The 57671-nt window shown below is 60.1% G+C and carries 51 protein-coding genes (1 of these 51 cut by a window edge); 20 read left to right on the top strand and 31 right to left on the bottom strand.

All coding sequences use genetic code 11. The annotated features are described in order from the left end of the window. The 17 genes from AB1462_RS00545 to rpsB all read right to left on the bottom strand — a co-directional run. Window positions 1–827, bottom strand: the 5' portion of a protein-coding gene (locus AB1462_RS00545) for an acetyl-CoA carboxylase carboxyltransferase subunit alpha (RefSeq protein WP_003172288.1). The gene continues 121 nt to the left of window position 1, outside the view; only the first 827 of its 948 coding nucleotides appear in the window; it begins with the start codon at window positions 825–827; its stop codon lies beyond the left edge, outside the window. A gap of 138 nt (window positions 828–965) precedes the next feature. Then, window positions 966–4487 (bottom strand): DNA polymerase III subunit alpha, encoded by a 3522-nt coding sequence (gene dnaE, locus AB1462_RS00550; RefSeq protein ID WP_090408486.1) that lies wholly within the window; start codon window positions 4485–4487, stop codon window positions 966–968. A 77-nt stretch (window positions 4488–4564) separates the two neighbouring features. Continuing rightward, window positions 4565–5197: a ribonuclease HII gene (gene rnhB / locus AB1462_RS00555; RefSeq protein WP_065938777.1), complete on the bottom strand. Its 633-nt coding sequence runs from the start codon at window positions 5195–5197 to the stop codon at window positions 4565–4567. Continuing rightward, window positions 5194–6333, bottom strand: a complete 1140-nt coding sequence (gene lpxB, locus AB1462_RS00560; protein ID WP_090408492.1) for a lipid-A-disaccharide synthase — start codon at window positions 6331–6333, stop codon at window positions 5194–5196. The genes rnhB and lpxB overlap by 4 nt, the downstream gene beginning before the upstream one ends. Before the next feature lie 2 nt (window positions 6334–6335). Beyond that, on the bottom strand, window positions 6336–7112 hold the full coding sequence (lpxA, locus tag AB1462_RS00565) for an acyl-ACP--UDP-N-acetylglucosamine O-acyltransferase (RefSeq protein WP_090408497.1): 777 nt from the start codon (window positions 7110–7112) through the stop codon (window positions 6336–6338). Further along, on the bottom strand, window positions 7109–7549 hold the full coding sequence (fabZ, locus tag AB1462_RS00570; protein ID WP_003172281.1) for a 3-hydroxyacyl-ACP dehydratase FabZ: 441 nt from the start codon (window positions 7547–7549) through the stop codon (window positions 7109–7111). Before fabZ ends, lpxA begins: the two co-directional genes overlap by 4 nt. Window positions 7550–7659: 110 nt before the next feature. Beyond that, window positions 7660–8715 carry a UDP-3-O-(3-hydroxymyristoyl)glucosamine N-acyltransferase gene (lpxD, locus tag AB1462_RS00575; RefSeq protein WP_090408500.1) on the bottom strand — a complete coding sequence of 352 codons (1056 nt, stop codon included), beginning with the start codon at window positions 8713–8715 and terminating at the stop codon, window positions 7660–7662. Window positions 8716–8718: 3 nt separating this feature from the next. Next, window positions 8719–9222 carry an OmpH family outer membrane protein gene (locus AB1462_RS00580; protein WP_003172279.1) on the bottom strand — a complete coding sequence of 168 codons (504 nt, stop codon included), beginning with the start codon at window positions 9220–9222 and terminating at the stop codon, window positions 8719–8721. 45 nt (window positions 9223–9267) lie between these two features. Continuing rightward, window positions 9268–11655, bottom strand: coding sequence for an outer membrane protein assembly factor BamA (gene bamA / locus AB1462_RS00585; RefSeq protein WP_259192763.1), 2388 nt, complete (start codon window positions 11653–11655; stop codon window positions 9268–9270). 74 nt (window positions 11656–11729) lie between these two features. Further along, window positions 11730–13082, bottom strand: coding sequence for a sigma E protease regulator RseP (gene rseP, locus AB1462_RS00590; protein WP_259192764.1), 1353 nt, complete (start codon window positions 13080–13082; stop codon window positions 11730–11732). 53 nt (window positions 13083–13135) lie between these two features. After that, window positions 13136–14326, bottom strand: a complete 1191-nt coding sequence (gene ispC, locus AB1462_RS00595; protein ID WP_090408509.1) for a 1-deoxy-D-xylulose-5-phosphate reductoisomerase — start codon at window positions 14324–14326, stop codon at window positions 13136–13138. Further along, window positions 14323–15132: a phosphatidate cytidylyltransferase gene (locus AB1462_RS00600; RefSeq protein ID WP_090408511.1), complete on the bottom strand. Its 810-nt coding sequence runs from the start codon at window positions 15130–15132 to the stop codon at window positions 14323–14325. The genes ispC and AB1462_RS00600 overlap by 4 nt, the downstream gene beginning before the upstream one ends. After that, the gene (gene uppS / locus AB1462_RS00605) at window positions 15133–15888 is read right to left on the bottom strand and encodes a polyprenyl diphosphate synthase (protein WP_090408514.1); all 756 of its coding nucleotides are present in this window, start codon (window positions 15886–15888) and stop codon (window positions 15133–15135) included. Between the two features lie 17 nt (window positions 15889–15905). Then, window positions 15906–16463 carry a ribosome recycling factor gene (gene frr / locus AB1462_RS00610; RefSeq protein WP_016974404.1) on the bottom strand — a complete coding sequence of 186 codons (558 nt, stop codon included), beginning with the start codon at window positions 16461–16463 and terminating at the stop codon, window positions 15906–15908. After that, the gene (gene pyrH / locus AB1462_RS00615) at window positions 16460–17203 is read right to left on the bottom strand and encodes a UMP kinase (RefSeq protein WP_003172271.1); all 744 of its coding nucleotides are present in this window, start codon (window positions 17201–17203) and stop codon (window positions 16460–16462) included. The genes frr and pyrH overlap by 4 nt, the downstream gene beginning before the upstream one ends. A gap of 209 nt (window positions 17204–17412) precedes the next feature. Next, complete coding sequence (tsf, locus tag AB1462_RS00620) at window positions 17413–18276, bottom strand: translation elongation factor Ts (protein ID WP_065926460.1); 864 nt, start codon at window positions 18274–18276, stop codon at window positions 17413–17415. A 204-nt stretch (window positions 18277–18480) separates the two neighbouring features. Further along, entirely contained in the window at window positions 18481–19218 is a 738-nt protein-coding gene (rpsB, locus tag AB1462_RS00625; protein ID WP_003219330.1) for a 30S ribosomal protein S2, read from the bottom strand. Between the two features lie 387 nt (window positions 19219–19605). Here rpsB and map point away from each other — a divergent pair, with 387 nt between their 5' ends. The 4 genes from map to AB1462_RS00645 all read left to right on the top strand — a co-directional run bounded on the left by map (window position 19606) and on the right by AB1462_RS00645 (window position 25680). After that, window positions 19606–20388, top strand: coding sequence for a type I methionyl aminopeptidase (gene map, locus AB1462_RS00630; protein WP_083359813.1), 783 nt, complete (start codon window positions 19606–19608; stop codon window positions 20386–20388). A gap of 65 nt (window positions 20389–20453) precedes the next feature. Then, window positions 20454–23156 (top strand): [protein-PII] uridylyltransferase, encoded by a 2703-nt coding sequence (locus AB1462_RS00635; protein WP_367245967.1) that lies wholly within the window; start codon window positions 20454–20456, stop codon window positions 23154–23156. 45 nt (window positions 23157–23201) lie between these two features. Then, a complete protein-coding gene (dapC, locus tag AB1462_RS00640) occupies window positions 23202–24401 on the top strand; it encodes a succinyldiaminopimelate transaminase (RefSeq protein WP_367245968.1) in 1200 nt (399 codons plus the stop codon). 196 nt (window positions 24402–24597) lie between these two features. Beyond that, entirely contained in the window at window positions 24598–25680 is a 1083-nt protein-coding gene (locus tag AB1462_RS00645; RefSeq protein WP_367245969.1) for a M12 family metallopeptidase, read from the top strand. A gap of 23 nt (window positions 25681–25703) precedes the next feature. Here AB1462_RS00645 and AB1462_RS00650 read toward each other — a convergent pair whose 3' ends face one another. Beyond that, a complete protein-coding gene (locus AB1462_RS00650; protein WP_367245970.1) occupies window positions 25704–27347 on the bottom strand; it encodes a Na+/H+ antiporter in 1644 nt (547 codons plus the stop codon). Window positions 27348–27628: 281 nt separating this feature from the next. On the opposite strand from AB1462_RS00650, the gene AB1462_RS00655 reads away from it, so the two are divergent. The 4 genes from AB1462_RS00655 to AB1462_RS00670 all read left to right on the top strand — a co-directional run bounded on the left by AB1462_RS00655 (window position 27629) and on the right by AB1462_RS00670 (window position 30684). After that, on the top strand, window positions 27629–27937 hold the full coding sequence (locus tag AB1462_RS00655) for an arsenate reductase (RefSeq protein ID WP_236692109.1): 309 nt from the start codon (window positions 27629–27631) through the stop codon (window positions 27935–27937). Window positions 27938–27969: 32 nt separating this feature from the next. Beyond that, window positions 27970–29004, top strand: coding sequence for a 2,3,4,5-tetrahydropyridine-2,6-dicarboxylate N-succinyltransferase (gene dapD, locus AB1462_RS00660; protein WP_027604485.1), 1035 nt, complete (start codon window positions 27970–27972; stop codon window positions 29002–29004). Between the two features lie 64 nt (window positions 29005–29068). Then, window positions 29069–30274, top strand: a complete 1206-nt coding sequence (locus AB1462_RS00665) for an aminotransferase class V-fold PLP-dependent enzyme (protein WP_367245971.1) — start codon at window positions 29069–29071, stop codon at window positions 30272–30274. Next, window positions 30271–30684 (top strand): SufE family protein, encoded by a 414-nt coding sequence (locus tag AB1462_RS00670; RefSeq protein WP_090408540.1) that lies wholly within the window; start codon window positions 30271–30273, stop codon window positions 30682–30684. Before AB1462_RS00665 ends, AB1462_RS00670 begins: the two co-directional genes overlap by 4 nt. Before the next feature lie 55 nt (window positions 30685–30739). Here the strand turns inward: AB1462_RS00670 and tcdA are convergent, their stop codons facing one another. After that, a complete protein-coding gene (tcdA, locus tag AB1462_RS00675; protein ID WP_090408544.1) occupies window positions 30740–31555 on the bottom strand; it encodes a tRNA cyclic N6-threonylcarbamoyladenosine(37) synthase TcdA in 816 nt (271 codons plus the stop codon). A gap of 212 nt (window positions 31556–31767) precedes the next feature. Here tcdA and AB1462_RS00680 point away from each other — a divergent pair, with 212 nt between their 5' ends. From AB1462_RS00680 to AB1462_RS00695, 4 genes are all read left to right on the top strand, one after another. Beyond that, on the top strand, window positions 31768–34359 hold the full coding sequence (locus AB1462_RS00680; protein WP_259192779.1) for a glycosyltransferase: 2592 nt from the start codon (window positions 31768–31770) through the stop codon (window positions 34357–34359). Window positions 34360–34470: 111 nt separating this feature from the next. After that, window positions 34471–35622, top strand: coding sequence for a succinyl-diaminopimelate desuccinylase (dapE, locus tag AB1462_RS00685; protein WP_027604490.1), 1152 nt, complete (start codon window positions 34471–34473; stop codon window positions 35620–35622). Further along, window positions 35622–36431, top strand: a complete 810-nt coding sequence (locus AB1462_RS00690) for a putative RNA methyltransferase (RefSeq protein ID WP_090408549.1) — start codon at window positions 35622–35624, stop codon at window positions 36429–36431. The genes dapE and AB1462_RS00690 overlap by 1 nt, the downstream gene beginning before the upstream one ends. A gap of 54 nt (window positions 36432–36485) precedes the next feature. Continuing rightward, window positions 36486–36863: a hypothetical protein gene (locus AB1462_RS00695; RefSeq protein ID WP_090408552.1), complete on the top strand. Its 378-nt coding sequence runs from the start codon at window positions 36486–36488 to the stop codon at window positions 36861–36863. A gap of 70 nt (window positions 36864–36933) precedes the next feature. On the opposite strand, the gene AB1462_RS00700 is transcribed toward AB1462_RS00695, so the two are convergent. After that, on the bottom strand, window positions 36934–37143 hold the full coding sequence (locus AB1462_RS00700) for a cold-shock protein (RefSeq protein WP_032891681.1): 210 nt from the start codon (window positions 37141–37143) through the stop codon (window positions 36934–36936). Window positions 37144–37323: 180 nt separating this feature from the next. On the opposite strand from AB1462_RS00700, the gene plsB reads away from it, so the two are divergent. From plsB to AB1462_RS00715, 3 genes are read left to right on the top strand one after another with little or no spacing between them, the layout of a single operon-like run. Then, window positions 37324–39828, top strand: a complete 2505-nt coding sequence (plsB, locus tag AB1462_RS00705; RefSeq protein WP_259192781.1) for a glycerol-3-phosphate 1-O-acyltransferase PlsB — start codon at window positions 37324–37326, stop codon at window positions 39826–39828. 51 nt (window positions 39829–39879) lie between these two features. After that, window positions 39880–40281: a YbaY family lipoprotein gene (locus tag AB1462_RS00710; protein ID WP_090408562.1), complete on the top strand. Its 402-nt coding sequence runs from the start codon at window positions 39880–39882 to the stop codon at window positions 40279–40281. Between the two features lie 23 nt (window positions 40282–40304). After that, window positions 40305–40994, top strand: coding sequence for a DUF4197 domain-containing protein (locus tag AB1462_RS00715; RefSeq protein ID WP_090408565.1), 690 nt, complete (start codon window positions 40305–40307; stop codon window positions 40992–40994). Between the two features lie 36 nt (window positions 40995–41030). Here AB1462_RS00715 and AB1462_RS00720 read toward each other — a convergent pair whose 3' ends face one another. From AB1462_RS00720 to AB1462_RS00730, 3 genes are read right to left on the bottom strand one after another with little or no spacing between them, the layout of a single operon-like run. Continuing rightward, window positions 41031–41624, bottom strand: coding sequence for a LysE family translocator (locus AB1462_RS00720; protein WP_367245972.1), 594 nt, complete (start codon window positions 41622–41624; stop codon window positions 41031–41033). 2 nt (window positions 41625–41626) lie between these two features. Beyond that, complete coding sequence (locus tag AB1462_RS00725; RefSeq protein WP_090408571.1) at window positions 41627–44692, bottom strand: efflux RND transporter permease subunit; 3066 nt, start codon at window positions 44690–44692, stop codon at window positions 41627–41629. 5 nt (window positions 44693–44697) lie between these two features. Then, a complete protein-coding gene (locus tag AB1462_RS00730; RefSeq protein WP_367245973.1) occupies window positions 44698–45798 on the bottom strand; it encodes an efflux RND transporter periplasmic adaptor subunit in 1101 nt (366 codons plus the stop codon). Window positions 45799–45891: 93 nt separating this feature from the next. Here AB1462_RS00730 and AB1462_RS00735 point away from each other — a divergent pair, with 93 nt between their 5' ends. Continuing rightward, complete coding sequence (locus tag AB1462_RS00735; protein ID WP_090408577.1) at window positions 45892–46545, top strand: TetR/AcrR family transcriptional regulator; 654 nt, start codon at window positions 45892–45894, stop codon at window positions 46543–46545. A 65-nt stretch (window positions 46546–46610) separates the two neighbouring features. Here AB1462_RS00735 and AB1462_RS00740 read toward each other — a convergent pair whose 3' ends face one another. Next, complete coding sequence (locus tag AB1462_RS00740) at window positions 46611–47393, bottom strand: class I SAM-dependent methyltransferase (protein ID WP_090408579.1); 783 nt, start codon at window positions 47391–47393, stop codon at window positions 46611–46613. Between the two features lie 96 nt (window positions 47394–47489). On the opposite strand from AB1462_RS00740, the gene AB1462_RS00745 reads away from it, so the two are divergent. Then, complete coding sequence (locus AB1462_RS00745) at window positions 47490–48101, top strand: energy transducer TonB (RefSeq protein WP_367245974.1); 612 nt, start codon at window positions 47490–47492, stop codon at window positions 48099–48101. On the opposite strand, the gene AB1462_RS00750 is transcribed toward AB1462_RS00745, so the two are convergent. From AB1462_RS00750 to ppc, 7 genes are all read right to left on the bottom strand, one after another. Next, entirely contained in the window at window positions 48098–48796 is a 699-nt protein-coding gene (locus tag AB1462_RS00750; RefSeq protein WP_367245976.1) for an extensin family protein, read from the bottom strand. The genes AB1462_RS00745 and AB1462_RS00750 overlap by 4 nt on opposite strands. Window positions 48797–48799: 3 nt before the next feature. Then, a complete protein-coding gene (locus tag AB1462_RS00755; protein WP_090408587.1) occupies window positions 48800–49627 on the bottom strand; it encodes an isocitrate lyase/phosphoenolpyruvate mutase family protein in 828 nt (275 codons plus the stop codon). Window positions 49628–49654: 27 nt separating this feature from the next. Further along, complete coding sequence (locus AB1462_RS00760; protein ID WP_367245977.1) at window positions 49655–50515, bottom strand: DUF72 domain-containing protein; 861 nt, start codon at window positions 50513–50515, stop codon at window positions 49655–49657. Next, the gene (locus AB1462_RS00765; RefSeq protein WP_090408592.1) at window positions 50515–50805 is read right to left on the bottom strand and encodes a hypothetical protein; all 291 of its coding nucleotides are present in this window, start codon (window positions 50803–50805) and stop codon (window positions 50515–50517) included. Before AB1462_RS00765 ends, AB1462_RS00760 begins: the two co-directional genes overlap by 1 nt. Before the next feature lie 160 nt (window positions 50806–50965). Then, window positions 50966–51652, bottom strand: a complete 687-nt coding sequence (gene tsaB, locus AB1462_RS00770) for a tRNA (adenosine(37)-N6)-threonylcarbamoyltransferase complex dimerization subunit type 1 TsaB (protein WP_090408595.1) — start codon at window positions 51650–51652, stop codon at window positions 50966–50968. 89 nt (window positions 51653–51741) lie between these two features. Then, window positions 51742–52389: an adenylate kinase gene (gene adk / locus AB1462_RS00775; protein ID WP_010212617.1), complete on the bottom strand. Its 648-nt coding sequence runs from the start codon at window positions 52387–52389 to the stop codon at window positions 51742–51744. Window positions 52390–52687: 298 nt separating this feature from the next. Beyond that, complete coding sequence (gene ppc / locus AB1462_RS00780; protein WP_090408599.1) at window positions 52688–55333, bottom strand: phosphoenolpyruvate carboxylase; 2646 nt, start codon at window positions 55331–55333, stop codon at window positions 52688–52690. Between the two features lie 184 nt (window positions 55334–55517). On the opposite strand from ppc, the gene AB1462_RS00785 reads away from it, so the two are divergent. The 3 genes from AB1462_RS00785 to AB1462_RS00795 all read left to right on the top strand — a co-directional run bounded on the left by AB1462_RS00785 (window position 55518) and on the right by AB1462_RS00795 (window position 57399). Next, a complete protein-coding gene (locus tag AB1462_RS00785; RefSeq protein ID WP_090408602.1) occupies window positions 55518–55862 on the top strand; it encodes a pilin assembly protein in 345 nt (114 codons plus the stop codon). A gap of 285 nt (window positions 55863–56147) precedes the next feature. Further along, a complete protein-coding gene (locus AB1462_RS00790) occupies window positions 56148–56558 on the top strand; it encodes a DUF4398 domain-containing protein (protein WP_172832141.1) in 411 nt (136 codons plus the stop codon). Window positions 56559–56613: 55 nt separating this feature from the next. Then, the gene (locus AB1462_RS00795) at window positions 56614–57399 is read left to right on the top strand and encodes an OmpA family protein (RefSeq protein ID WP_090408605.1); all 786 of its coding nucleotides are present in this window, start codon (window positions 56614–56616) and stop codon (window positions 57397–57399) included. Window positions 57400–57671: the final 272 nt, after the last annotated feature.

Raw genomic sequence — 57671 nt, forward strand, 5'->3', positions numbered from 1 at the left:
GGGTCGCGGTGGGCGCCGCCCAATGGCTCGGCGATCACTTTGTCCACGATACCCAGGCCCTTGAGGCGATCGGCAGTGATGCCCATGGCTTCGGCAGCGTCCGGCGCTTTTTCTGCGGTTTTCCACAGGATCGAGGCGCAACCTTCGGGTGAAATCACCGCGTAGGTCGAATATTGCAGCATGTTCAACTGGTCACAGACACCGATCGCCAGTGCGCCGCCGGAACCACCCTCACCGATCACGGTGGCAATGATCGGGGTTTTCAGGCGAGACATGACGCGCAGGTTCCAGGCAATGGCTTCGCTCTGGTTGCGCTCTTCGGCGTCGATACCTGGGTAAGCGCCCGGGGTGTCGATAAAGGTCAGGATCGGCATCTTGAAGCGCTCGGCCATTTCCATCAGGCGGCAGGCCTTGCGGTAGCCTTCTGGGCGCGGCATGCCGAAGTTACGGCGTACTTTCTCGCGCACTTCACGGCCTTTCTGGTGACCGATGACCATGACCGGCTGATCGTCCAGGCGAGCGATACCACCCACGATAGCCGCGTCGTCGGAGAAGTGGCGGTCACCGTGCAGTTCGTCGAACTCGGTGAAAATGTGCTGAATGTAGTCCAGGGTGTAAGGACGACGCGGGTGACGAGCCAGGCGCGCGATCTGCCAGCTGGTCAACTTGCCGAAGATGTCTTCGGTGAGCGTGCTGCTCTTGTCTTGCAGGCGAGCGATCTCATCGCCGATATTCAGCGAATTGTCATTGCCGACCAGGCGCAGTTCTTCGATCTTGGCTTGCAGGTCAGCGATCGGCTGTTCGAAATCAAGAAAATTCGGGTTCATAAGCGTCCGTCTTGGGTCGACGGCCAAGGGTTGCCTGGCCAGCCGGTTGTCTATTCGCGCCCTACCTTAAGGGAGAGGCGCGTCTAGGTCGAGATTAAATGTTTGGTCGAGATCAGGCGATTTGCCATCACCTGATCGTCAACGGTATTGGAGGAAGACGTTGTCACGACCGAACTGGTCACGCAATGCTTGAATCAAGCCGTCAGCCGGATCAATTCGCCAGGTCTCGCCGAACTGCAGCATGGCCTTGGCGTCGCTGCCGGTGTATTCCATGGTCACCGGGCACGCGCCGCGGTGGCGCTTGAGCAAGTCACCCAACCAGCGTAGCTGATCGCCCTTGAGGGCTTCGGTCTTGACCTTCAAGCGCAGACTTTCGGCCAGGTTGGTGCGCGCATCTTCCATGCTCATCACTCGCTTGATCCGCAGACGCAAGCCGCCGGAGAAGTCATCGTTGCTGACCTCCCCTTCCACCACCACCATGGCGTCGGTCTGCAGCAGCGACTGCGCAGAGTGAAAGGCGTCGGCAAACAGCGACGCTTCGATCCGGCCCGAGCGGTCGTCGAGGGTGATAAAGCCCATCTTGTCGCCCTTTTTGTTTTTCATCACTCGCAGGGCGATGATCATGCCGGCGACGGTCTGGGTATCCCGCGCCGGTTTCAGGTCGATGATGCGCTGACGGGCGAAACGGCGGATTTCACCTTCATATTCGTCAATCGGGTGACCGGTGAGGTACAGGCCCAAGGTGTCTTTTTCACCCTTGAGGCGCTCCTTGAGGGTCAGGTCCTTGGCCTTGCGGTGGTTGGCGTACACATCCGCATCGTCTTCGACGAACAACCCGCCAAACAGGTCGGCGTGGCCGCTGTCGTGGGTCCGGGCGGTCTGTTCGGCGGCCTTGATCGCTTCTTCCATGGCGGTGAGCAACACCGCGCGGTTGCGATCGATATTCGCCTGGTAAGCCTTCGGCTCATCATGGAAATACGGCCCAAGACGGTCGAGCGCGCCGCTGCGGATAAGACCATCGAGGGTACGTTTGTTGATGCGCTTGAGGTCAACACGTGCGCAGAAGTCGAACAAATCCTTGAACGGCCCGTCCTGGCGCGCTTCGGTGATGGCTTCCACCGGGCCTTCGCCCACGCCTTTGATCGCGCCCAGGCCATAGATGATGCGACCCTCGTCATTCACCGTGAACTTGAACTCCGAGGCGTTCACGTCCGGTGCGTCGAGGCGCAGCTTCATGGTGCGCACTTCCTCGATCAAGGTCACGACCTTGTCGGTGTTGTGCATATCCGCCGAAAGTACCGCAGCCATGAACGGCGCCGGGTAGTGGGCTTTCAGCCAGGCGGTCTGGTACGACACCAGCCCGTAGGCGGCGGAGTGGGATTTGTTGAAGCCATAACCGGCGAATTTTTCCACCAGGTCGAAAATGTTACCGGCGAGGTCGGCGTCGATATTGTTGGTGGCGCAACCCTCAATGAAACCGCCGCGTTGCTTGGCCATTTCCTCGGGTTTTTTCTTACCCATGGCACGACGCAGCATGTCCGCACCACCGAGGGTGTAGCCGGCCATTACCTGGGCGATCTGCATCACCTGTTCCTGGTACAGGATGATGCCGTAGGTCGGAGCCAATACCGGCTTGAGGCCTTCATACTGGTAATCGGAGTGCGGGTACGCCAACTCGGCGCGGCCGTGCTTACGGTTGATGAAGTCATCCACCATGCCCGATTGCAGCGGGCCCGGACGGAACAGGGCCACCAGTGCGATCAAGTCTTCCAGGCAGTCGGGCTTGAGCTTTTTGATCAGCTCCTTCATGCCCCGCGATTCAAGCTGGAACACCGCAGTCGTTTCAGCTTTTTGCAGCAATTGGTAAGTCGGTTTGTCGTCCAGCGGGATGAACGCGATATCCAGCGGCTCTTCGTTGACCTTGGCGCGGTCTCGGTTGATGGTCTTGAGCGCCCAGTCGATGATCGTCAGGGTCCGAAGGCCGAGGAAGTCGAACTTCACCAGGCCGGCCGCCTCCACATCGTCCTTGTCGAACTGGGTGACAAGGCCGCCGCCCTCTTCATCGCAATAGATAGGCGAAAAGTCAGTCAGCTTGGTTGGCGCGATTACTACACCACCGGCGTGTTTACCGACGTTACGCACCACGCCTTCAAGCTTGCGCGCCATGTCCCAGATTTCGGCGGCTTCTTCGTCGATTTTGATGAAGTCGCGCAGGATCTCTTCCTGCTCGTAGGCTTTTTCCAGGGTCATCCCGACTTCGAACGGGATCATCTTCGACAGGCGGTCCGCCAGGCCGTAGGACTTGCCCTGCACCCGCGCCACGTCACGGATTACCGCCTTGGCCGCCATGGAACCGAAGGTAATGATCTGGCTCACGGCGTTGCGACCGTATTTCTCGGCCACGTATTCGATCACGCGGTCCCGGCCGTCCATGCAGAAGTCGACGTCGAAGTCGGGCATGGAGACCCGTTCCGGGTTCAGGAACCGCTCGAACAGCAGGTCGTATTCCAGTGGGTCAAGGTCGGTGATCTTCTGTACATAGGCGACCAGCGAGCCAGCACCCGAGCCCCGGCCCGGGCCTACCGGGACGCCGTTGCTCTTGGCCCACTGGATAAAGTCCATCACGATCAGGAAGTAACCGGGGAACCCCATCTGGATGATGATATCCAGCTCGAAATTCAGCCGGTCGACATAGACCTGGCGCTTGGCCTCGTAATCTTCGGTGGTGTCCTTGGGCAGCAGGACGGAGAGACGCTCCTCCAAGCCATCAAATGACACCTTGCGGAAATACTCGTCGATGGTCATGCCATCGGGAATCGGGAAATTGGGCAAAAAGTGTTTGCCCAGCTTCACTTCGATATTGCAGCGCTTGGCAATCTCGACGGAGTTTTCCAGGGCCTCGGGCAGGTCGCTGAACAGCTCGGCCATCTCCTCCGCGCTCTTGAGGTACTGCTCTTCGCTGTAGTTCTTGGAGCGGCGCGGGTCATCCAGCGCCCGGCCCTCACCGATGCACACGCGGGTTTCGTGGGCCTCGAAATCTTCCTTCTTGATAAAGCGCACATCGTTGGTCGCCACCAACGGCGCGCCCAGCTTGTCGGCCAGGGCTACGGCGGCGTGCAGATGCTCTTCATCGTTGGGGCGGTTGGTACGCTGGACTTCCAGGTAAAAGCGGTCGGGGAATACCTGCATCCACTCACTCGCCAGTACTTCGGCTTCATGGGGATTGCCGCCCAGCAGCGCGATACCGATCTCGCCCTCCTTGGCGGCCGACAGCATGATCAGGCCTTCGCTGGCCTCGGCGACCCATTCGCGCTCGATGATGATCGAGCCGTTGCGCTGACCGTCGATAAAGCCACGGGAAATCAATTCGGTGAGGTTGCGATAACCCACGCCATTCATCGCCAGCAGGCTGATGCGGCTCAGGGGGTTATCCGGGTCTTTGTTGGACAGCCACAGGTCGGCGCCGCAGATCGGCTTGATGCCGGCGCCCATGGCGTTCTTGTAGAACTTGACCAGGGAACACATGTTGTTCTGATCGGTAACCGCGACCGCAGGCATGTTCATACCCACCAGGGTTTTGACCAGTGGTTTGATCCGTACCAGGCCGTCGACCAGGGAGTATTCAGTGTGCAGGCGCAGGTGAACGAATGAAGCCGGCATAGTGATCCTGTCCAGAAACTTAGAAACAACAAGGCCCGGGATTGTACCGGGCCTTGGCAAAAACATCAGCCTTGCGACTAAACCTCGCTGAGGTTCTCGCGTAGCTCATAAGCCTGGCGCACCGGGGCAAACGAGCGCCGGTGGATCGGCGTTGGACCAAGACGGGCCAGGGCTTCCAGATGAACGGGCGTCGGATAGCCTTTGTGGCCCCCGATACCGTAGCCGGGGTAAATCAATTCGAAGGCAGCCATTTCACGGTCTCGGCTGACCTTGGCCAGGATCGAAGCGGCGGCAATGGCTGGAACCTTGCTATCGCCCTTGACCACCGCTTCAGCCGGCATCGCCAGCTTAGGGCAACGGTTGCCGTCGATCATCGCCAGTTTTGGCGTGATGTGCAGGCCTTCAACGGCACGCTGCATGGCCAGCATCGTGGCGTGCAGAATGTTCAACTCGTCGATTTCTTCGACTTCAGCCCGGGCGATATGCCAGCTCAGGGCCTTTTCACAGATTTCGTCGTAGAGTTTTTCACGGCGCGCCTCGGTGAGTTTTTTCGAGTCGTTGAGCCCCAGGATCGGACGGTTTGGATCGAGGATCACGGCCGCCGTCACCACCGCGCCACACAGCGGGCCACGCCCTACTTCGTCAACGCCGGCCACCAGTTCGTGGGCTTGGGCAACCAGGCTGAAATCCAGGCCTATTTGCGTGCTCATAAAGCTTCCTGTTTTTGGCCGATCAAGGTCAGTACGGCATCGGCTGCCTGGTTCGATGCATCACGGCGCAAGGTGCGGTGAATGTCGTCAAAACCACGAGTCTGTTCTTCGCCGCCGTCGATCAAGGGTAGTAGGGTTTGCGCGAGGGCTTCGGGCGTTGCATCGTCCTGCAACAACTCCGGAACCAACAGGCGCTGGGCCAGCAAGTTGGGCAAAGAGATGTAAGGGCTTTTGACCATGCGCTTGAGAATCCAGAAAGTCAGCGGCGCCAAGCGATAGGCCACGACCATCGGGCGCTTGTACAGCAGGGCCTCCAAGGTCGCGGTACCCGAAGCGATCAGCACCGCATCACAGGCCGCCAGGGCCAGGTGCGACCGACCGTCGAGCAGGGTCAAGGGCAGATTGCGACCGACCAGCAGTGTCTCGATTTGTGCACGCCGTTGCGGGCTGGCGCAGGGCAACACGAAACGCACTCCAGGCTTCAAGGCTTGCAGGCGCTCGGCAGCATCGAAAAACACGTTGGCAAGACGGCCAACTTCACCGCCTCGACTGCCCGGCATCAGCGCGACGAGCGGGCCGTCGGGCAAACCCAGTTCGGCACGCGCGGCTGCACGGTCAGCCTGCAAAGGAATGGTGTCAGCCAGGGTATGCCCGACAAACCGTACCGGCACGCCCTTCTCCTCGTAGAACCTGGCCTCAAACGGCAACAGGGTCAACATCAGGTCGCAGCCTTCGCGGATCTTCAGCACACGCTTCTGCCGCCACGCCCACACAGAGGGGCTGACGTAGTGCACGGTCTTGATGCCGGCCTGACGCAACTTGAGTTCGATATTGAGGGTAAAGTCCGGCGCATCGATTCCGATAAAAACATCGGGCTTTTCTTCGATCAGCGTCTGGATCAGCAGCTTGCGACGAGCCAACAGCTCACGCAGGCGACCCAGCACTTCGACCAGTCCCATGACCGACAGACGCTCCATGGGAAAGTACGACGTGAGGCCTTCGGCCTGCATCAGCGGGCCACCGACGCCGATAAATTCCACCGCAGGGTGCTGGGCCTTGAGCGCCCGCATAAGACCTGCGCCCAAAATGTCGCCGGAAGCTTCTCCGGCCACCAGCGCGATACGCAGAGTAGCCATGATCAGCGGGTGATGCCGCGGGTCGACGCCTGGATCGAGTCACGGAACACCGCGACTTCCGGGAACAACGCTGCCGGCTCGGACAGTTGGATCAACGCCTGGTCGACCGTCAGCCCCTGACGATAGACCACCTTGTAGGCGCGGCGCAGGGCGTGGATCGCCTCTTCGCTGAACCCACGACGGCGCATGCCTTCGAAGTTCATGCTGCGGGCTTCGGCCGGGTTGCCGAACACCGTGACGAACGCCGGAACGTCCTTGCCGATGGCGGTGCCCATGCCGGAAAAGCTGTGGGCGCCGATATGGCAGTACTGATGCACCAGGGTGAAGCCGGACAGGATCGCCCAATCATCAACATGCACGTGACCGGCCAACGCCGTGTTGTTGACCAGGATGCAGTGGTTGCCGATCACGCTGTCATGGCCGATATGGGCATAGGCCATGACCAGGTTGTGATCACCCAGCGTGGTCTCGGCACGATCCTGCACGGTGCCACGGTGAATGGTCACGCCTTCACGGATGATGTTGTGATCACCGATTACCAAGCGTGTTTCTTCACCCTTGTACTTCATGTCCGGGGTGTCTTCGCCTACCGAGGAAAACTGGTAGATGCGGTTGTGCTTGCCAATGCGGGTCGGACCTTTGAGGATCACGTGCGGCCCGATGACAGTCCCCTCGCCGATTTCCACACCTGCGCCGATGATCGACCAAGGGCCGACCTCAACGTCGGCGGCCAGTACGGCCGACGGATCGATGATTGCGCGAGGGTCAATCAAACTCATAGTTTGCGTTCCGCGCAGATGATCTCGGCAGAGCACACTGGCTTGCCGTCTACCGAGGCCTGGCATTCGAACTTCCAGATCTGGCGCTTGCAGCTGATGAACTTGGCTTCCAGGATCAACTGGTCACCCGGAGTAACCGGGTTGCGAAAGCGCAACTTGTCGGAGCCCACGAAATAGTAAAGCGTGCCGTCGGCAGGCTTGAGGTCGAGCATTTTGAAACCAAGGATACCGGCAGCCTGGGCCATTGCTTCGATGATCAATACGCCCGGCATGATGGGATGCGCGGGGAAGTGGCCGTTGAAGAATGGTTCGTTGATGCTGACATTCTTGTAGGCACGAATGCGCTTTTCCTCAACATTGAGGTCCACTACACGGTCCACCAGCAGGAACGGGTAACGGTGAGGCAGGTATTCGCGAATCTCGTTGATGTCCATCATTTCGGGGGGAAGCCTGTAATAAAGATTGGGGGCGGGCGACTAAACGCACGCCCCGCTAGCAAATCAAGGAGGCAGTCTAGCGGCTGTGCACACTTGATATGGAAATGGTATCAGCCTTCTGATGAAGCATTACCGCCAGGGGTCACGTCCCCAACACGCTTTTCCAGCTGTTTGAGACGTCGAGCCATGTCGTCGAGCTGCCTCAAACGTGCTGCACTCTTGCGCCATTCAGCTGCGGGCTGCATGGCGGTACCAGATGAGTAGGCCCCCGGCTCGGTAATCGAGTGGGTGACCATGGTCATGCCGGTGATGAAAACGTTGTCGCAAATATCGATATGCCCCACCAACCCTACGCCACCGGCGAGCATGCAATGCTTGCCGATCCTGGTGCTGCCGGAAATGCCTACACACGCAGCCATGGCGGTGTGATCGCCAATCTGCACGTTGTGGGCGATCTGGATCTGGTTGTCGAGCTTCACGCCGTTACCGATCACGGTATCGGCCAAGGCCCCGCGATCGACCGCTGTATTCACACCGATTTCCACGTCGTCGCCGATCAATACGCCGCCGACCTGGGCAATCTTGTGCCAGACACCCTTGGAGTTGGCAAAACCGAAGCCTTCACCACCGATTACCGCACCCGATTGAATGACCACACGCTCACCAATACGCACATCGTGGTACAGGGTCACGCGAGGCGCCAACCAACCGTCGGCGCCGATTACACAGCGAGCGCCGATAAAGCAATGCGCGCCGACCGTTACACCGGCCGCGATGCGTGCGCCGCTCTCGATCACCGCAAACGCACCGATGCTGGCCGCAGGATCAACCTGGGCATCATCGGCGATAACCGCAGACGGATGAACACCACTCGCCGCCTTGGGCTTCGGGTCGAACAGATGCGACGCCTTTGCGTACGACAGGTAGGGGTCAGCCACTACCAGGGCATCCCCGGCGTAACCCTCGGCGTCAGCGGCCTTCAGCAACACGGCTGCGGCCTGGCAGTCGACCAGGTATTTACGGTATTGGGGGTTTGCGAGGAAGCTCAACTGAGCTGGGCCAGCCTCCTGCAAGGTGGCTAGCCCAGTGATTTCCTTCTCCGGGGAGCCACGCAAGGTGGCTCCCAGGAACTCGGCCAACTCGCCGAGCTTGATAGTCGCGGTCATGGCTTACTTCAGCTGGTTCATGCGCTCGATCACCTGACGGGTGATGTCGTATTGAGGCTTGACGTCGATCACTGCGCCACGCTCGAACACCAGGTCAAAGGCACCTTTCTTGATGACTTCTTCCACAGCGCTGTCGAGTTTAGGTTTGAGCTGCTTGAGCATTTCGCGGTCGGCAACAGCCTTGGCTTCGTTCAGCTCCTTGGATTGGAACTGGTAGTCACGGGCCTTTTGCTTGAACTCAAGCTCCAGACGCTCGCGCTCGCCTTGCTGCATTTTGTCGCCACCCGCTACCAGGCGGTCCTGGATACCCTTGGCGCTGCTTTCCAACGTCTTGAGCTTGGTCAGTTGCGGACCGAATTTTTTCTCGGCATCCACGGCGTATTTCTTGGCCGCGTCGGATTCCAGCAGGGCCATCTGATAGTTCAGGACGGCGATTTTCATCTCGGCGAAGGCCGGGGTGGTTACCAGCACGGTGGCCAGCAGAACCAATTGAGTCAACTTACGCACGATGTACTCCTACAGAATCCGTTGTCGTTATCTTGGGTCAGACGCTTAGAACGTCTGGCCGAGGGAGAATTGGAAAATCTGGGTTTCAGCGTTATCCGGTTTCTTGATCGGCATGGCCAGAGCGAAGCTCAACGGGCCAAGCGCAGTCACCCACGTCACACCTACACCCACCGAGCTCGCCAGGTTGCTGAGGCTCACGTCGTTGCACTCAGTCCTCGACTTCACACCGCTTGGGTTGGTGATCTGTTCGCACTTGGAGTCGAACACGTTACCCACATCCCAGAAGACGGAGGTACGCAGGGACCGCTGATCTTTGACGAACGGTAGCGGGAACAGGATTTCCGCACCACCCTGGATCAACACGTTACCACCGAATGGCAGCGGATCGTTGTCGGAGTCAGCTACGGTGCCCTGGTTACCGGTTACACCAACACCACGGCTCGGTGTACCACGTGGACCCAAGGTGCTGTCCTTGAAGCCACGCACGGAGTTGAAGCCACCCGCATAGTAGTTCTCGTAGAACGGCAGCCCATTGGTGGAACCATAACCGTCGCCATAGCCCAACTCAGTGTGCAGGCGCATGGTGTAGTTATCGCTCAACGGCTGGAACAACTGACCACGGTAATCGAGCTTGAAGAACGACAGGTCGCTGCCCGGAGTCGTTGCTTCCAGAGTCAGGCTCTGGGAGTGACCACGGGTGGCAAGCACACCTTTGTTCAGTGTCGACTCGGACCAGCCGGCGGACGCCTTGAAGTTCAGGAACTTGTCGCCTTCCTTGCGAGTGAAGTCGAAGATCTCGTCCACGGTGTACACACCGGTCTTGATCTCATCCTGTTGCGCAGTCAGGCCGAAGGTCAGGCGCGAGGTCTCGCTGATCGGGTAACCGATGTTCGCGCCTACGCCCAGGCTGTCGATTGCATAGCTTGCTACGTCAACGTCGAGGTCTTTGTAGTCGGTGGTGCGGTAGAAGGCGTTGTAGCCCAGGCTCACGCCGTCTGCAGTCCAGTAGGGGTCGACATAACCGAAGTTATAACGGCTCTGGTATTCGCTTCGGGTCAGGCCGATGGACACCTTGTTACCGGTACCCAGGAAGTTGTTCTGGGTGATGGAACCACCGAGGATCAGACCGGCGCTCTGTGCGAAGCCGACACTGGCGGTGATGGAACCCGACGCTTGTTCTTCCACGGCGTAGTTCACGTCAACCTGGTCATCCACACCCGGTACGGCTGGGGTTTCGACGTTCACCTCTTTGAAGAAGCCCAGGCGCTCAAGACGGGTCTTGGACTGGTCGATCAGGTAAGTCGACGCCCAGCCACCTTCCATCTGGCGCATTTCACGGCGCAGCACTTCGTCCGCAGACTTGGTGTTGCCACGGAAATTGATACGGTTCACATAGGCACGCTTGCCTGGGTCGACGACAAAGGTGATGTCCACGGTGTGGTCTTCATCGTGCGGGGTAGGCACGCCGTTGACGTTGGCGAAGGTATAGCCTTCGTTACCCAGGCGACGGGTGATCAGTTCGGAGGTAGTGGTCATCAGCTTGCGCGAGAACACCTGGTCTTTCTGCACCAGCAACAGGGCCTTGACCTGGTCTTCAGGCACTTTCAAGTCGCCGCTGAGCTTCACGTCACGAACCTTGTACTTCTCGCCTTCGTTGACGTTGACAGTGATGTAGACGTGTTTCTTGTCCGGAGTGATGGACACCTGGGTCGAAGCGATATCCATGTTGATATAACCACGGTCCAGGTAGTAGGAACGCAGGCGCTCCAGGTCACCGGAGAGTTTTTCGCGGGCGTACTTGTCATCGTTCTTGAAGAACGACAACCAGTTGGTGGTCTTGAGCTCGAACAGGTCGATCAGGTCGTCATCAGCGAACTTGGTGTTACCCACCACGTTGATGTGCTGAATGGCCGCCACGGTACCTTCGTTGATGTTGACCTTGAGGCCGACACGGTTACGAGGCTGTGGCACCACTTCCGTTTCCACAGTCGCGGAGTAGCGGCCCTGGGCAACATACTGGCGTTGCAGTTCGTTACGCACACCTTCAAGGGTGGCGCGCTGGAAGATCTCGCCCTCGGCCAGGCCAGATTGCTTCAGGCCTTTCATCAGGTCTTCAGTGGAGATCGCCTTGTTGCCTTCGATCTCGATACTGGCGACGGAGGGTCGCTCGACGACGGTGATAACCAGGACGTTACCTTCGCGACCCAGTTGGATGTCTTGAAAGAACCCGGTTTTGAACAGCGCACGAGTGGATTCCACCAGGCGACGGTCATCAGCCTGTTCCCCGACGTTCAACGGCAAGGCACCAAAGACGCTACCCGCGGAAACCCGCTGGAGGCCGTTGACGCGAATATCGGAGATGGTGAAGGACTCGGCGTGAACTTCGGCGATCATCAATACGGTGAGAACCGCAGTTAGCAGCAGACGTTTCATGAAGTCCTTTCTTATTCCAACTGGCAATAAACAAACTGCCGCAAAATGCGGCAGATTCGCAATTCAGCGAAGCGTTACAGTCGACCCAGATCGTTGACCAAGGCTAATAACATCACCCCAACCACCAAACTGATACCGATCTGTATCCCCCAACCCTGCACCCGATCCGACAAGGGGCGACCACGCACCCACTCGACCAGATAAAACAACAGATGCCCCCCATCCAATACTGGAATGGGCAGCAAATTCAGAACACCCAGGCTAATACTCAGATAAGCCAGGAAATTCAGGAAATCCGCGACACCCGACTGGGCAGAAGCGCCCGCCACTTTAGCAATGGTTATCGGTCCACTCAAGTTTTTTACCGAGAGCTCGCCGAACAACATTTTCTTGAGGGATTCGAGGGTCAGCACACTCATGGTCCAGGTGCGTTTTGCACCCTCGCCAATTGCCGCCAGCGGCCCGAAACTGACCTCGCGCACCATCGAGGGCGGCCAGTCCGGACTCTTCACGCCAGCCCCCAGGTAACCCCCGGCCGCCTTGGCTTCCCCACGTACCGCCAGGGTCACGGGGACATCAATTTGAGCGCCGTCACGCTCAATTTTCAGCACAATTCTGGTATCAGGGCGGACGCGCACCAGATCGACCACCTGCTGCCACTCACCCAGCACCTGGCCATCGAGGGCCAGCAAGCGATCGCCGGTTTTCAGACCTGCGGCCTGGGCCGGACCTTTCGGATCCAACTCAGCAAGCACTGGCGGCAGCGCAGGACGCCATGGCCGGATGCCCAGGGACTTGATCGGATCAGGCTCATCAGCGCCTTTGAGCCAATGGTCCAAAGCCAACGCGCGCGGGGTTTCGGCACTGGAATCCTGCTCACGCACCACGACGTTGACGGTGCCGCTTTCACCCAAACGACGCACCAGTTGCAAATTGACCGCGCCCCAACCCGTAGTCGGCTCGCCATCAATGGAAACAATTTCCTGCCCTGCGACCAGACCTGCCTTGGCCGCGATACTGTCCGCCTCGACCGCGCCGATCACAGGACGCACTTGCTCGCTACCGAGCATGGCCAAGACCCAGAAGAACAGCATTGCCAACAGGAAGTTGGCAATCGGACCGGCGGCAACAATGGCAATACGCTGACGAACGGTCTTGCGATTGAAGGATTGGTCCAACTGATCAGCAGGCACTTCGCCTTCACGCTCATCGAGCATCTTGACGTAGCCACCCAACGGGATGGCCGCGATCACGAACTCGGTGCCACGTCGGTCGTGCCAGCGAACCAGCGGCATGCCGAAGCCGACGGAAAAGCGCAGTACCTTGACGCCGCAACGACGTGCCACCCAGAAGTGGCCGAACTCGTGGAAGGTAACCAGCACACCCAGAGCAACCAGGGTGCCGACAATCATGTAAAGCGCACTCATCTAATTTCTCCGCATTCCAATCCAGTGCCCGAAGGCTCAATCGCGCCCACAGATTAACGCGCGTTGCGGTTCAACCATTGTTCAGCCAAGGCGCGTGCCTTGGTATCCGCCTCGAATACCGCCCCGAGGTCACTGACTGCCACCACGGGCTCAAGACCCAGGACGTCCTCGATGATACTCGCGATCTGCGGAAAGCGGATGCGCCGTTCGAGAAACGCCGCCACGGCCACTTCATTCGCCGCATTGAGCATCGCCGGTGCGCTGTTACCCGCCTCCGCCGCCTCACGCGCCAAACGCAGGCAAGGAAAACGCTGCTCGTCCGGCGCTTCAAAGTCCAGGCGGGCAATTGCAAACAGATCCAATGGCGCTACGCCGGAATCAATCCGCTCCGGCCAGGCCAGGGCATTGGCGATCGGGGTGCGCATATCGGGATTACCCAATTGGGCCAATACCGAGCCATCCACATAGTCGACCAGTGAATGAATCACACTTTGCGGGTGAATCACCACCTCGACCTGATCCGGTCGCGCATCGAACAACCAACAGGCCTCGATCAACTCCAGGCCTTTATTCATCATGCTTGCCGAGTCTACGGAAATCTTGCGGCCCATCGACCAGTTAGGATGAGCGCACGCCTGATCCGGAGACACATGCTCCAACTCCGCCAAGGGAGTTTGCCGGAAAGGACCACCCGAAGCGGTCAGCAGAATCCGACGCACACCCACCTGGCTCAGACCGCGAGCAAAGTCACCCGGCATGCATTGGAAGATTGCATTGTGCTCACTGTCGAGGGGCAGCAGCACGGCACCGCTCTTGCGCACCGCCTGCATGAAGAGCGCGCCGGACATCACCAGCGCTTCTTTGTTGGCCAGCAGGATTTTCTTGCCCGCATCCACGGCAGCCAAGGTCGGACGCAAGCCGGCGGCACCGACGATCGCGGCCACCACCGTATCCACCTCGGCATCGGCCGAGACCTGGCACAACCCCTCCTCCCCCACCAGCACCTGAGTGGCCAGCCCGGCAGCCCGCAGATCATCCTGCAGGCTCCGTGCAACCGAACGCTCAGGCACGACAGCAAAGCGCGGCACATGGCGCACGCACAGCGCCAACAGTTCGCTGAGGCGGCTGTACCCGGTCAAGGCAAACACTTGATAGCGGTCAGGGTGACGAGCGATCACATCCAGCGTGCTCAACCCCACCGAGCCGGTTGCACCCAGCACGGTCACTTGTTGCAGGCGGCTCACGAAGCGGTCATCCACAACAGCACGGCAAAGATCGGGATGGCAGCGGTAAGGCTATCGATACGATCCAGCACCCCGCCATGACCCGGCAGCAGGTTGCTGCTGTCCTTGATCCCGGCCTGGCGCTTGAACATGCTTTCGGTGAGGTCACCGACCACCGAGATAAATACGACGATGGCCGTGCCCAGCAGGGCCAGGAAGATTTCCTTCGCCGACCAGTCGCGCACCAAGCCCACCACAAGAGTGATCGCCAGCGTCAACGCCAGGCCGCCATACACACCCTCCCAACTCTTGCCCGGGCTGACTGCCGGCGCCAGCTTGCGCTTGCCGAATGCCCGACCAGAGAAGTAAGCGCCGATGTCTGCGCCCCAGACCAGCACCATCACCGCCATGATCAGCCAGTTACCCATCGGCGAATTCTTGATCTCCACCAGCCCTTGCCAGGCCGGCAACAGGATCAACAAGCCAATCACCAACTTGCTGGCAACGCTGGACCACTGGCCACTGCTACGCGGAAAGGTCAGCACCAGATAGGTCGCAAGCGCCCACCACAGCACCGCCGCCCCCAATACCCAAGGTACGATGATGCTCGACAGGGTGTGCATCAGAAACAGCAGCACCGCCACGACAACGGCATACACCACTCGCGGTAATTGCGCGTTGAAACCTGCCAATCGCGCCCACTCCCAGGCACCCAGGGTTACCACCAGGCCGATAAACAGTGCAAAGCCGGAGCCATCCAGCAGGAAAAACCCGCACAGGGCAATCGGCAACAGTATCAGTGCTGTGATGATTCGTTGTTTAAGCATTTAAACCCGGGCTCCAGCTTCGATCTGCTCACTCGTTTTACCGAAGCGACGCTGACGGGAAGCGAAATCGGCCAGCGCAGTGCGCATGGCATCGTGTTTGAAGTCCGGCCAGAACAGGTCGGAGAAGTACAGCTCGGTGTAAGCCAACTGCCACAAGAGGAAATTGCTGATGCGATGCTCACCACCGGTACGGATACACAAGTCAGGCAACGGCAGGTCACCGGTCACCAGACAGGTTTGTAGCAATTCAGGCGTGATGTCGTCCGGCCGCAGATGACCGGCCTGCACTTCGCGGGCCAGTCGCTGCGCCGCCTGGGCAATATCCCATTGGCCGCCATAGTTGGCTGCGATTTGCAGCACAAAGCGGTTGGTGCCAGCCGTGATAGCCTCGGCTTCACGCATGGCCGCCTGTAGTTCCGGATGGAAGCGCGAGCGGTCGCCGATGATGCGCAGGCTGATGTTGTTGTCGTTGAGGCGCCTGGCCTCACGACGCAGGGCCTTGAAGAACAGGTCCATCAAGGCGCTGACTTCTTCGGCGGGCCGCTGCCAGTTTTCACTGGAGAAGGCGAACAAGGTCAACACCTCGACCTTGGCCTCGGCACACACCTCAATCACAGCCCGCACCGCATCGACACCCGCCTTATGCCCGGCGACACCCGGCATAAAGCGTTTTTTCGCCCAGCGATTATTCCCATCCATGATGATCGCGACATGGCGCGGCACCACAGAGGGCACAGTCTGCTTGGTCTTTTCCATGAAGGCGTCCTGACCCCTTATACGGCCATCAGGTCCTTTTCTTTTTCTTCCGTGGCCTTGGTGATCTGGGCCTCGGCGTCCTTGGTCAGTTTATCGATATCAGCGACGGCACGACGCTCTTCGTCTTCGCTGATTTCCTTGTCCTTGACCAGTTTCTTCAGGTCACCCAAGGCATCCCGACGGATGTTGCGCACCGCAACGCGTGCATCTTCAGCCGCGCTACGCGCCTGCTTGGTGAAGCCCTTACGAGTTTCCTCAGTCAGGGCCGGCATGGAGATCAGCAGCAACTCACCTAGGTTGGTCGGGTTGAGGTTCAGGCCGGCGCTCTGGATGGCTTTGTCGACTGCAGCGAGCATGTTGCGCTCGAAGGCCACGACTTGCAGGGTGCGCGAATCTTTTACGGTAACGTTGGCCACGCCGCTCAGCGGGGTATCAGCGCCGTAATAAGGCACCATCACGCTCCCCAGGATGCTCGGGTGCGCCTTACCGGTACGAATCTGGCCGAATGCGTGGCTCAGAGACTCCAGGGATTTCTGCATACGCGCTTGGGCGTCTTTCTTGATTTCATTGATCATTGTTGGCCTTCCTCGATCAGAGTCCCTTCCGCGCCGCCGTGTACGATATTCAGCAGGGCACCGGGCTTGTTCATGTTAAATACGCGCAGCGGCATCTTATGGTCGCGACACAGGCAAATAGCCGTCAGGTCCATCACACCCAGCTTGCGATCCAGCACTTCATCGTAGGTCAGATGATCGAACTTCTCGGCATGCGGGTCTTTGAATGGATCTGCGGTGTACACGCCATCTACCTTGGTCGCCTTGAGCACCACGTCAGCATCGATCTCGATGGCACGCAGGCAAGCAGCCGAGTCCGTGGTAAAGAACGGGTTGCCGGTACCGGCAGCAAAGATCACCACCTCTTTGGCGTTCAGGTGGCGCATGGCTTTGCGACGATCATAGTGATCGGTCACGCCCACCATGGAAATAGCCGACATCACGATAGCCGAGATATTGGCACGCTCCAGGGCGTCACGCATGGCCAGGGCGTTCATCACAGTGGCCAGCATGCCCATGTGGTCGCCGGTGACCCGATCCATACCGGCCGCACTCAGTGCCGCGCCGCGGAACAGGTTACCCCCACCGATCACCAGGCCGACCTGTACGCCGATCCCGACCAACTGGCCGACTTCCAGCGCCATGCGGTCGAGCACCTTGGGATCGATCCCGAACTCTTCCGAGCCCATCAGGGCCTCGCCGCTGAGCTTGAGTAGAATGCGTTTATAGCGAGCCTGATAACCACTGCCCTGCTGAGCCATTGCGAATCTCTCCTGCGGCGTATTTTAAAAATTCTTGGCGAGCCGTTTACGGCTTGCATTCACTCTAGCTGGACGCTCTCACAGCGCCATCGGAACACGGCTTTGTAAGCCAGTTCCGAGGGTAAGCCAAATAAAATCGGCCTGCCCATTTGAAAAGAGGCTGCGCGCGTGAGCGGGCAGCCTCTTTCGGGCGACAGTTAAAAACTGTCTTATTGCTTGGCGGCAGCCAGCTGGGCAGCAACTTCTTCAGCGAAGTTGTCGACCGGCTTCTCGATGCCTTCGCCTACTTTGAAGTAAGTGAAGGAAACGATTTCAGCACCGGCTTTCTTAGCCAGTTCGCCAACCTTGACTTCAGGGTTCTTGACGAACGCCTGCTCAACCAGGCTTGCTTCGGCCAGGAACTTGCTGATACGGCCTTTGACCATATTCTCAACAATGTTTTCTGGCTTGCCTTTGATTTTTTCTTCGTTCAGCTGCAGGAACACAGCTTTTTCACGCTCGATCGCTTCGGCAGAAACTTCCGAAGGCAGCAGGAACTCAGGGTTGCTGGCCGCTACGTGCATAGCGATGTCTTTGGCCAGCTCAACGTTGCCGCCCTTCAGGACAACTGCAACGCCGATTTTGTTGCCGTGCAGGTAACCACCAACAACATCACCTTCAACGCGTACCAGGCGACGGATGTTGACGTTCTCGCCAACCTTGCCGACCAGTACCAGGCGATCAGCTTCTTGAGCGGCGATCAGCGGAGCGACGTCAGTCAGTTTGTCGGCAAACGCTTTCTCAACGCTGGCAGCAACAAATGCCTTGAAGTCGTCCTGCAGGGCCAGGAAGTCGGTCTGAGAGTTCACTTCCAGCAGAACAGCAGACTTGCCGTCTTCTTTCAGAGCGATAGCACCTTCAGCAGCCACGTTGCCTGCTTTCTTGGCAGCTTTGATGGCGCCGGAAGCACGCATATCATCAATGGCTTTTTCAATGTCGCCGTCAGCCTTTTCCAGGGCTTTCTTGCAATCCATCATGCCTTCGCCGGTACGCTCACGCAGTTCTTTAACCAACGCTGCAGTAATTGCTGCCATTTTCAAATTCCTCTTGGATAGGTTTTCAACCATTCCACCCGATCGAACGGGGGATCAATTCTTCCCGAACCACCCTTGTTAGCCGCTGCACGTTACAGTCGCTATGTTGCGCTGCCACAAGTAGGCGCTCACAAATGGTTTTCGAGGTGGCAAAAAGGGGGCCAAGCCCCCTTTTTGCTTACTGAGTCAACGCCAGGGCGTCAATTACTCAGCTGCGGCTACCGGAGCTTCTTCAACGAACTGCTCGGTACCACCAGCAACGTGGTTGCGACCACGGATTACAGCGTCAGCCATCGAACCCATGTACAGCTGGATAGCGCGGATTGCGTCATCGTTGCCTGGGATGATGTAGTCAACGCCTTCCGGGCTGCTGTTGGTATCGACTACGCCGATAACAGGGATGCCCAGTTTGTTGGCTTCGGTGATCGCGATGCGCTCGTGATCAACGTCGATAACGAACAGTGCGTCAGGCAGACCGCCCATGTCCTTGATACCACCCAGGGAACGATCGAGCTTTTCCAGGTCACGAGTGCGCATCAGCGCTTCTTTCTTGGTCAGCTTGGCGAAAGTACCGTCTTCGGCTTGCACTTCAAGGTCACGCAGACGCTTGATGGAAGCACGGATGGTTTTGAAGTTGGTCAGCATGCCGCCCAACCAGCGGTGATCGACGTACGGCGAACCGCAACGTGCTGCTTCTTCAGCAACGATCTTGCCAGCGGAACGCTTGGTGCCGACGAACAGAATCTTGTTTTTGCCCTGGGCCAGGCGCTCTACGAAAGTCAGAGCTTCGTTGAACATTGGCAGGGTTTTTTCAAGGTTGATGATGTGGATCTTGTTACGCGCGCCGAAAATGTATTTACCCATTTTCGGGTTCCAGTAACGGGTCTGGTGACCGAAGTGCACACCGGCCTTCAGCATATCGCGCATGTTGACTTGGGACATGATAGTTCCTTAATAAGTCGGGTTTGGCCTCCACGTATCCCAATGACCAACCAGCGGCATCAAGGCCTCCGGCACCCAGGTCATCGTGTCGACACGTGTGTGGATTTAAGCTTTTCGGGGTATCCCCGGAAAGCGGCGCATTTTATACCATACGAAGGGCAAAAACGAAACACGCAATCACATTTGGTGTGAGCGAGGGGTACGCAACCCTTTGAATAGAGCCGATATAACCCCATCTGATAGAGAGAAGCGATCGTCAGGGGCTCATGATTTGCCGCCCGCGTCTGTTAGAATCGCGTTTTTTGGGGCTTGTGCGAATTCTGTAACCTTTTGTCGCACGCCCGTAAACCGTATTGATTTCAGCGCTTCGCGCTAGAGAGAGCTTGTATGACCGTTAGTTTGAAAACCGCCGAAGACATCGCCGGCATGCGCATCGCCGGCAAACTGGCTGCCGACGTGCTGGAAATGATTGCCGAGCACGTCAAGCCCGGCGTTACCACGGAAACCCTGAACCAGATCTGCCACGACTATATAGTCAATGTGCAGGGCGCCATTCCTGCGCCGCTGAACTACAAGGGCTTCCCCAAGTCGATCTGCACGTCAGTCAATCACGTGGTCTGCCACGGAATTCCTGGCGACAAGCCGTTGAAGGACGGCGACACCCTGAACATCGACGTCACCGTGATCAAGGACCGCTACTTCGGCGACACCAGCCGCATGTTCCACGTCGGCACCGTGCCGGTCTGGGCCGAGCGCCTGTCCCAGGTCACCCAGGAATGCATGTACAAGGCCATCGAAATCGTCAAGCCTGGCTGCCGCCTGGGCGACATCGGCGAGGTGATCCAGAAGCACGCCGAAAAGAACGGCTTTTCGGTGGTGCGTGAATTCTGCGGCCACGGTATCGGCACCGTGTTCCACGAAGAACCACAGATCCTGCACTACGGCCGCGCCGGCACCGGCATGGAGCTCAAGGCAGGCATGACCTTTACCATCGAGCCGATGATCAACCAGGGCAAGGCCGACACCAAGGTGCTGGGCGACGGTTGGACCGCCATCACCAAGGACCGCAAGCTCTCGGCCCAGTGGGAACACACCTTGCTGGTCACCGAAACCGGCTACGAGATCTTCACCCTGCGCGCCGACGACACGATCCCACGCATTTCGGCGTAAAAGGCTGCCAAGGTTTTCCCAAACTGTGTTGTGACTGACTGATAGATAGAAAGGAAAGCCGATCGATGCCCCAGGTGGATCCCGAACTCTTCGACCGTGGCCAGTTCCAGGCCGAACTGGCCCTGAAAGCGAGCCCCATCGCCGCCTTCAAGAAGGCTATCCGCCAGGCCCGTGAGGTGCTCGACGAGCGCTTTCGCAGCGGCCGGGACATCCGCCGGCTGATCGAGGACCGCGCCTGGTTCGTCGATAACATCTTGCAAAAGGCCTGGGAACAGTTCAGCTGGAGCGAAGACGCCGATATCGCCCTGGTGGCGGTCGGCGGCTATGGTCGCGGCGAGCTGCACCCCTACTCCGACATTGATCTGCTGATCCTGCTGGACAGCGCCGATCATGAGATCTTTCGCGACTCCATCGAGCGCTTTCTGACACTGCTGTGGGACATCGGCCTGGAAGTCGGCCAGAGCGTGCGCTCGGTGGACGAATGCGCCGAAGAGGCCCGCGCCGACCTCACCGTCATCACCAACCTGATGGAAAGCCGCACCATCGCCGGCCCCGAGCGCCTGCGCCAGCGCATGCTCGAAGTCACCAGCACGGCGCACATGTGGCCGAGCAAGGATTTCTTCCTGGCCAAGCGTGCCGAACAGAAGGCCCGGCACCACAAGTATAACGACACCGAATACAACCTTGAACCCAATGTCAAAGGCTCGCCGGGAGGGCTGCGCGACATCCAGACGATTCTGTGGGTAGCCCGCCGCCAATACGGCACCCTGAACCTGCGCGCCCTGGCCGGCGAAGGCTTCCTGGTGGAGAGCGAGAACGCCCTGCTGGCGTCGTCCCAGGAATTCCTGTGGAAAGTGCGCTACGCCCTGCACATGCTCGCCGGGCGCTCCGAAGATCGCCTGCTGTTCGATCACCAGCGCTCCATCGCAACCCTGCTGGGGTTTGACGGCGAAGACGCGAAGACCAGCATCGAAAGTTTCATGCAGCAGTACTACCGGGTGGTCATGAGCATTGCCCAGCTCAGCGACCTGATCATCCAGCACTTCGAAGAAGTGATCCTGGCCCCCGAAGACGAAACACCGCCGCAGCCGATCAATTCGCGCTTCCAGCTGCACGACGGCTATATCGAGGCACGCAACGACAACGTGTTCCGTCGCACCCCGTTCGCCATGCTGGAAATCTTCGTGCTGATGGCCCAGCAGCCGGAAATCAAGGGCGTACGCGCCGATACCATCCGCCTGCTGCGGGAAAACCGTCACCTGATCGACTATGACTTTCGCAACGACATTCGCAACACCAGCCTGTTTATCGAGCTGTTCAAGTGCAAGATCGGCATCCACCGCAACCTGCGCCGCATGAACCGCTACGGCATCCTCGGGCGCTACCTGCCGGAGTTCGGCTTTATCGTCGGGCAGATGCAGCACGACCTGTTCCACATCTACACCGTGGACGCCCACACCCTGAACCTGATCAAGCACTTGCGTAAGCTGCAGTACACCCAGGTATCAGAGAAATTCCCGCTGGCCAGCAAGCTCATGGCCAAGCTGCCCAAGCCGGAGTTGATCTACCTGGCCGGCCTGTACCACGACATCGGCAAGGGCCGGCATGGCGACCACTCGGAAATCGGCGCGGTCGATGCCGAGGCGTTCTGCCAGCGCCACCAACTGCCGCTGTGGGACAGCCGCCTGATCGTGTGGCTGGTGCAGAACCACCTGGTGATGTCGACCACCGCCCAGCGCAAGGACTTGTCCGATCCGCAGGTGATCCACGATTTCGCCGGGATCGTCGGCAATGAAACCCGCCTCGATTACCTGTACGTGCTGACAGTCTCCGACATCAACGCCACCAACCCGACGCTGTGGAATTCCTGGCGTGCCAGCCTGTTGCGCCAGCTCTACACCGAGACCAAGCGCGCGCTGCGCCGTGGCCTGGAAAACCCGGTGGACCGCGAGGAGCAAATCCGCCGCACCCAAAGCGCCGCCCTGGACATCCTGGTGCGCGGCGGCAACGACCCGGACGACGTCGAGCAACTGTGGTCGCAATTGGGTGACGACTACTTCCTGCGCCACACCGCCGGCGATGTGGCCTGGCACACTGACGCGATCCTGCAGCAGCCGGCCGATGGCGGCCCGCTGGTGCTGATCAAGGAAACCACCCAGCGCGAATTCGAAGGCGGCACGCAGATCTTCATCTATGCGCCCGACCAGCACGACTTCTTCGCCGTGACTGTGGCTGCCATGGACCAGCTCAACCTGAACATCCATGACGCCCGTGTTATCACCTCCAGCAGCCAGTTCACCCTCGATACTTATATCGTGCTGGATACCGAAGGCGAGTCCATCGGCGATAACCCGGCCCGGGTGAAAAAGATCCGCGAAGGACTGACCGAAGCCCTGCGCAACCCCGATGACTACCCGACGATCATCCAGCGCCGGGTACCGCGCCAGCTCAAGCACTTTGCGTTTGCGCCCCAGGTGACCATTTCCAATGACGCGCAGCGTCCGGTGACCGTGCTGGAGCTCAGCGCCCCGGACCGGCCAGGCCTGCTGGCACGGATCGGCGGCATTTTCCTGGAATTCGATTTGTCACTGCAGAATGCCAAGATTGCAACCTTGGGCGAACGGGTGGAAGACGTGTTCTTTATTACCGACGCCGATAACCAGCCGCTGTCCGACCCGGAGCTGTGCCGCCGCTTGCAGGAAGCCATCGTCCAACAGTTGAGCGTCAATCAGGAAAATAACGTTGCGTTATCGCGCTTGAGTATCTGACCGACAGCCCTTTTTTGCTTCCAATGAATTGAACGAGATCCACCGATGAACAACGCCCTGAACCAGCTGCAGCCCTACCCGTTCGAGAAATTGCGCGCCCTGCTGGGCAGTGTCACGCCGAACCCGGACAAACGCCCGATTGCGCTGTCCATCGGCGAACCCAAGCACAAATCCCCGGCATTCGTCGCCGAGGCACTGAGCAATAACCTCGACCAGATGGCGGTGTACCCCACCACGCTGGGTATTCCCGCCCTGCGCGAGGCCATTGGTGCCTGGTGCGAACGCCGCTTCAACGTACCCAAGGGCTGGCTGGATCCGGCACGCAATATCCTGCCGGTCAACGGCACCCGTGAAGCGCTGTTCGCCTTCACCCAGACCGTGGTCAACCGTGGCGACGACGCGCTGGTGGTCAGTCCGAACCCGTTCTACCAGATCTACGAAGGCGCTGCGTTCCTGGCCGGGGCCAAGCCGCACTACCTGCCATGCCTGGACGCAAACGGCTTCAACCCGGATTTCGACGCGGTATCGCCAGACATCTGGAAACGCTGCCAGATCCTGTTCCTGTGCTCCCCAGGCAACCCTACCGGCGCGCTGATCCCGGTTGAGACGCTGAAAAAACTCATCGCCCTGGCAGACGAATATGACTTCGTCATCGCCGCAGACGAGTGCTACAGCGAACTGTACTTCGACGAACAAACCCCGCCGCCGGGCCTGCTCAGTGCGTGTGTCGAGCTGGGCCGCCAGGACTTCAAGCGTTGCGTGGTGTTCCACAGCCTGTCCAAGCGCTCCAACCTGCCGGGCCTACGCTCCGGTTTTGTCGCTGGCGACGCCGAGATTCTCAAGGCCTTCCTGCTCTACCGCACCTACCACGGCTGCGCGATGCCGGTGCAAACCCAGCTGGCCAGCATCGCCGCCTGGCAGGACGAAGCCCACGTACTGGCCAACCGAGACCTGTACCGCGAGAAATTCGATGCAGTGCTGGCGATCCTCAAACCCGTTCTGGATGTGCAAAGCCCGGACGGTGGTTTCTACCTGTGGCCGAACGTGAATGGCGACGATGCCGCGTTCTGCCGGGAGTTGTTCGTGGAAGAACATGTGACCGTGGTACCGGGCTCGTACCTGTCGCGGGAAGTGGATGGCGTGAACCCCGGCGCCGGGCGCGTGCGCATGGCGTTGGTTGCGCCGCTGGCCGAGTGTGTGGAAGCAGCTCAGCGGATCAGGGAGTTCCTCCTGCGCAGGCAGTAACCCCTTCGCCCCTCCCCCGCGCTGTGCAATGCAGCGCGGACTGTGATTAAAAACGGTGGTCATGGCTCCCGGCCTTCATCGCCTCGAATATGCTTACGCCTTCCCTGCGCAACCTCATGGAACCCTGGTCACCCGATGCGACACTTACCGTGCATCTTCTGACTCGTCGTCCGACTTCCTGGACTTGGAATTGACCATGATTGCGCCGAATATGCTGCCACTGCCCGCAACCGCAGAAAAAAACATCTACGAAAGCCCTGAAAACCAATCAGCCCCTTTGCGCAGAAACAAACGCGGCGTCGCGTTGTTTGAACGGTTATGGCCACAGAATTCAAACTTAACGATTTCTCTCGCTAACATGGACGAGCGCGAAAAGGCGCTCACTAAAGCGAACATCAACCAATGGGTTCCGCATATAAACCTGAAACTTAAATTTGTCGAAACACCTGACGCAGACATAAGAATCACCTCTATTTCAGCGCCTGCCGCAGGATGGTCGAGGATCGGTAAAGACGCCAAAGAAATCCCGTCTTCTGAGTTCTCCATGGGCATCAATTTCAAGAACAACGACAACAAAGTCATTCGAACCATACAACATGAGTTCGGACATGCCTTGGGCCTGGATCACGAACATAAGCATCCAGACCGAACGCTTGAGTTCGATAAAGAAAAGCTCTATGCCTATGCCCAATCAGTTGGCATGAGCAAAGCAGAAACGGACAGTCAGATATTATTCAAATATCACCAGAAGAGACTGAAGATCAAAACATCCGACTACGACAAAAAGTCGATCATGCATTATGAGTTCGCGTCCGACTTACTCAAAGACGGGAAAGGCATTGGAATGAACATTGAGTTATCCGAAGACGATATCAACTTCATCAAGACGCTTTACCCGCGCAGCCTGCCATTACCCGCAGAGACCGCGAGATATTTCAATGCGTCGGCGACAGTCAGCAAACTCTGGCCTAACCACTCCACCGTCACGCTGTCACTACTCAACATGAGTGATGCGCAAAAAAAATTCACTCAAGAACACATCGCCCTGATGCAACCCTATATAAACCTCAAGCTCGAATTTATTGAGGGCCCCAGGGGCGACATAAGAATAGCCCCCACCGCCAAAGGTAAAAAAAGCTGGTCTGCAATCGGAACCGATGCGAAGCGTGTGCACCTATCGAAGCCAACGATGGGCATCGATTTCGATTCAAAAAAGAAATATCCCAGTCTCTTCATGAAGAACTTATTCGCCCAAGCGCTGGGTTTTGGAAAGCAATAACGTCTGTACTGCGGGCCGCCTGCTCACTTTATATACCCCAAGTTCGCTTCCCCCATATCCAACTCAGCCAACACTTCACGTAGCACGTCATCACCAATCTGGTGATGACGGCTCAAGCTGTACAACTCCAACCGCTGCGCCCGCAGGGCCTTGAGGCGCAGTTTGCGCTCAAGCAAGTCCATGTGGCGCGCCAGTGCCTGGGCTTCGACCGAGTCGTTGAATACCTCCAACTGATGACGATATTCCGACATCAATCGTGCCTTGAGCTCAGTAGCTAATGCGGCCTGGGCGGCGTCCTGGCTGTCGGTCTCGGCCGGCTCCTCGGCCTCCAGGGCATGGATCGCTGCCACCGCAGTCTTCTTCCAGGCCTCGCGCACTTCGTTGTGGCGCTTTTCGTCCGGGCTCTTTTCGATGCCGCGCAACAGCAGCGGCAACGCGATGCAGGCGGCGATCAGCGACAGCAGGATCACGCCGGCGGCAATGAAGATCAGCAGATCACGCTCGGGAAAATCCTGACCCGGCGCCAGCAGCAACGGCACCGACATCACACCCGCCAGAGTCACGGCACCGCGTACACCGCCAACGGTCAACAGCCAGCAGGAACGGGCGGTCGGCACCAGCGTCAGCTCACTTTCCCCACGAAACCGTCGCAGCCAGCCTGATAAGCGCCAGATGCTTTGCACCCAGATAAAGCGCAAGACCACCAGCACCAGAAAAATCGCGATCACATCCAGGCAGCGATACAGCAACGTCGGCCACAACGTCGGCTCATGGCTCACCACGGCCTTGATGATGTCCGGCAGTTGCAGGCCCAGCAGCAGGAAGACCAAGCCATTGAAGGCAAACTCCAGCAATGACCAGACGCTGCGGTTAAGCAACCGTGTACTGGTCTGGCGGGGCAGCAGGTCCAGCCAGCTCTGCATCATCCCCGCCGCCACCGCCGACAGAATGCCCGAGGCCCCCAGGCGTTCAGCCAGCACATAAGCGGCAAACGGCAGCAGCAACATGAACACCACATGGGTAGCCGGGTCGTCCCATCCCCGTGCGATCATCCAGGCACGCAAACGGCCGACCAGCCAGCTCAACGCCACGCCCACCGCCAGGCCACCGACAGCCACCATTACGAACGTCAGACTGGCATCCGTCAGCGAAAACATTCCAGTCAATGCCGCCGCCAGCGCAAACTTAAACGTCACCAGGCCCGAAGCATCATTCATCAAGGCCTCGCCCTGAAGCATATGCATCAACGGCGTTGGCAAACGGTTCTGGGCAATGGCTGACACCGCCACGGCATCCGTCGGCGATAAAACGGCCGCCAAGGCGAAGGCCACCGGCAGCGGAATCGTAGGCAGTATCCAATGAATGAAATAACCGGCACCCACCACGGTAAACAGCACCAACCCCACCGCCAGCGTCAGGATCGGCCCTCGCAGGCGCCACAATTCGCGCTTGGGCATGCGCCAGCCATCGGAGAACAGCAACGGTGGCAGGAACAGAAACAGGAACAGCTCCGGGTCCAGCGCCACATGCAGCCCCAGTGTGGGCCAGGCCAGCAAGGCGCCTGCGGCAATCTGCACCAGGGGTAGCGGCAGGGGGATGACACGCCCGACCAGACGCGAAACGCTGACCAGCATCAGCAGGATAAGAACGGTGTAGGCGGTTTGCATAACGCGGGTTTCCCGGACAATCGACTTGCAACGACACACATCAGGCAACAACTGGCCGTTGAAGTGCCATATTACCCGGCTATGTTACCCACCTATGCCGCGCGCTGGCTTTTGCACAAAAGTCGCACGGTGCTGACGAGCGGCACCCAAACCCGCTGGTCGTGGCATAATCCGTGATCTTTCATTTTCATTGGCACTTACGTCAGTAAAGCAGGGGGGGCAATTCCTTGACCGCTTCAAGCAAAACGTTGCACCTTTTCGGCATCAAAGCCTGCGACACCATGAAAAAGGCGCGCACCTGGCTCGATGAGCACGCGGTGAGCTATGAGTTCCATGACTACAAAACGGCCGGTATCGACCGCGAACACTTGACCCAATGGTGCAACGAGCACGGTTGGCAGGTGGTTTTGAACCGTGCGGGCACCACCTTTCGCAAACTCGAAGACGAACGCAAAGCCGATCTCGATCAGTCGAAAGCCATTGAATTGATGCTCGCGCAACCTTCGATGATCAAGCGCCCGGTGCTTGATCTCGGTGACAGAACCCTGATTGGCTTCAAGCCAGATACTTATTCGGCGGCCCTCAAGTAGGCCAGCCCTTCCATTTTTGTAGAGGTAACAGCATGTCCAATTCCCTGTTCAGCCTGGGCTTCGGCGTCGGCACTCAGAACCGCCAAGGTGCTTGGCTGGAAGTGTTTTACGCACAACCCTTGCTCAACCCATCGGCTGAAATCGTTGCCGCCATCGCGCCGATCCTCGGCTACAGCGAAGGCAACCAGGCGATCACCTTCACCGTCGCCCAGGCTCTGCAACTGGCTGATGCGCTCAAAGGCGTCGACGCCACCCAGGCCGCCCTGCTGAGCCGTCTGGCTGAAAGCCACACTCCGCTGGTCGCCACCCTGCTGGCCGAAGACGCCGCACTGACGTCCACCCCAGAGGCCTACCTCAAGCTGCATCTGCTGTCCCATCGCCTGGTCAAGCCACATGGCCTGAGCCTCGCCGGTGTGTTCCCGCAGTTGCCGAACGTGGCCTGGACCAGCCAGGGTGCAATCGACATCAATGAGCTGGCCGAACGCCAACTGGAAGCCCGCCTGCGTGGCGAGCTGCTGGAAGTGTTCTCGGTGGACAAGTTCCCGAAAATGACCGACTACGTGGTACCGAGCGGCGTGCGTATCGCTGATGCCGCGCGTATCCGCCTCGGCGCCTATGTGGGCGAAGGCACCACCGTGATGCACGAAGGTTTCGTCAACTTCAACGCCGGCACCGAAGGCCCGGGCATGATCGAAGGCCGTGTATCAGCCGGCGTGTTCGTCGGCAAGGGTTCGGACCTGGGCGGCGGTTGCTCGACCATGGGCACCCTGTCGGGCGGCGGCAACATCGTGATCAAGGTTGGTGAAGGCTGCCTGATCGGTGCCAACGCCGGTATCGGTATCCCATTGGGCGACCGCAACACCGTGGAGTCGGGCCTGTACGTCACTGCCGGCACCAAGGTTGCACTGCTGGACGAGTCGAACCAACTGGTCAAGGTGGTCAAGGCGCGTGAGCTGGCCGGCCAACCGGACCTGCTGTTCCGCCGTAACTCCGAGACCGGTGCCGTGGAGTGCAAAACCCACAAATCGGCCATCGAACTGAACGAAGCGCTGCACGCTCACAACTAAGCAGCCACTCGATGCCACTAGCGGGCCCCGACCCTGGGGTTCGCTTATACGAGTCTTGAACACCATGCTTGTGCCCTCCCCCTGGCGCGCCGACTTTCCGGCCATCGCCACCCTGCAACGGCAAGACCAGACCTATCTGGACAACGCCGCCACCACGCAAAAACCCCAAGCCCTGCTGGATGCCATCAGTCATTACTACGCCAATGGCGCCGCCAATGTGCACCGTGCCCAGCATTTGCCGGGCGCCCATGCGACCCAGGCCTTCGAGGACAGTCGCAGCAAGGTTGCACAGTGGTTGAATGCAGGTGACAGCGGGCAAATCATGTTTACCCACGGCGCGACCTCTGCGCTGAACCTCCTGGCCTATGGCCTCGAGCACTTATTCAATGCGGGCGATGAAATTGTCATCAGCGCCCTGGAACACCACGCCAACCTGTTGCCGTGGCAACAACTGGCCAAGCGTCGTGCACTCACCCTGGTGGTATTGCCACTCGGCGATGACGGCGTGATCGACCTGCAAGCCGCCGCCGAGTTGATCGGCCCGCGTACGCGCCTGCTGGCGGTGAGCCAACTGTCCAACGTCCTCGGCACCTGGCAACCGCTGCAAGCCTTGCTGGCCTTGGCCCAGGTCCACGGCGCCCTGACCGTGGTCGATGGCGCCCAAGGCATTGTCCACGGCCGCCACGACGTACAGGCCCTGGGCTGCGACTTCTATGTATTTTCCAGCCACAAGCTGTACGGACCCGACGGCGTCGGCGTGCTGTACGGCAGCCACGAAGCCCTGCATCACCTGCGCCATTGGCAGTTTGGCGGCGAGATGGTGCAACAGGCCGACTACCACAGCGCCAGCTTCCGCCCGGCACCACTGGGTTTCGAGGCCGGCACCCCGCCGATTGCCGGCGTGATCGGCCTGGGCGCGACCCTGGACTACCTGAGTTCGCTTGACCCACAGGCGGTTCTCACCCATGAAGCGGCCCTGCATGACTACCTGTTGCGCGGGCTGAACGCGCGCAATGGCGTGCGCGTGCTGGGTTCGCCGCAGGTGGCGCTGGTCAGTTTTGTGGTCGAGGGCGTGCACAACGCCGACCTCGCGCACCTGCTGACCGAGCAAGGCATTGCCGTACGTGCCGGCCATCATTGCGCGATGCCGCTGCTCAAGGCGATGCATTTGTCGGGAGCGATCCGTGTATCCCTGGCGCTGTATAACGACTCCGATGACCTGGAACGCTTCTTTGAAGCGCTGGACCAGGCGCTGGATATGTTGCGATGAGCCTGCCAGTGGATGCGCTGGCTGCGCTGGAAGCCTTTCAGTCAGTCGGCAGTTGGGAACAACGCGCGCGAATGCTGATGCAGTGGGGTGAACGTCTGCCCGCATTGGCGGATGAGGATAAGGTCGATGCCAACCTGGTGCAGGGCTGTGAAAGCCTGGTGTGGTTGGTGGGGCGCTTGCACGATGGTCACTGGCAGTTCGCCGCGAGCAGCGAGGCACGCATGATTCGCGGGTTGGTAGCGTTGCTGCTGGCGCGGGTCAATGGGTTGTCGGCGGCTGAGTTGGGGTCGGTTGATCTGACTGATTGGTTCGCACAGTTGGGCCTGTCGCGGCAATTGTCGCCGTCACGCAGCAACGGTCTGAATGCTGTACTGCAGCGCATGCGAACACTAAGCCATACACAAAACTGAATGTGGGAGGGGGCAAGCCCCCTCCCACATTTGGATCTATGTTCGACAGTGAGATCTAGGTGGGCTTGACCCGCTCGGAAGGCCGGCGCACGCCGGCCACAATCTTGTCCACCGCCTTGGTCGCCGCGACCATGCCGAAGGTCGCCGTCACCATCATCACCGCGCCAAACCCACCGGCGCAGTCGAGCTTCACCCCATCACCGACAAAACTCTTCTGCAAACAGATGCTGCCGTCCGGCTTGGGATAACGCAGTTGCTCGGTGGAAAACACGCACGGCACGCTGTAATGACGGGTCACGGTGCGGGAAAAGCCGTAGTCACGGCGCAAGGTGGAGCGCACTTTCGACGCCAAGGGGTCATTGAAGGTGCGGTTCAGGTCGCACACCTGGATCAGCGTCGGATCGATCTGCCCGCCGGCGCCGCCAGTCGTGATGATCTGGATCTTGCGGCGCTTGCACCAGGCAATCAGTGCGGCCTTGGCGTTAACCGCGTCGATGCAGTCGATCACGCAGTCGATAGTCGGCGTGATGTACTCGGCCATGGTGTCGCGGGTGACGAAATCCGCCACCGCATGCACCGTGCAATCCGGGTTGATAGCGCGCAGGCGCTCGGCCATCACCTCGACCTTGGGCTTGCCCACGGTGCTGTCCAAGGCGTGCAGTTGGCGGTTGCTGTTGCTGACGCAGACGTCGTCCAGGTCGAACAGCGAAATCTCGCCCACCCCGCAACGGGCCATGGCCTCAGCGGCCCACGAACCGACACCGCCGACGCCGACGATCGCCACATGGGCCGCTTTCAAGCGCTCCAGGCCTTCAATGCCATACAAGCGGGCGACGCCTGCAAACCGCGGATCTTCTGTACTCATGACCATTACCCCAAAAACCGGCGCGCATTATAGGGCCACGCAGCGACAAGTTTTAAGCTACAAGCTACAAGTTAAGAACTTAGATGTACTTTCGCTGCCCAATGTCCGGTTTTTCTCGGCTTGCTGTACGGTCAGGGAAAGGCCGGTGTAGGATGCGCGCCGTTCGGTGTAGGCCGACACCTCTTTTCGTTCCGCACCCTTTGGAACCCGACATAACCATGGCATCGCGTAAATTTGGACTCAACCTGGTGGTGGTGCTGGCAATTGCCGCGCTGTTCACCGGCTTCTGGGCGCTGATCAACCGCCCGGTCACCGCTCCCAACTGGCCCGAGCAGATCTCCGGTTTTTCCTACTCGCCGTTCCAGCAAGGCCAGTACCCGCAGAAAGACCAGTACCCCACCGACGAGCAGATGCGTCGCGATCTGGAGATCATGAGCAAGCTGACGGATAACATCCGCACCTACTCGGTCGACGGCACGTTGGGGGACATTCCCAAGCTGGCCGAAGAGTTCGGCCTGCGCGTAACCCTGGGGATCTGGATCAGCCCGGACCTGGAACGTAACGAGCGCGAAGTCCAGCGTGCCATCGAGATCGCCAACAGCTCGCGCAGCGTCGTGCGGGTTGTCGTCGGTAACGAGGCCCTGTTCCGTGAAGAGATCACTCCTGAAGCACTGATCGTGTTGCTGGACCGGGTGCGCAGCGCCGTGAAAGTACCGGTGACGACCTCCGAGCAATGGCATATCTGGGAAAAGAACCCGCAACTGGCCAAGCACGTCGACCTGATTGCCGCGCACATCCTGCCGTTCTGGGAATACATCCCGATGGACAAGGCCGGCCAGTACGTACTCGACCGCGCCAAGGACCTGAAGAAACTGTTCCCGAAAAAGCCGCTGCTATTGTCGGAAGTTGGCTGGCCAAGTAACGGCCGTATGCGCGGCGGTAATGAAACGTCGCCGGCAGACCAGGCGATTTACCTGCGTACGCTGGTGAACAAGCTGAACCGCCAGGGCTACAACTACTTCGTTATCGAAGCCTTTGACCAGCCGTGGAAAGTCAGCGACGAAGGCTCGGCCGGCGCTTATTGGGGCGTGTACAACGCCGCGCGCCAGCAAAAATTCAACTTTGAAGGGCCCGTCGTTGCGATCCCGCAATGGCGCGTCCTGGCGATCGGATCGGTGGTGCTCGCATTGCTGTCCCTGACCCTGCTGATGATCGACGGCTCATCCCTGCGCCAGCGTGGCCGCACCTTCCTGACCTTTATTGCGTTCCTCTGCGGTTCGGTACTGGTGTGGATCGGCTACGACTACAGCCAGCAATACAGCACCTGGTTCAGCGTGACCGTCGGCATCTTGTTGGCCCTGGGCGCCCTGGGCGTATTCATCGTGTTGCTGACCGAAGCCCACGAACTGGCGGAAGCGGTATGGACCCACAAGCGCCGGCGTGAATTCCTGCCGGTGGAAGGGGAATCAGACTACCGCCCGAAAGTGTCGATCCATGTGCCGTGCTACAACGAGCCGCCAGAGATGGTCAAACAGACCCTCGACGCCCTGGCCGCCCTCGATTACCCGGACTACGAAGTCCTGATCATCGACAACAACACCAAAGACCCGGCGGTATGGGAACCGGTGCGCGACTACTGCGAAACCCTCGGCCCGCGCTTCAAGTTTTTCCACGTCGCGCCCCTGGCCGGTTTCAAGGGCGGCGCACTGAACTACCTGATCCCGCACACCGCCAAGGATGCCGAAGTGATCGCGGTGATCGACTCGGACTACTGCGTGTCGCCGAACTGGCTCAAGCACATGGTGCCGCACTTCGCCGACCCGAAAATCGCCGTGGTGCAGTCGCCGCAGGACTACCGCGACCAGAACGAAAGCACCTTCAAGAAGCTCTGCTACGCCGAATACAAAGGCTTCTTCCATATCGGCATGGTCACCCGTAACGACCGCGACGCAATCATCCAGCACGGCACCATGACCATGACCCGTCGCTCGGTGCTCGAAGAACTGGGCTGGGCCGACTGGTGCATCTGCGAAGATGCCGAACTGGGCCTGCGGGTATTCGAGAAAGGCCTGTCGGCGGCGTACTACCACGACAGCTACGGCAAGGGCCTGATGCCGGATACCTTTATCGACTTCAAGAAACAGCGCTTCCGCTGGGCCTATGGCGCGATCCAGATCATCAAGCGTCACACCGCCAGCCTGTTGCGCGGCAAAGACACCGAGCTGACCCGTGGTCAGCGCTACCACTTCCTCGCGGGCTGGTTGCCGTGGGTGGCGGACGGCATGAACATCTTCTTCACCGTCGGCGCGCTGTTGTGGTCGGCGGCGATGATCATCGTGCCGACGCGGGTCGACCCGCCGCTGCTGATTTTCGCGATCCCGCCGTTGGCGTTGTTCGTGTTCAAGGTGGGCAAGATCATCTTCCTCTACCGCCGTGCGGTGGGCGTGAACCTCAAGGATGCATTCTGCGCCGCCCTGGCTGGCCTGGCGTTGTCCCACACCATCGCCAAGGCGGTGCTGTATGGCTTCTTCACCACCAGCATTCCGTTCTTTCGTACACCGAAAAACGCGGATAACCACGGCTTCTGGGTAGCGATTTCCGAAGCCCGCGAAGAAATGTTCATCATGCTGCTGTTGTGGGGCGCCGCGCTGGGGATCTACCTGGTGCAGGGCCTGCCGAGCAATGACATACGTTTCTGGGTGGTGATGCTGCTGGTGCAATCGCTGCCGTATGTGGCGGCGTTGATCATGGCGTTCCTGTCGTCGCTGCCGAAACCGGCAGCGGCACCTGAGCCCGCACCTGCGGCTTAAAAACGTGCGCAATGCACTAAACGGCGGCCTGTGGTCGCCGTTTTGCTATAAGATAACGGCCGTTTTGTCTGCCCGCCCTGCTCTTCCAAACATGCTTTCCGGAGTTTTCCCATGACGGCCCATGCCGACCTTTCGCCGACCCTTCAACTTGCCATCGACCTGATCCGTCGCCCCTCGGTCACGCCGATCGACGCCGATTGCCAGAAGCTGATGATGCAGCGCCTGGGCGACGCCGGTTTTGCGCTGGAGCCGATGCGCATCGAGGACGTGGACAACTTCTGGGCCACCCATGGCAAGCATGACGGTCCGGTGCTGTGCTTCGCCGGCCACACCGACGTGGTCCCCACCGGTCCGGTGCAAGCCTGGCAGAACGACCCGTTCGACGCATTGATCGACGAAAACGGCATGCTCTGCGGGCGTGGCGCGGCCGACATGAAGGGCAGCCTGGCCGCGATGCTGGTGGCGGCGGAGCGCTTCGTCAGCGACTACCCGGACCACAAGGGCTCGGTCGCTTTCCTGATCACCAGCGATGAGGAAGGCCCGGCGCACCACGGCACCAAGGCCGTGATCGAACGCCTGGCCGCGCGCAAGGAGCGCCTGGACTGGTGCATCGTCGGCGAACCGTCGAGCACTACCCTGGTGGGCGATGTGGTCAAGAACGGCCGTCGCGGTTCCCTCGGCGCCACGCTGACCGTGCGCGGCGTACAGGGCCACGTGGCTTACCCGCACCTGGCGAAGAACCCGATCCACCTGGCCGCACCGGCCCTGGCCGAACTGGCCGCCGAGCACTGGGACAACGGCAACGCCTTCTTCCCGCCGACCAGCTTCCAGATCTCCAACCTCAACTCCGGCACCGGCGCCACCAACGTGATTCCGGGGGACCTGACGGCGGTGTTCAACTTCCGTTTTTCCACCGAATCCACTGTCGAAGGCCTGCAACAGCGCGTGGCGGCGATTCTCGACAAGCACGGCCTGGACTGGCACGTGGAGTGGGCGCTGTCGGGCCTGCCATTCCTGACCGAGCCGGGCGCGTTGCTCGATGCGGTGTCGGCCAGCATCAAGGCGATCACCGGGCGTGAGACCCAGGCCTCCACCAGTGGCGGCACTTCCGATGGACGCTTCATCGCGACCCTCGGCACCCAGGTGGTCGAGTTGGGCCCGGTGAATGCGACGATCCACCAGGTCAACGAGCGCATCCTCGCCAGCGACCTCGATGTGCTGACCGAAATTTACTACCAGACCCTGATCAAGTTGCTCGCCTGATGCTTGCCTGCCCTATTTGCAGCGCGCCGCTCAACGCGGTGGACAATGGCGTGGCGTGCCCGGCCGGGCACCGTTTCGACCGCGCGCGCCAGGGTTACCTGAACCTGTTGCCGGTGCAACACAAGAACAGCCGTGACCCGGGCGACAACCTGGCGATGGTCGAGGCGCGCCGCGACTTTCTCAACGCCGGGCACTACGCCCCGGTAGCCAGGCGCCTGGCCGAGCTGGCCGCCGAACGCGCACCGCAGCGCTGGGTGGACATCGGTTGCGGCGAGGGTTACTACACCGCGCAAATCGCCGCGGCCCTGCCCCATGCCGACGGCTACGCGCTGGACATTTCCAAGGAAGCGGTCAAGCGCGCGTGCAAACGCAACCCGGCGCTGACCTGGTTGATCGCCAGCATGGCCCGCGTGCCCTTGGCCGACGCCAGCTGCCAATTCCTCGCCAGTGTGTTCAGCCCGTTGGACTGGCAAGAGGCCAAGCGTCTGCTCAGCCCAGGCGGCGGCCTGATGAAGGTCGGCCCGACCAGCGGCCATCTGATGGAACTGCGCGAGCGCCTGTACGACGAAGTGCGCGAGTACACCGACGACAAGCACCTGGCCCTGGTGCCGGACGGCATGAGCCAGGCGCACAGTGAAACCCTGGAATTCAAGTTGAGCCTGGCCGAGCCGCAGGACCGCGCCAACCTGCTGGCCATGACCCCCCACGGCTGGCGCGCCAGTGCCGAGCGCCGTGCCGAGGTGATCGAGGCTGCCGAGCCGCTGCTGGTCACGGTATCGATGCGCTACGATTATTTCGTGCTTCAATAACCGACGTTTAAACATCCGCGAATGGATTTTCGAATCCCGCAACGAGGAACATCCATGCGCCAACCTGATATCGAGATTTACCTGAAAGACGCCGACGTCGACTACAAGGCTATCGCCGCCTGGCTGGGCGCTGCCCTGGGCCCATGCAGCGACTGGGTCCAGCGTGGCCAGACCTACAAGTGCAAGGCCGGCAATGTACCCGTGACCTGGCTGCCGAAAGCCGTAGGCAAGTGGAACAGCCTGTACCTGGAAAGTGACCAGACGCCGTGGGAAGACGACATTGCCTGCGCCCGCGCTGCGTTTGCCGCGCTGAACGTGGAAGTGCGCTGCGCACCGGGGACCTGGGTCGAGGAGGAAGGTGAGGAAAGCGCCGACACCTGGATTCGCATCAGCGCAGACGGTGAAGAGCAGATCACCTGGAAAACAGCTTAAAAAGCAGCTTCAAGCTACAAGCTGCAAGTCAAAGCGCTTGCAGCTTGTAGCTTGAAACTTGCCGCTCGGCCTACAGGCCGACCACATCCTCCGCCTGCAACCCCTTCTCGCCGGTCACCACGGCGTATTCCACCTGCTGGCCCTCGGCCAACGAACGGTGGCCGTCGCCGCGAATGGCGCGGTAGTGCACAAACACATCCTTGCCGTCTTCACGCTGGATAAAGCCATAGCCTTTGGCGTCGTTGAACCACTTCACATTGCCTGTCTCGCGCGTTGCCATCTGTTCACTCCCACTTGATTGTTATTGTTGAGCCGATCGCGTTGAACTGCCGAGTATAAGACAGGCTCAAAAACGATCAACTCAAGTTTACATCGCTGCTTTTTTGCCGATTTTCGGCGAATACGGCACACTACCCGCCCGAGCGCCTGCTCGGTTTTTCCCACTTGAAGCAGCTCGCCTATGACCCGCTCCCCGTTCCGCCGTCTGGTGTTTGGCACCTTGCGCCGACTGTTGTACCTCTGGGTTCGCTCGGAGACGATCAACCAGTCGTCCCTAACCCTTAACCTCGACCGCAGCCGGCCGGTGTTTTACGTCCTGCAATCACCCTCCCTCACCGAACTGGCCGTGGTCGATGCCGAGTGCACCAAGGCCGGCTTGCCGCGCCCGGTGCTGCCGGTATCGGTAGGCCCGTTGATGGAACCCGCGGCGTTCTTCTACCTCACGCCCGAGCCGGACTGGCTCGGGCGTCAGGACAAGCGCGGCGCGCCGCCAACCCTGACCCGCCTGGTCAACACCCTCAGCGAACACGCCGAAGAGAATGCACAAATCATTCCGGTCAGCGTGTTCTGGGGGCAAACCCCTGCGAGCGAGTCAAGCCCATGGAAACTGCTGTTTGCCGACAGCTGGGCGGTCACCGGGCGTCTACGCCGGTTGTTGAGCATCCTGATCCTGGGACGCAAGACCCGCGTGCAATTCTCCGCGCCCATCAACCTGCGTGAATTGATCGAGCACAATAAAGGCCACGAACGCACCGTTCGCATGGCCCAACGCATCCTGCGCGTGCACTTTCGTAACCTGAAGACTGCGGTGATCGGCCCCGATTTGTCCCACCGGCGCAATCTGGTGAAAGGTTTGGTCAACATGCCGCTGGTGCGCCAGGCCATCCTTGACGAAGCCGAGCGGGAAAAAATCAGCCCGGAAAAAGCCAAGGCCCAGGCCCTGCGCTACGGCAACGAGATTGCCTCCGACTACACCTACACCGCGATCCGCTTCCTGGAAGTGGTGCTGAGCTGGTTCTGGAACAAAATCTACGACGGCATCAAGGTCAATAACATCGAGGGTGTGCAAAAGGTTGCCCAGGGCTACGAGGTGATTTATGTGCCTTGCCACCGCAGCCATATCGACTACCTGCTGCTGTCCTACCTGCTGTTCAAGAACGGCCTGACCCCGCCGCATATCGCCGCTGGCATCAACCTGAACATGCCGGTAATCGGCAGCCTGTTGCGCCGTGGCGGTGCGTTTTTCATGCGCCGCACCTTCAAGGGCAACCCGCTGTACACCTCGGTGTTCAACGAATACCTGCACACCCTGTTCACCAAGGGCTTCCCGGTGGAGTACTTCGTCGAAGGCGGCCGCTCGCGCACCGGGCGCATGCTGCAGCCAAAGACCGGGATGCTGGCGATCACCCTGCGCAGCTTCCTGCGTTCCTCGCGCATGCCGATCGTGTTCGTGCCGGTGTACATCGGTTACGAACGCGTGCTTGAAGGCCGCACCTACCTCGGCGAACTGCGCGGGGCGAGCAAGAAGAAAGAGTCGATCTTCGATATTTTCAAAGTGATCGGTGCGCTCAAGCAGCGCTTTGGCCAGGTCGCGGTCAACTTCGGCGAGCCGATCAAGTTGGCGGAGTTCCTCGACGCCGAGCAACCGGACTGGCGCACCCAGGAACTGGGCCCGAACTACAAACCGGCCTGGCTCAACGAAACCACGAACCGCCTCGGCGAGCAGGTGGCCCGCCACTTGAACGAAGCCGCCGCGGTGAACCCGGTGAACCTGGTCGCCCTGGCGCTGCTGTCGACCACGCGCCTGGCCCTGGATGAACAGGCCATGGCCCGCCAGTTGGACCTGTACCTGGCGCTGCTGCGCCGCGTCCCTTATTCGCCGCACACCACCCTGCCCGAAGGCGACGGCCTGGCGCTGATCAAGCACGTCAAGGATATGCACCTGCTGTCGGAACAGAGCGATGCCTTGGGCAAGATTCTGTACCTGGACGAGCAGAACGCCGTCCTGATGACCTACTACCGCAACAACGTGCTGCACATCTTCGCCCTGCCGGCGCTGCTGGCGAGCTTCTTCCAGAGCAGCTCGCGGATGAGCCGCGAGCAGATCCTGCGCTACACCCACGCGCTGTATCCGTACCTGCAATCGGAGCTGTTTATCCGCTGGTCGCTGGACGAGCTGGAGACGGTGGTCGATCAATGGCTGGACGCGTTCGTCGAACAGGGCCTGCTGCGCTTCGAAAACAATGTGTTCCTGCGCCCGGCGCCGAGCTCGCGACACTTCGTGCTGCTGACACTGCTGTCCAAGACCATCGCCCAGACCCTGCAACGCTTCTATATGGCGATCTCGCTGCTGCTCAACAGCGGCCAGAACAGCATCAGCGCCGAAGAGTTGGAAGACCTGTGCACGATCATGGCCCAGCGCCTGTCGATCCTGCATGGCCTCAACGCCCCGGAATTCTTCGACAAGAGCCTTTTCCGACATTTCATCCAGACCTTGCTGGAACAAGATGTGCTGCGCCGCGACGAGGCCGGCAAGTTGAGCTACCACGACCTGCTCGGTGAGCTGGCCGAAGGCGCGGCCAAGCGCGTGTTGCCGGCGGAGATTCGCCTGTCGATCCGTCAGGTGGCCTTGCATCGCGTGGATGGCGCGGCCGAAGCGCCGGTGGAAGCAGAAGAAACACGCTAGATTGAAGAAGGCGCCAGCTGGACGCTGGCGCCGTTGAAAAGGAGCTGCACCATGAAAAAGATCATTCTCCTGGGGCTCACCGCCCTGCTCGGAGCCTGCCAATCCATGCATCCTGCGCCCAAGGCCAGCCTCGACGGCGAAGTGTTCTACCTGCAACGTATCGCCCTGCCACCCACTGCCACCTTGAGTGTCAGCCTGCAAGACGTGTCCCTGGCGGATGCGCCTGCCGTGACCCTCGCCGAACAGAAAGGCCCGGTCAAAGGCCAGGTGCCGCTGCCGTTTCACCTGACCTACGACCCCGCGCAGGTCAAGCCGGGCCACAGTTATTCGCTGAGCGCTCGCATCGAACTGGATGGCAAGCTACTGTTTATCACCACCGAACGGCACGCGGTGCAGCTCAACGGCCAGGATCCACAGCCGCTGCGCCTGCGGGTTGATGCGGTCGCTCACTGAATTTACGAACATAAGGAAGCCCCATGCTCCGCAACTCCCTTCGCTTGACTGCCCTGTGTGCCGGCCTGCTGCTCGGCGCCAATGCCATGGCCCTGGACCTCAGTAGCCTGTCCCAGGGCGACGCCAGCGGCGGTCTCAAGGACGCCCTGACCCAAGGCGCACAGATCGCCGTGAAACAACTGGGTGTACCCGGCGGTTTCAGCAACAACCCTGAAGTGAAGATCGGCCTGCCGGGCAAGCTGGGCAAAGTCGCCGACAAACTGAAAATGTTCGGCATGGGTGACCAGGTCACGCAGTTGGAAGACAGCATGAACAAAGCGGCGGAAACCGCCGTGACCCAGGCCCAGCCGATTCTGGTCAACGCGGTGAAGAACATGAGCGTGACCGACGCCAAGGGCATCCTCAGCGGCGGCCAGGACTCCGCCACCCAATACCTGAACAAAAGCAGCCGCGAAGCCATCCGCGCCAAGTTCCTGCCGATCGTCAAGGCCGCTACCGACAAGGTGGGCGTGGCCCAGCAGTACAACGCCCTCGCAGGCAAGGCTGCAGCGTTTGGCGCAGTGGATGCCAAGAGTGCCAACGTCGAAAACTACGTGACCGAACAGGCGCTGGATGGTTTGTTCAAGATGATTGCGCAGCAGGAAGAGACGATTCGCAAGAACCCGGCGGCTGCGGCTACCAGCCTGGCGAAGAAGGTGTTTGGCGCACTTTAAGCCGCGCAAGAATCGCTCCCTGCAACGGGGAGCGACTCAATGCAGTACCGACTCAGCCAATCGCCCCACCGTCAACGTGGCAAAGCACGCCATTGCCAGTGCCGTCGCACGGTTGATCTTCAAGGGTGTCAGCCAGGCTTTTTGCAGCCCTTCGAAGCGACTGCCGAACACGATCCACGCAGACCCTACGGGTATTACCACCAATGCCAGTGTGGTCATGAACCCGACATAGCCTTGCCATGTGGCAAAGGTGCCGGCGGGTGCAATGAAGGACACGATCAACAGCCCCTTGGGGTTCATCAGCGTCAGCCAGAAAAAATTCAACCCATTGAAGCGGTCACGGCCAGGGTCAACGGTGCTGTTTTTGCGTTGCCAGAGCCTGTACGAGACATACAGCAGGTAACAGGCCGCCGCCAATTGCGTGAGCTTCGATGCCCACGGCGAATAGGCCGCCAGGTAGAGCAGCGCAACGCCCCACACCGAGACTTGCAGCAAGTACGCCAGGCACTCGACCAACGCCAACCACCAGGACGCGCGATAGCCAAACAGCACCCCGGCACGAAACAGCAGGGTGTTGGTCGGGCCGGGGGCGAGTAATAACAACATTAGGGCTGAAACAGTAGCCAGCATGATTACACGACGTCCTTCCTCACTCGGAACCATGCAGCATACAGGGCCGGAAGGAACAACAGGGTCAACGCCGTCGCCACGATCAACCCCCCCATGATCGCCACGGCCATCGGCCCGAAGAACACGCTACGCGACAGCGGGATCATCGCCAGCACCGCCGCAAGGGCAGTCAGCACAATCGGGCGGAAGCGTCGCACGGTGGCTTCGATAATCGCCTGCCACGGCGCCAGGCCGGCCTTGATGTCCTGTTCGATCTGGTCCACCAGGATCACCGAGTTGCGCATGATCATCCCCGACAGCGCGATGGTACCGAGCATGGCCACGAAGCCGAAAGGTTGACGAAATACCAGCAGGAACAAGGTGACGCCAATCAGGCCCAACGGCGCGGTAAGAAACACCATCGCCGTGCGTGAGAAGCTGCGCAGTTGCAGCATCAGCAAGGTCAGTACCACCACGATAAACAGCGGCACACCGGCCTTCACCGAGTTCTGCCCGCGAGCGGAATCTTCGACGGTGCCGCCAACGTCCAGCAGGTAACCGTCCGGCAATTCGGCGCGTACGCCTGCGAGGGTCGGCAGGATCTGCTGGACCAGGGTCGCCGGTTGCTCCTTGCCATAAATATCGGCACGGATGGTCACCGTCGGCAGGCGGTTGCGGTGCCAGATAATGCCCTCTTCGAAGCCGTATTCGAGGGTGGCGATCTGCGACAGGGCCACGCTTTTACCGTTGTCGGTCGGCACCGCCAGGCTAGGCAGCAGCGACAGTTCGGTGCGCTCGTGAACCGTGCCGCGCAGGAGGATTTCGATCAACTCGTTGTCCTCCCGGTATTGGCTGACGCTGGAGCCGGTGAGTGAGCTTTGCAGGAATTTCGACAGGTTGGCGGTGCTGACGCCAAGGGCGCGGGCGCGGTCCTGATCGATATTGAGGTAGACGATCTTGCTGGGTTCTTCCCAGTCCAGGTGCACATTGACCACATGGGTATTTTCGCGAACCTTGGCCGCGACTTTCCGTGCGAGGGCCCGGACTTCCTCGATGTGTTCACCGGTGACGCGAAACTGCACCGGGTAGCCCACGGGCGGACCGTTCTCCAGGCGGGTGACACGGGAGCGCAGGTCGGGAAATTGTTCGTTGAGGGTTTCGATCAGCCAGGTACGCAGGCTTTCGCGTTCCTCAATGGTTTTAGCCAGCACCACGAACTGCGCGAAGCTGGCCGCCGGCAATTGCTGGTCCAGGGGCAAGTAGAAACGCGGCGAGCCGGTGCCGACATAGGCGACGTAGTTGTCGATGCCGGCATGGTCCTTGAGCAAGGCTTCCAGTCGCTTGACCTGGTCGGCGGTGTTGCTCAGGGAAGCGCCTTCGGCCAGTTTCAGGTCGACCATCAACTCCAGGCGGCCTGAGGCCGGGAAAAACTGCTGCGGCACAAAGCGGAACAACGCCACCGAGCCGATAAACAGCAGCAGCGTCAGGACAATCACGGTTTTGCGCCGACGCACGCACCACTCCACCAAACGCCTTACACGTTGGTAGAACGGCGTGCCGTAGGGATCCGGGCCATCGGTGCCGTGTTTGGCCGCGTGAATCTTCGCCAGGTCCGGCAGGAGTTTTTCCCCCAGGTACGGCACAAACACCACGGCGGCGATCCATGAGGCGAGCAACGCGATGGTCACTACCTGGAAAATCGAGCGCGTGTATTCGCCCGTGCTCGACTGCGCGGTGGCAATCGGCAGGAAGCCGGCCGCCGTGATAAGCGTGCCGGTGAGCATCGGGAAGGCGGTGCTGGTCCAGGCAAAACTGGCAGCCTTGAGCCGGTCGTAGCCCTGCTCCATTTTGATTGCCATCATTTCCACGGCAATGATCGCGTCATCCACCAGCAAGCCGAGGGCCAGCACTAACGCGCCGAGGGAAATCTTGTGCAGGCCGATACCGAGGTAATACATGCTGGCAAACGTCATCGCCAGCACCAGCGGAATCGCCAGGGCTACGACCAGGCCCGTGCGTACGCCGAGGGAGAAGAAGCTCACCAGCAAGACAATCGCCAACGCCTCGGCCAACACCTGCACGAATTCGCCGACACCGGTTTTCACCGCTGCCGGTTGGTCTGACACCTTGCGCAGCTCCATGCCCGCCGGAAGGTTCTTTTGCAAGCGGGCGAATTCGCCTTCGAGAGCCTTGCCCAGTACCAGGATATCGCCGCCAGCACGCATGGCCACGGCCAGTCCGATAGCATCCGCCCCCATGTAACGCATACGCGGTGCCGGTGGATCGTTGAAGCCGCGGTGAATGTCGGCTACATCGCCGATTCGAAAGGTTCGGTCACCGACACGAATAGGAAAGTTGCGGATCTCTTCCACCGTCTTGAAGTTACCCGACACGCGCAGTTGCACGCGCTCGCTCGGGGTTTCAAAGAAGCCGGCAGTGGAGACCGCGTTCTGCTCCTGCAACGCCTGCTGCACAGCGGCCAACGGCAGGCCAAGGGTGGCGAGCTTGAGGTTGGACAGCTCGATCCAGATCTTCTCGTCCTGTAGGCCAAGTAACTCGACCTTGCCCACATCCGCCACCCGTTGCAGCTGAATCTGGATGCGGTCGGCGTAGTCCTTGAGCACGGCATAGTCGAAGCCGTCGCCGGTCAGGGCATAGATATTGCCGAAAGTAGTGCCGAACTCGTCGTTGAAAAACGGCCCTTGGATATCCGGCGGCAAGGTCTGCCGGATGTCGCTGATCTTCTTGCGCACCTGGTACCACAGCTCAGGAATCTGCACGGAATGCATGGAGTCGCGCGCAATGAAGGTGACGGTGGACTCACCCGGGCGAGAGAAAGAGACAATGCGCTCATATTCGCCGGTCTCCATCAGTTTTTTCTCGATACGCTCGGTGACCTGGCGCGAGACTTCCTGGGCCGTAGCGCCGGGCCAGTTGGTCTTGATCACCATGGCTTTGAAGGTGAACGGCGGGTCCTCGCTTTGCCCCAGCTTGGTGTAGGACAAGGTGCCGACCACAGCCAGCAGGATCATCAGGAACAGTACGATCTGGCGGTTACGCAACGCCCATTCGGAAAGGTTGAAAGCCATCGGGACTACTCCTTAGCCGCCAGATTCACTACACGGTTGGAGCCATCCACCGGGCGCACTTGCTGGCCCTCGTGGAGCACGTGCACGCCTGCGGCTACCACCCAATCGGTGGGAGTCAAGCCTTCCAGCACCGGTACGGTTTTTTCGCCGAAGGCACCGATGCGTACCGGCGTGCGCTTGAGGGTGTTGTCCGGCTGTACACGCCAGACGTAGGACGCACCGTTCTCCGCACTCAGGGCAGACAGCGGCACTGACAGCGGGACAACGCCGTCGGCCTGTATGAATACGCGAGCACTTTGACCCAGCTCCGCCGGGACTTTGCCGCCGGTGAAGGCAACGCGAGCGGCGAAGGTCCGCGATTTTGGATCTGCCGCAGGCGACAGTTCACGAATGCGCCCGGTGAAACGCTGGTCGGGCTGGCTCCACAACTCCACGGCTACCGGCTGACCGATCTTGAAGCGACCAAAACCTTGTTCGGGCAGGCTGATGAGCACTTCGCGCTCGCCATCGGTGGCCAGGGTGAACACGGTCTGGCCAGCGGATACCACTTGGCCGACTTCCACCGCACGCTTGGCGACGACGCCATCCTGGGGGGCACGCAATACGGAGTAACCGGCCTGGTTACTGGCGACGTCGAACTCGGCCTTGATCTGCTTGAGGCGCGCTTCACCGGAACGGTAAAGGTTTTCGGAATTGTCGTACTGGGAACGGCTGACCATCTGACGGTCTATCAGGGTCTTGTAGCGGTCACGCTCGGCGCGCACCAGCCTGAGGTTGGCCTCGGCGGCGGCGACCTGGGCACGGGTGGCTTCCAGTTGCAGGCGCACGTCCTGGGGATCCAGCTCCGCCAGCGGCTGGTTGGCCTTGACCCGCTCACCCTCCTCCACCAGCCGTTTGCTGACTTTGCCGCCGATGCGAAAGGCCAGGTCCGGCTCATAGCGCGCGCGTACTTCACCTGGGTAGCTGTCCGCCGACTGCGCCGACGGTTGCGGCTGCACCACCATGGCCGGGCGGACGGTAGTCTGGACCGCGTCTTCATGGCCGCAAGCGGCCAACAGGAAGACCAGACAGGCAGGCAACGCAAAGGGCAGAAAAGTGCTGCGCATGCTGAAGGACCTTTCGCAAATGGAGCTAGGAATAATTATACTTGCCAGTATGTTATTAATACCAAACTCACCAGTCCAGTATTAAAGGTGAAAATGTCCGACAATCGTGTGAGCACCAATAGCCCAGGGCGTCCCAAGGACATGGCAAAACGCCAGGCTATCCTCTCGGCAGCGAAACGCCTGTTCTTGAGCAACGGCTACGCCAACACCAGCATGGATGCCGTGGCCCTTGAGGCCGGCGTGTCAAAACTGACCGTCTACAGTCACTTCACCGACAAAGAGACCTTGTTCACCGCCGCCGTGGTGGCCAAGTGCGAGGAACAGTTGCCGGTGATGTACTTCGAACTGCCCGAAGGCATACCGGTGGAAACGGTATTGTTGAATATCGCGCGGGGGTTCCATCGGCTGATCAACAGTGAAGAGTCGGTGAACCTGCATCGCCTGATGATGACCACTGGCAATCAGGACGTGAAACTCTCCCAAATCTTCTTTGAAGCCGGGCCCATGCGCATGCTCCAGGGCATGGAGCGCCTGCTCGGCAAGATCGACCAGAGCGGCGCGCTGAGCATCGATAGACCGCTGACGGCGGCCGAGCACTTTTTCTGCCTGCTCAAGGGCACCGCGAACTTCTGCCTGCTGTATGGCTGCGGCGGGCAACTGAGTGAAGAGGCTGCCGAAGCCCATGTGCAGGAGGTGGTGGGGTTGTTTATGCGGGCCTATAGGAGAGATGCAGCTGCAAGTGGTTAGCTGCAAGCAGCAAGTGAAAAGCGCTTTTGCTTGCAGCTTGTGGCTTGTGGCTTGTGGCTTGTGGCTTAAGACTTGAGCGCTTTCTTGGGATAAATGTCATATCGGCTGGACTTGCCATCCAGCGCATGGCTCGGTTTGGGGCCCTCGATGCACGGCGCCTTGCGCGGGCGCTTGACCACCACGCGGTGGCTGGCCAGGGCCAGGGCGGCGGCCAGCAAGGCCGGTGCGTCCGGATCATCACCCACCAGTGGCCGGAACAGGCGCATTTCTTTCTTCACCAGAGCGGTTTTCTCACGATGAGGGAACATCGGGTCGAGGTAGATCACCTGGGGTGGCTCCCCTTGCCAATTGAGCATCACGTCAATGGCGTTACCCTTGAGCAGCTTCATGCGCGCCACGATGGGCGCGACGTCGAAATCCTGCGTACCGCGTGCCAGGCCATCCTCGAGCAACGCACCGATCAGCGGTTGGCGCTCGATCAGGCTCATCTCGCAGCCCAGGCTGGCCAGCACGAACGCGTCCTTGCCCAGACCGGCCGTGGCGTCCAGCACCCGGGGACGCACGCCTTGGGCAATGCCCACGGCCTTGGCGATCATCTGTCCGCTGCCGCCGCCATATAGCCGCCGGTGAGCCGCGCCGCCTTCGACGAAGTCCACCCGCACCGGCCCCGGCGCGTCAGGCCCAAGCTGCTGCAGTTGCAGGCCGTGCTCCCCCACTTGTAGGGAAAAATCCGCATCCGCGAGCTGTAAAGGCAAGCCGAGCTGTTCAGCCCACTGCTCGGCCCGGGCCTGGAAACCTTCGCCCAAGGCCTCGACCTGGATGCGGCTGGCCGCTGGTTGTTCGCTCATCAATCGCTACGCTCAAAAATATTAAGGATCGGCAAACAACGGCCGATAGAAATAACAGTCAGGTATTTTGCCAGAGCTGAGCGTCGACCGAGAAAAATGTCAGACATTCTCCCCCTAACCATCGGTGTACTGCCGACCCATAACCACTACGGCCTGCGCAATACCCAAGCGCTGGCCGGGGTGAGTCATGTGTGGCAGGACTTCTTCGCCCGGGCGCTGGCCGAGCAGCTCGGTGAAACGCCGGATGCGCTCGCCGCCAAGGCGCCGGACCCGGCGGTAGAGCCCAGCGCAGGCGCCGACCTGTTGTCGCAGATCCTCACGCAGCGCGAGTGCGACGTCAAAGACACCGAGATCGCACCACCTGAACCACTTTTCCTGCCCATCGCCGAATTCGAAACCGAGTTGCTGCCACCGGCCGCCACGCCGTTCCCGCAGGAAGAAATCGTCGCCCAGCAGCGCCAGCAGAATTTCGAAAGCGGTTGGGTTCGCCCGATCGTCCTGACTGCCGGCCAGCCACTGCCTGAACCCGGCCCGGCGCCGGAACCACGCCCTCTGCACTTACCGATTGCCGAGTTCGAACTGGACCTGTTGCCACCACCTGCCACGCCTTACCCAACCGAAGAACTGCTGGCGCAACAGAAGGCGCTGGACTTCGACTACCACTGGGCACGCCCACTGATCACCCACAACCTGCGCCTGGCCGCCTAACGACAGACCCACCAACGCCCCATGTCCAGATGGAAATGGTTGCGGTGCGCGGCGTTGTAGTCCGGGCTCAACACCACATTGAAATCATCACAGGCGTCATCGCGCACCTGGCGCAGGAACCGCGCGCTGTCGCCGTCCCCCGACCAATCCTTGAGCACGCTGATACTGCGCCCATCCGCCAGGCGAAACCCGGCAATATCCAGGGCATTGGCCGATGCATGCTGGCTGAGCCGCCCTTCGGCACGGTTATACATGTTGCGACAGGCAAAGCTGCCCAAGTGATCGACCCGCGTCACCGACTGGCCGAACACCGCCTGGGCCGCCGGTTGCAGGCTGTGACGCTCGAACAGGGCGAACGCCACGGCCAACGGGCAACTGGCGAGAAAGCTGCTGCTTAATGCCACATCTGCGCCCTGCACGCGCAAGGTATTGCGCAAAGGACAGGCCGCGTCGGCGGGCGAGTCAGCCTGATGGCTGACTCGCAGACCTGAGGTTTTCAGCACCTGGTCGCACAGCGCGGGGTCATCCTGCAGGCGCCCCAGCTTGTAGCGGGTCAACAGGTTCGGGCTGGACCGTACGTCCAACGGCGACCACGGATTCCATTCAGTCGGCAGCGGCAGCCAGCCACGCCATACGCCTATGGCAAATGCACCGCCGAGTACCAGCAGCACACCCAGCACTTTGAAAAAACGCACGGTTTAGCCCTTGAAGAACTGATTGGCCTTGCTGAAGGGCATCGAGCGTTCGGTAAAGCTGAAGGTACCCAGTTCATACACTTCCTGGGCCGCTCGGTAGAATTCACCATAGGCCGCCAGGGCCATGGCCGAGCCTACGCTGATGCGCTTAACCCCCATCGCGCTCAATTGCGCCACGCTGAGTTTCAGGCCGCCGGACATCAACACGTTCACCGGCTTTGGCGCCACGGCCTTGACCACCGCCAGCACGTCCTCGGCACTGCGCAGGCCCGGCGCATAGAGCACGTCGGCGCCGGCTTCGGCGTAGGCCTGCAGGCGGCGAATGGTGTCGGGCAGATCCAGGCGACCATGCAGGAGGTTTTCCGCGCGGGCCGTCAGTGTGAAGGGGAACGGCAAGCTGCGGGCAGCGGCAACGGCGGCTTCCACACGCTCTACGGAGAGGTCGAAGGGATAGATTGGGTCGACGGCAATGCCCGTGGCATCTTCGATGGAGCCACCGACGATGCCGCTGCCGGCGGCACTCAGGATGGCCTGTGCACAGCCTTCTGGGGTGTCGCTGAATCCGTTTTCCAGGTCGGCCGCCACCGGCAGCGCGGTAGCCTTGGCGATCATGGCGGCATTGCGCAAGGTGTCTTCCAGGGACAATGCCCCTTCCGCGTCCGGGCGCCCCAGGCTGAACGCATAACCCGCACTGGTCGTGGCCAGGGCTTCAAAGCCAAGGCTGGCGAGCATCACCGCAGAGCCGGCATCCCATGGGTTGGGCATCACGAAGGCGCGGTCGCGCTCATGCAGGGCCTTGAAGGTTTCGGCGCGAAGGGTTTGGGCATCCATGACTGACTCCTGGCGGGAAAAGGAGCCCTAGAGTAACCCCAGTTGCTCGGCTTCGGGCTCCCGATGCAAGGTCGGCAACGCCGGCAGGCCGGGCAGGCGTGCCATCAGTTGCGCATGAAAACGCAGGGCCAGTTGCGCGGCAAGGCGATTATCAGAGGTGTGCAGGAACACGTAGGGCGTGCGCCCCTCTTCGATCCAAGCGGCAACTTTTTCCACCCACGGGACCAGGAACGGGTCATTGGCCTCAAGCTCCGGATGACCGATAAAACGCACTTGGGGAAACTGGGTCAGCGCTGCCGGACGGGGTGGCACCTTGGGCTTTTTCGATTGTGCATGCAGTACCGCCGCCGACGTCGACGTGCAACTGAACAATGCGCGCGGGTCGAGGCAGATGCGCTCGACACCGCGATCACGCAACAAACGGTTGAGCGTACGCTCGGCATCGCCCTTGGCGAAGAACTCAGGGTGGCGTACTTCCACCGCAATCGGGCGCTCCAGGCCATCAATAAAGCCGACGAGTTCAGCCAGGCGTTGCGGTGAAAAACTCGCCGACAGCTGCAGCCACAGCGGCGAAACACGCTCACCGAGCGGGCTCATCAACCCGACAAAACTTTCCGCCGCCGGCAATTGCTCACGCAAGTCGCCACCGTGGCTGATGTCACCGGGGAACTTGGCAGTGAAGCGAAAATCTTCGGGCATGATGTCGGCCCAGCGCTGCACGGTGGCGGCCGAGGGTCGGGCGTAGAACGTGGTATTGCCTTCAACGGCGTTGAAGACCTGGGAATAAAGGGCAAGGTAATCGCTGGAGCGGGCATCGGCGGGGTACAGGTACTCGCGCCAGGCGTTTTCACTCCAGGACGGGCAGCCGAGGTAGTAAGGCAGGCGCATCAGATGTGGATGTCTAGACCCAGTACTTCCATATCCCATTCGACAAATCCGGCGGTGGTCAGGTAGCTGGCCAGGGCGGTGGCAACGCTTTTGCTCATGGAGCGCGGGAAGACCATGTCTTGCTGACGGGCCGGAACGCCACTGATGCGGGCTTGTGAACTGGCCTGCGCATCGGATTGGACGTCAATGAAGTCCGGCGAATCCTCGACGGAATCGTCCACCGTGGCGTTTGCCTTACGCGGCTTGCGCTTGATTGGGTACGACTGTGAGGAAAATCCATCAATACGCATAGGCGCGAACTCGCTATCAGTAATGGCATTTTGGCAGCACTGTCCGTCGCGCGCAAATGCTCTGGTGATAACTAGAACACATAATTTGAAAAAGGTTTAAAAACGGGGGCAAATTCTGACGATTGGCGACTTTTGCTTCAAATTGCCATCATTTTTGGCGTCAAATAACCCCTCTTTCCGCCTTGGTCTGCGCCACTTTATCGCGCAAGTAAACCGGTGCAGCCTGATCCGCAGGAATCGCCTCGCCACGCTCAAATGCGAAGCGCGCCAAGGTCAGCAAATCTTCGGCATGGGGCAACATGCTGGCGTCCTGGCCCACCAGCGACACACCGATGCGCTCGCCATAACCCCAACCCGTGCCAGCACCGAACCAGTCGCCGCTGGCATCGCCCGGCAATACCGAAGATTCCGGTGGCTGCACGGCTTCCACGCCGACAAGGCGCATTTCGCCAGCCGTTTCGCGGTAGCAGCCCCAATACACTTCGTCCATACGCGCATCGATAGCCGCCGCCACCTGCTGGGCGCCGTGTTCGCGCAAGGCACGCTGAGCCAGTACGGCAAGGTTGGAGACCGGCAGCACCGGGCGCTCCAACGCAAAGGCCAGGCCCTGGACCACACCAATGGCAATACGCACCCCGGTGAACGCCCCCGGGCCACGGCCGAAGGCGATGGCATCCACGGCCGACAGGGTGGTGCCCGCGTCTTCAAGCAGTTGCTTGATCATCGGCAACAGCTTCTGCGCATGCAGGCGTGGGATCACCTCGTAGTGGCTTGTTACTTTGCCATCGTGCAGCAAGGCAACGGAGCAAGCTTCAGTCGCGGTGTCCAGGGCCAGCAGGGTGCTCATCGGTGTGGGTGTCCAAATCGAAAAAAAGTGCGCCAGTATAAACAACAACGGCCCGCAAGCGGGCCGTTGTGTATAAAGCCGCTAAAGGATCAGCTCAGTGCTTGCAGCACCTTGGCAGTGATCGCTTCCACGGAGCCGACGCCAGGGATATGGCTGTACTTCGGCTTGCCCTGGGCAGCGGACAGCTTCTGGTAGAAATCCACCAGCGGCTTGGTCTGGGAATGGTAGACCGACAGGCGATGACGCACGGTTTCTTCAGTGTCGTCCTTACGCTGCACCAGGTCTTCACCGGTGACATCGTCCTTGCCTTCAACTTTAGGCGGGTTGTAGACGGTGTGGTACACGCGGCCAGAGGCTTCGTGAACGCGACGGCCGGCAATACGCTGGACGATTTCTTCATCTTCAACCGCGATTTCGACCACGGCGTCCAGCTCGACGCCGGCTTTGACCAGGGCTTCAGCCTGGGGAATGGTGCGTGGGAAGCCGTCGAACAGGAAACCGTTCTTGCAGTCCTCCTGGCTGATGCGTTCCTTGACCAGGTTGATGATCAGGTCATCGGAGACCAGGCCACCGCTGTCCATCACGCTCTTGGCGATCAGGCCCAGCTCGGTGCCGGCCTTGACGGCTGCGCGCAGCATGTCACCGGTGGAGATTTGTGGAATGCCGAATTTTTCAGTGATGAACTTTGCCTGAGTACCTTTACCGGCCCCGGGAGCTCCCAGCAGAATGACGCGCATCGATGTGCTCCTCAATTTTTTATAGAGATGACGCTCGGATTCGCCGCGTGGGGCCAATCTCGTAAAAATATATAGGGCTCATGAAAATATGGGCCCAAGCCGCCCAAACGGCCAAAGGCTGATCAAGATACACAGCAGGCCCTAACCACACAAGCCGCCAAAAGTCGCAGGAACCCGCGCCACGCGTACGTCATAGGTAGGGTGTGCCTGAGTGCAACCGGCCCCATAAACGCCGACCACCCTTTTCAGGGCGGCCGTCGTGGTTTCTGCGCAAGCCGTTGAGAACACGCAAAAAACCTCAGCCGGTGTTGCGCAAGCCGGCGGCAATACCGGCCACGGACACCAGCAGCGCCTGTTCCAGAGGGCTGTCTTGCGCGGCTTCCTGGCGACGCGAGCGCGCCAGCAACTCGGCCTGCAACAGGTGCAAGGGGTCAAGGTAGGTGTTGCGCAGGCGGATAAACTCCAGGGTGTCCGGGCTATGGGCCAGCAGTTGCGACTGACCGGTCAGGCCAAGCACCACGTCGCACGCCTGCGACAATAGGTCGCGCAAGTGCGCCCCCAATGGCAACAGGTCCGGCTGCACCAGGCGCTCGTCATACAGGCGCGCAATATCGGCATCGGCCTTGGCCAGGACCATTTCCAGCATATCGATGCGGGTGCGGAAGAACGGCCACTGTTCGCGCATCTGCCCCAGCAGTTCGCCTTCGCCGCGTTCCAGGGCCTTGCTCAACGCGGCTTCCCAACCCAGCCAGGCCGGCAGCATCAGGCGAGTCTGGGTCCAACCGAAGATCCACGGAATGGCGCGCAGGCTTTCTATACCACCGGCACGACGCTTGGCCGGACGACTGCCCAAGGGGAGACGGCCCAGCTCCTGCTCGGGAGTGGACTGGCGAAAATACTCGACGAATTGCGGATTTTCCCGCACCACCGCGCGATAAGCGCTGACGCCGTCGGCCGCCAATTCATCCATCAAGTGGCGCCACGCCGGCTCCGGTGGCGGCGGTGGCAGCAACGTCGCTTCCAACACGGCGGCCAGATAGAGATTGAGGTTCTGTTCGGCAATGTCCGGCAAGCCGAATTTGAAGCGAATCATCTCGCCTTGTTCGGTGGTACGGAAACGCCCCGCCACCGAACCCGGCGGTTGCGACAGGATCGCCGCGTGGGCCGGGCCGCCGCCACGCCCGACGGTGCCGCCACGGCCATGGAACAGCAGCAATTCCACCTGTTGCTCACGGCAAATATCCACCAGCCGCTCCTGGGCCCGGTACTGCGCCCAGGCGGCGGCCGTGGTGCCGGCGTCCTTGGCCGAGTCGGAGTAGCCGATCATCACTTCCTGCGGGCCCTGCAAGCGCGCACGGTAGCCTGGCAGCAACAACAGTTGCTCGATCACGGGGCCGGCGTTATCCAGGTCGGCGAGGGTTTCGAACAGGGGCACCACGCGCATCGGCCGTTGGACGCCCGACTCTTTAAGCAGCAACTGCACCGCCAATACGTCCGACGCGGCGCCGGCCATGGAGATGACATACGAGCCTAACGATGCGGCAGGCGCGGCGGCCACTTCCTTACAGGTGTTGAGCACTTCGGCCGTATCGGCCGACGGCTTGAAATAACCCGGCAACAGCGGTCGACGGTTGGCCAGCTCCTTCATCAGGAAGCTGATGCGCATCTCTTCGTTCCAGTCCTCGTAACGGCCCAGGCCCAGGTAATCGGTGATTTCGGTCATGGCCGCCGAATGACGACTGGAATCCTGGCGTACATCCAGCCGCACCAGGAACAGGCCAAAGGTTACGGCCCGGCGCAGGCAATCGAGCAGTGGGCCATCGGCGATCACGCCCATGCCGCACTCGTGCAGCGACTGATAGCACAACTCCAGTGGCTCGAGCAGGTCGCGGTTGTTCTGCAAGACCTCGGCAGGCGCCGGCGTGCTGCTGCTCAACGCGGTATGTGCCCATTGGCGCGTGGCGCGCAGGCGTTCGCGCAGTTGCTTGAGCAGCGCGCGATAGGGTTCGACGCTGTCGCCGACCTTGGCCTGCAACGCAGGGCTGGCCTTTTGCATCGACAGTTCGGAAGCCAGGTGGTCAATATCGCGCAGGTACAGGTCGGCAGCCATCCAGCGCGCCAGCAGCAACACCTCGCGGGTGACCGGCGCGGTGACATTCGGGTTGCCGTCACGGTCGCCGCCCATCCACGACGCAAAGCGGATCGGCGCGGCTTCCAGCGGCAAACGCAGGCCCGTCGCAGCATGTAACGCCTGGTCGGCCTTGCGCAGGTAATTGGGGATGGCGTGCCACAACGAATGCTCGATCACCGCGAAGCCCCACTTGGCTTCGTCCACCGGGGTAGGCCGGGTGCGGCGGATTTCTTCGGTGTGCCAGGCTTCGGCGATCAAGCGTTGCAGGCGCTGGCGGATCTGCTCGCGCTCAGCGGTGGTGAGGTCGCGGTGATCCTGCCGCGCCAGTTGCGCGGCGATGGCGTCGTACTTCTGGATCAGGGTGCGACGCGCCACTTCGGTGGGGTGGGCAGTAAGGACCAGTTCGATTTCCAGGCGTCCCAACTGGCGGGCCAGGGACTCGTTGCTATGGCCTTCGCCTTGCAGGCGGGCCAGCAACTCCGGCAAAACACGGGACTCGAACGGTGCCGGTTGCGACTCATCGCGCCGGTGAATCAACTGGTACTGCTCGGCGATATTGGCCAGGTTAAGGAATTGGTTGAAAGCCCGGGCCACGGGTAGCAGTTCGTCTTCCTGCAACTGATTGAGGCTGGCGCTCAGTTCATCACCAGCGGCTTTGTCCGGGGCGGCTCCGCGGCGGTCGGCCTTGGCGCCTTTGCGAATCTGCTCGATCTTAGCGAGAAAATCATCGCCGTACTGCTCTCGAATGGTATTGCCCAACAGCTCACCCAGCAGGTGAACATCCTCACGCAAGCGTGCATCGATATCACTCATCAGCCAATCTCCAGCCAGAAATCCGGGACGCGCAGGTGTGTCAGAGTGCCGCCAGCATCGTTTTATGACAAGACTTTAAACCTTGTGACTTACAGCTAGTCTCAACTGTGAGTCGCCGCGTTTATCCACGCGCACGACTGGTCACTCATCACCGCCCGCCACCGCTGGCTTTATTGAGGTTGCCATGAAAATTCGAGAACTGGCCCAGCATTGGGAAGAAAACGCCAAGGGTCGCCTGACCAAGACGGAGTACGCCATCCATCTGGATGTAGAGGCCGCCGCGCGGCTGGCGGCCATCGCCGAGATGTACCCCAAGCGCCACACCGAAGAACTGCTCGGCGAGCTGATCGGCGCCGCCCTTGAAGAGCTGGAAGCCAGCTTTCCCTACATCAAGGGACAACATGTGATCGCCACCGATGAAGAGGGCGATCCGCTCTATGAGGACGTCGGGCCAACGCCACGGTTCCTGACTTTGTCCCGTCGTTATCTACATGATTTGTCGGCCAGGGCTGACGACCAGAAGCACTGACAGACCTCGACTGCCCCCGTATTCCGGGCCTCTGCTGAGGCTCGGAGTACCCCTGCGCGTGGCAGAAGTTCCAATTTTTTACCCTGACCATTCAGTCAGATATTTTTTTAGGCAAATCGCCATCTCTTCTGAACTTTTGAAAAAAGCCTCCGGTCACAGCCAGTAAGCCATCACTTGGAACGGCCGTTTGAAAGGGCCCGTCGTGCTTTACCGCCGCGCCCCAGCCGCTCACCGACTGAGATGGATTTTGATGTTTTTAGGAGTTATCCAATGGAGTTGAAGACGATGAAGACCAGCACTGCCAAATCCTCGTTTAACCACCTGCGCGGGCTTAAATTGGCCGCGCTGGCAATCGGAACCAGCTTCGTTTTGGCTGGCTGCGCCGGCAACCCGCCAACCGAGCAATACGCGGTGACTCAGTCCGCAGTAAACAGCGCAGTGAGCGCCGGCGGCACCGAGTACGCAGCAGTTGAAATGAAATCGGCTCAGGACAAGCTCAAGCAAGCCGAAATCGCCATGCACGACAAGAACTATGACGAGGCGCGTCGCCTGGCCGAACAAGCCGAATGGGATGCTCGCGTTGCAGAGCGCAAGTCCCAGGCCGCCAAGGCCGAACAGGCTGTGAAGGACTCCCAGAAAGCTGTTCAGGAGCTGCGTCAGGAAGGTATGCGCCCGGCTGCTATCCAGCAGAAATAAACCGCCGCGCCTGATTGCATTGCACCCGATATCGAATTGAAAGGACGACACGACTATGCGTAAACAATTGATGATCCCTGCCCTGCTGGCGATGAGCGTTGCCCTGGCGGCCTGCTCCACCCCGCCAAACGCGAACCTGGAAAACGCACGGACCAACTTCTCTTCCCTGCAAACCAACCCGCAAGCCACCAAGCTTGCCGCGCTGGAGACCAAGGACGCCAGCGAATGGCTGGACAAGGCTGACAAGGCTTACCGCGACAAGGAAGACCAGAAGAAAGTCGACCAGTTGGCGTACCTGACCAATCAGCGCGTTGAAGTGGCCAAAGACACCATCGTGCTGCGCGAATCCGAAGCCAAGCTGAAAAACGCCGGCGACGAACGTGCCCGCGCGCTGCTCGAGGCCCGTGATGCACAGATCAAACAACTGCAAGACAGCTTGAATGCCAAGCAAACCGATCGCGGTACGCTGGTGACCTTTGGCGACGTGCTGTTTGCCACCAACAAGGCTGACCTGAAATCCAGCGGCCTGGTCAACATCAACAAACTGGCTCAGTTCCTTCAGGAAAACCCGGATCGCCAGGTGATCGTTGAAGGTTACACAGACAGCACAGGCAGCGATGCCTACAACCAAAGCCTGTCGGAGCGCCGTGCCGCTTCGGTGCAGGTAGCGCTGATCAAGATGGGCGTTGACCCACGCCGCATCGTGACCACCGGCTACGGCAAGGAATACCCGGTTGCCGATAACGGCAGCGTCTCGGGCCGTGCCATGAACCGCCGCGTTGAAGTGACCATCTCCAACGACAACCAGCCAGTCAAACCACGTTCGTCCATGACCAACTGATTGATTGACGCTGAATAAGAAAACCCACCTCACGGTGGGTTTTTTTTCGGCTCGTCGAAATGGACAGTCCGGTATGTGTCGTCAGCTGGCAGCTCCATCTTCGCGCTATAAGTATTTTGCGACAGCTTATCCATCATGTGCTGGAGCTCACTGCCCTCAGCGTCTAGCCGTTTCAGCGCCTCATGCCCCCTGGCCATGTCCAGCATGTTACTTATTGCAGCAATAATTATCGCCACGTTTTCGGCCCCGATCTGTGTTAGTCACACCGCTTT

Source organism: Pseudomonas sp. SB113, from assembly GCF_040754745.1.
GTDB lineage: Bacteria > Pseudomonadota > Gammaproteobacteria > Pseudomonadales > Pseudomonadaceae > Aquipseudomonas > Aquipseudomonas grimontii.

What these genes read in the sequence shown, in the direction of transcription:
- map (WP_083359813.1), top strand. Translation starts at nt 19,606, where the DNA reads ATGACCGTTAGTTTGAAAACCGCCGAAGACATCGCCGGCATGCGCATC.
- AB1462_RS00680 (WP_259192779.1), top strand. Translation starts at nt 31,768, where the DNA reads ATGGCATCGCGTAAATTTGGACTCAACCTGGTGGTGGTGCTGGCAATT.
- tsf (WP_065926460.1), bottom strand. Translation starts at nt 18,276, where the DNA reads ATGGCAGCAATTACTGCAGCGTTGGTTAAAGAACTGCGTGAGCGTACC.
- dapC (WP_367245968.1), top strand. Translation starts at nt 23,202, where the DNA reads ATGAACAACGCCCTGAACCAGCTGCAGCCCTACCCGTTCGAGAAATTG.
- plsB (WP_259192781.1), top strand. Translation starts at nt 37,324, where the DNA reads ATGACCCGCTCCCCGTTCCGCCGTCTGGTGTTTGGCACCTTGCGCCGA.
- lpxD (WP_090408500.1), bottom strand. Translation starts at nt 8,715, where the DNA reads ATGACCGCGACTATCAAGCTCGGCGAGTTGGCCGAGTTCCTGGGAGCC.
- AB1462_RS00700 (WP_032891681.1), bottom strand. Translation starts at nt 37,143, where the DNA reads ATGGCAACGCGCGAGACAGGCAATGTGAAGTGGTTCAACGACGCCAAA.
- AB1462_RS00670 (WP_090408540.1), top strand. Translation starts at nt 30,271, where the DNA reads ATGAGCCTGCCAGTGGATGCGCTGGCTGCGCTGGAAGCCTTTCAGTCA.
- AB1462_RS00645 (WP_367245969.1), top strand. Translation starts at nt 24,598, where the DNA reads ATGATTGCGCCGAATATGCTGCCACTGCCCGCAACCGCAGAAAAAAAC.
- dapE (WP_027604490.1), top strand. Translation starts at nt 34,471, where the DNA reads ATGACGGCCCATGCCGACCTTTCGCCGACCCTTCAACTTGCCATCGAC.
- AB1462_RS00785 (WP_090408602.1), top strand. Translation starts at nt 55,518, where the DNA reads ATGAAAATTCGAGAACTGGCCCAGCATTGGGAAGAAAACGCCAAGGGT.
- AB1462_RS00725 (WP_090408571.1), bottom strand. Translation starts at nt 44,692, where the DNA reads ATGGCTTTCAACCTTTCCGAATGGGCGTTGCGTAACCGCCAGATCGTA.
- AB1462_RS00790 (WP_172832141.1), top strand. Translation starts at nt 56,148, where the DNA reads ATGAAGACCAGCACTGCCAAATCCTCGTTTAACCACCTGCGCGGGCTT.
- AB1462_RS00735 (WP_090408577.1), top strand. Translation starts at nt 45,892, where the DNA reads ATGTCCGACAATCGTGTGAGCACCAATAGCCCAGGGCGTCCCAAGGAC.
- uppS (WP_090408514.1), bottom strand. Translation starts at nt 15,888, where the DNA reads ATGGAAAAGACCAAGCAGACTGTGCCCTCTGTGGTGCCGCGCCATGTC.
- rpsB (WP_003219330.1), bottom strand. Translation starts at nt 19,218, where the DNA reads ATGTCCCAAGTCAACATGCGCGATATGCTGAAGGCCGGTGTGCACTTC.
- AB1462_RS00600 (WP_090408511.1), bottom strand. Translation starts at nt 15,132, where the DNA reads ATGCTTAAACAACGAATCATCACAGCACTGATACTGTTGCCGATTGCC.
- pyrH (WP_003172271.1), bottom strand. Translation starts at nt 17,203, where the DNA reads ATGGCTCAGCAGGGCAGTGGTTATCAGGCTCGCTATAAACGCATTCTA.
- tsaB (WP_090408595.1), bottom strand. Translation starts at nt 51,652, where the DNA reads ATGAGCACCCTGCTGGCCCTGGACACCGCGACTGAAGCTTGCTCCGTT.
- rseP (WP_259192764.1), bottom strand. Translation starts at nt 13,082, where the DNA reads ATGAGTGCGCTTTACATGATTGTCGGCACCCTGGTTGCTCTGGGTGTG.
- fabZ (WP_003172281.1), bottom strand. Translation starts at nt 7,549, where the DNA reads ATGATGGACATCAACGAGATTCGCGAATACCTGCCTCACCGTTACCCG.
- AB1462_RS00755 (WP_090408587.1), bottom strand. Translation starts at nt 49,627, where the DNA reads ATGGATGCCCAAACCCTTCGCGCCGAAACCTTCAAGGCCCTGCATGAG.
- AB1462_RS00730 (WP_367245973.1), bottom strand. Translation starts at nt 45,798, where the DNA reads ATGCGCAGCACTTTTCTGCCCTTTGCGTTGCCTGCCTGTCTGGTCTTC.
- bamA (WP_259192763.1), bottom strand. Translation starts at nt 11,655, where the DNA reads ATGAAACGTCTGCTGCTAACTGCGGTTCTCACCGTATTGATGATCGCC.
- AB1462_RS00650 (WP_367245970.1), bottom strand. Translation starts at nt 27,347, where the DNA reads ATGCAAACCGCCTACACCGTTCTTATCCTGCTGATGCTGGTCAGCGTT.
- rnhB (WP_065938777.1), bottom strand. Translation starts at nt 5,197, where the DNA reads ATGAGCACGCAAATAGGCCTGGATTTCAGCCTGGTTGCCCAAGCCCAC.
- dapD (WP_027604485.1), top strand. Translation starts at nt 27,970, where the DNA reads ATGTCCAATTCCCTGTTCAGCCTGGGCTTCGGCGTCGGCACTCAGAAC.
- AB1462_RS00690 (WP_090408549.1), top strand. Translation starts at nt 35,622, where the DNA reads ATGCTTGCCTGCCCTATTTGCAGCGCGCCGCTCAACGCGGTGGACAAT.
- AB1462_RS00760 (WP_367245977.1), bottom strand. Translation starts at nt 50,515, where the DNA reads ATGCGCCTGCCTTACTACCTCGGCTGCCCGTCCTGGAGTGAAAACGCC.
- adk (WP_010212617.1), bottom strand. Translation starts at nt 52,389, where the DNA reads ATGCGCGTCATTCTGCTGGGAGCTCCCGGGGCCGGTAAAGGTACTCAG.
- tcdA (WP_090408544.1), bottom strand. Translation starts at nt 31,555, where the DNA reads ATGGTCATGAGTACAGAAGATCCGCGGTTTGCAGGCGTCGCCCGCTTG.
- dnaE (WP_090408486.1), bottom strand. Translation starts at nt 4,487, where the DNA reads ATGCCGGCTTCATTCGTTCACCTGCGCCTGCACACTGAATACTCCCTG.
- AB1462_RS00715 (WP_090408565.1), top strand. Translation starts at nt 40,305, where the DNA reads ATGCTCCGCAACTCCCTTCGCTTGACTGCCCTGTGTGCCGGCCTGCTG.
- AB1462_RS00740 (WP_090408579.1), bottom strand. Translation starts at nt 47,393, where the DNA reads ATGAGCGAACAACCAGCGGCCAGCCGCATCCAGGTCGAGGCCTTGGGC.
- AB1462_RS00720 (WP_367245972.1), bottom strand. Translation starts at nt 41,624, where the DNA reads ATGCTGGCTACTGTTTCAGCCCTAATGTTGTTATTACTCGCCCCCGGC.
- lpxB (WP_090408492.1), bottom strand. Translation starts at nt 6,333, where the DNA reads ATGGCTACTCTGCGTATCGCGCTGGTGGCCGGAGAAGCTTCCGGCGAC.
- AB1462_RS00795 (WP_090408605.1), top strand. Translation starts at nt 56,614, where the DNA reads ATGCGTAAACAATTGATGATCCCTGCCCTGCTGGCGATGAGCGTTGCC.
- AB1462_RS00765 (WP_090408592.1), bottom strand. Translation starts at nt 50,805, where the DNA reads ATGCGTATTGATGGATTTTCCTCACAGTCGTACCCAATCAAGCGCAAG.
- frr (WP_016974404.1), bottom strand. Translation starts at nt 16,463, where the DNA reads ATGATCAATGAAATCAAGAAAGACGCCCAAGCGCGTATGCAGAAATCC.
- AB1462_RS00695 (WP_090408552.1), top strand. Translation starts at nt 36,486, where the DNA reads ATGCGCCAACCTGATATCGAGATTTACCTGAAAGACGCCGACGTCGAC.
- lpxA (WP_090408497.1), bottom strand. Translation starts at nt 7,112, where the DNA reads ATGAGTTTGATTGACCCTCGCGCAATCATCGATCCGTCGGCCGTACTG.
- AB1462_RS00710 (WP_090408562.1), top strand. Translation starts at nt 39,880, where the DNA reads ATGAAAAAGATCATTCTCCTGGGGCTCACCGCCCTGCTCGGAGCCTGC.
- ppc (WP_090408599.1), bottom strand. Translation starts at nt 55,333, where the DNA reads ATGAGTGATATCGATGCACGCTTGCGTGAGGATGTTCACCTGCTGGGT.
- AB1462_RS00665 (WP_367245971.1), top strand. Translation starts at nt 29,069, where the DNA reads ATGCTTGTGCCCTCCCCCTGGCGCGCCGACTTTCCGGCCATCGCCACC.
- AB1462_RS00655 (WP_236692109.1), top strand. Translation starts at nt 27,629, where the DNA reads ATGAAAAAGGCGCGCACCTGGCTCGATGAGCACGCGGTGAGCTATGAG.
- AB1462_RS00745 (WP_367245974.1), top strand. Translation starts at nt 47,490, where the DNA reads ATGTCAGACATTCTCCCCCTAACCATCGGTGTACTGCCGACCCATAAC.
- AB1462_RS00635 (WP_367245967.1), top strand. Translation starts at nt 20,454, where the DNA reads ATGCCCCAGGTGGATCCCGAACTCTTCGACCGTGGCCAGTTCCAGGCC.